This window comes from Alkalispirillum mobile, assembly GCF_003664325.1.
Classification (GTDB): domain Bacteria; phylum Pseudomonadota; class Gammaproteobacteria; order Nitrococcales; family Halorhodospiraceae; genus Alkalilimnicola; species Alkalilimnicola mobilis.
This window is the reverse complement of the sequence record NZ_RCDA01000001.1, coordinates 1428866-1482766: the sequence shown is the minus strand read 5'-3', so window position 1 is coordinate 1482766 and position 53901 is coordinate 1428866. Positions and strand designations below refer to the sequence as shown.

The 53901-nt window shown below is 68.1% G+C and carries 57 protein-coding genes and 1 tRNA gene (1 of these 58 running past the window's edge); 37 read left to right on the top strand and 21 right to left on the bottom strand.

Going from position 1 to position 53901, the window contains the following annotated elements; translation table 11 throughout:
* Positions 1 to 1040: the 3' portion of a dihydrolipoyl dehydrogenase gene (lpdA, locus tag DFR31_RS07080; protein ID WP_121441895.1), read on the top strand. The gene continues 754 nt to the left of window position 1, outside the view; the window shows 1040 of its 1794 coding nt (coding positions 755-1794); its start codon lies off the left edge, out of view; it ends in the stop codon at positions 1038 to 1040.
* An 88-nt stretch (positions 1041 to 1128) separates the two neighbouring features.
* On the opposite strand, the gene prmC is transcribed toward lpdA, so the two are convergent.
* Complete coding sequence (gene prmC / locus DFR31_RS07075; protein WP_281273350.1) at positions 1129 to 2025, bottom strand: peptide chain release factor N(5)-glutamine methyltransferase; 897 nt, start codon at positions 2023 to 2025, stop codon at positions 1129 to 1131.
* Positions 2022 to 2297, bottom strand: coding sequence for a Trm112 family protein (locus tag DFR31_RS07070; RefSeq protein WP_211328240.1), 276 nt, complete (start codon positions 2295 to 2297; stop codon positions 2022 to 2024). Before DFR31_RS07070 ends, prmC begins: the two co-directional genes overlap by 4 nt.
* A gap of 184 nt (positions 2298 to 2481) precedes the next feature.
* Here DFR31_RS07070 and clpX point away from each other — a divergent pair, with 184 nt between their 5' ends.
* The 4 genes from clpX to DFR31_RS07050 all read left to right on the top strand — a co-directional run bounded on the left by clpX (position 2482) and on the right by DFR31_RS07050 (position 6368).
* Entirely contained in the window at positions 2482 to 3729 is a 1248-nt protein-coding gene (gene clpX / locus DFR31_RS07065; protein WP_121441894.1) for an ATP-dependent Clp protease ATP-binding subunit ClpX, read from the top strand.
* A gap of 122 nt (positions 3730 to 3851) precedes the next feature.
* Positions 3852 to 4931 carry a 3-deoxy-7-phosphoheptulonate synthase gene (locus DFR31_RS07060; protein ID WP_121441893.1) on the top strand — a complete coding sequence of 360 codons (1080 nt, stop codon included), beginning with the start codon at positions 3852 to 3854 and terminating at the stop codon, positions 4929 to 4931.
* Positions 4932 to 5061: 130 nt separating this feature from the next.
* Positions 5062 to 5493: an RNA polymerase-binding protein DksA gene (gene dksA / locus DFR31_RS07055; protein ID WP_121442193.1), complete on the top strand. Its 432-nt coding sequence runs from the start codon at positions 5062 to 5064 to the stop codon at positions 5491 to 5493.
* A gap of 125 nt (positions 5494 to 5618) precedes the next feature.
* Positions 5619 to 6368: a metallophosphoesterase gene (locus DFR31_RS07050; RefSeq protein ID WP_121441892.1), complete on the top strand. Its 750-nt coding sequence runs from the start codon at positions 5619 to 5621 to the stop codon at positions 6366 to 6368.
* Here the strand turns inward: DFR31_RS07050 and prfA are convergent.
* Together prfA and hemA are read right to left on the bottom strand one after the other, a co-directional pair.
* Positions 6365 to 7450 carry a peptide chain release factor 1 gene (prfA, locus tag DFR31_RS07045; protein ID WP_121441891.1) on the bottom strand — a complete coding sequence of 362 codons (1086 nt, stop codon included), beginning with the start codon at positions 7448 to 7450 and terminating at the stop codon, positions 6365 to 6367. The genes DFR31_RS07050 and prfA overlap by 4 nt on opposite strands.
* Entirely contained in the window at positions 7377 to 8717 is a 1341-nt protein-coding gene (gene hemA / locus DFR31_RS07040; protein ID WP_121441890.1) for a glutamyl-tRNA reductase, read from the bottom strand. Before hemA ends, prfA begins: the two co-directional genes overlap by 74 nt.
* Before the next feature lie 140 nt (positions 8718 to 8857).
* Here hemA and DFR31_RS07035 point away from each other — a divergent pair, with 140 nt between their 5' ends.
* From DFR31_RS07035 to ychF, 8 genes are all read left to right on the top strand, one after another.
* Positions 8858 to 10624: a tetratricopeptide repeat protein gene (locus DFR31_RS07035; RefSeq protein ID WP_121441889.1), complete on the top strand. Its 1767-nt coding sequence runs from the start codon at positions 8858 to 8860 to the stop codon at positions 10622 to 10624.
* On the top strand, positions 10621 to 11223 hold the full coding sequence (lolB, locus tag DFR31_RS07030) for a lipoprotein insertase outer membrane protein LolB (RefSeq protein WP_121441888.1): 603 nt from the start codon (positions 10621 to 10623) through the stop codon (positions 11221 to 11223). Before DFR31_RS07035 ends, lolB begins: the two co-directional genes overlap by 4 nt.
* Entirely contained in the window at positions 11220 to 12110 is an 891-nt protein-coding gene (ispE, locus tag DFR31_RS07025) for a 4-(cytidine 5'-diphospho)-2-C-methyl-D-erythritol kinase (RefSeq protein ID WP_121441887.1), read from the top strand. Before lolB ends, ispE begins: the two co-directional genes overlap by 4 nt.
* Positions 12111 to 12139: 29 nt before the next feature.
* Positions 12140 to 12214, top strand: a tRNA-Gln gene (locus DFR31_RS07020).
* Positions 12215 to 12275: 61 nt separating this feature from the next.
* A complete protein-coding gene (locus tag DFR31_RS07015) occupies positions 12276 to 13232 on the top strand; it encodes a ribose-phosphate diphosphokinase (RefSeq protein WP_281273349.1) in 957 nt (318 codons plus the stop codon).
* Between the two features lie 98 nt (positions 13233 to 13330).
* A complete protein-coding gene (locus DFR31_RS07010) occupies positions 13331 to 13978 on the top strand; it encodes a 50S ribosomal protein L25/general stress protein Ctc (RefSeq protein ID WP_121441885.1) in 648 nt (215 codons plus the stop codon).
* A 27-nt stretch (positions 13979 to 14005) separates the two neighbouring features.
* Entirely contained in the window at positions 14006 to 14599 is a 594-nt protein-coding gene (pth, locus tag DFR31_RS07005; protein WP_121441884.1) for an aminoacyl-tRNA hydrolase, read from the top strand.
* 33 nt (positions 14600 to 14632) lie between these two features.
* Positions 14633 to 15724: a redox-regulated ATPase YchF gene (ychF, locus tag DFR31_RS07000; RefSeq protein WP_121441883.1), complete on the top strand. Its 1092-nt coding sequence runs from the start codon at positions 14633 to 14635 to the stop codon at positions 15722 to 15724.
* Here the strand turns inward: ychF and DFR31_RS06995 are convergent.
* On the bottom strand, positions 15714 to 16580 hold the full coding sequence (locus DFR31_RS06995; protein ID WP_121441882.1) for a sterol desaturase family protein: 867 nt from the start codon (positions 16578 to 16580) through the stop codon (positions 15714 to 15716). The two genes, ychF and DFR31_RS06995, sit on opposite strands and share 11 nt — an antisense overlap.
* A gap of 96 nt (positions 16581 to 16676) precedes the next feature.
* Between DFR31_RS06995 and DFR31_RS06990 the strand changes: the two genes are divergently transcribed.
* From DFR31_RS06990 to pgi, 3 genes are all read left to right on the top strand, one after another.
* Positions 16677 to 16910 carry a SlyX family protein gene (locus tag DFR31_RS06990; RefSeq protein ID WP_121441881.1) on the top strand — a complete coding sequence of 78 codons (234 nt, stop codon included), beginning with the start codon at positions 16677 to 16679 and terminating at the stop codon, positions 16908 to 16910.
* A gap of 118 nt (positions 16911 to 17028) precedes the next feature.
* Positions 17029 to 18372 (top strand): UDP-glucose dehydrogenase family protein, encoded by a 1344-nt coding sequence (locus DFR31_RS06985; RefSeq protein WP_121441880.1) that lies wholly within the window; start codon positions 17029 to 17031, stop codon positions 18370 to 18372.
* 7 nt (positions 18373 to 18379) lie between these two features.
* Positions 18380 to 20041, top strand: a complete 1662-nt coding sequence (gene pgi / locus DFR31_RS06980; protein WP_121441879.1) for a glucose-6-phosphate isomerase — start codon at positions 18380 to 18382, stop codon at positions 20039 to 20041.
* A 24-nt stretch (positions 20042 to 20065) separates the two neighbouring features.
* On the opposite strand, the gene DFR31_RS06975 is transcribed toward pgi, so the two are convergent.
* Entirely contained in the window at positions 20066 to 20932 is an 867-nt protein-coding gene (locus tag DFR31_RS06975; protein WP_121441878.1) for an ATP-binding protein, read from the bottom strand.
* Between the two features lie 153 nt (positions 20933 to 21085).
* Here DFR31_RS06975 and bioD point away from each other — a divergent pair, with 153 nt between their 5' ends.
* The 6 genes from bioD (at position 21086) to DFR31_RS06950 (ending at position 26106) form a co-directional block, all read left to right on the top strand.
* Positions 21086 to 21799, top strand: coding sequence for a dethiobiotin synthase (bioD, locus tag DFR31_RS06970; protein WP_121441877.1), 714 nt, complete (start codon positions 21086 to 21088; stop codon positions 21797 to 21799).
* 209 nt (positions 21800 to 22008) lie between these two features.
* Complete coding sequence (gene coxB, locus DFR31_RS06965) at positions 22009 to 22947, top strand: cytochrome c oxidase subunit II (protein WP_121441876.1); 939 nt, start codon at positions 22009 to 22011, stop codon at positions 22945 to 22947.
* On the top strand, positions 22948 to 24528 hold the full coding sequence (gene ctaD / locus DFR31_RS06960) for a cytochrome c oxidase subunit I (protein WP_121441875.1): 1581 nt from the start codon (positions 22948 to 22950) through the stop codon (positions 24526 to 24528). It begins immediately after the preceding gene.
* 32 nt (positions 24529 to 24560) lie between these two features.
* Positions 24561 to 24686, top strand: coding sequence for a hypothetical protein (locus tag DFR31_RS14045; protein ID WP_281273348.1), 126 nt, complete (start codon positions 24561 to 24563; stop codon positions 24684 to 24686).
* Positions 24673 to 25215 carry a cytochrome c oxidase assembly protein gene (locus tag DFR31_RS06955; RefSeq protein ID WP_121441874.1) on the top strand — a complete coding sequence of 181 codons (543 nt, stop codon included), beginning with the start codon at positions 24673 to 24675 and terminating at the stop codon, positions 25213 to 25215. Before DFR31_RS14045 ends, DFR31_RS06955 begins: the two co-directional genes overlap by 14 nt.
* Before the next feature lie 30 nt (positions 25216 to 25245).
* Entirely contained in the window at positions 25246 to 26106 is an 861-nt protein-coding gene (locus tag DFR31_RS06950) for a cytochrome c oxidase subunit 3 (RefSeq protein ID WP_121441873.1), read from the top strand.
* 24 nt (positions 26107 to 26130) lie between these two features.
* Here the strand turns inward: DFR31_RS06950 and DFR31_RS06945 are convergent, their stop codons facing one another.
* Complete coding sequence (locus DFR31_RS06945; RefSeq protein WP_121441872.1) at positions 26131 to 26358, bottom strand: twin transmembrane helix small protein; 228 nt, start codon at positions 26356 to 26358, stop codon at positions 26131 to 26133.
* A 51-nt stretch (positions 26359 to 26409) separates the two neighbouring features.
* On the opposite strand from DFR31_RS06945, the gene DFR31_RS06940 reads away from it, so the two are divergent.
* The 4 genes from DFR31_RS06940 to DFR31_RS06925 are packed head-to-tail and all read left to right on the top strand — an operon-like array spanning position 26410 to position 29826.
* Positions 26410 to 27177: an SURF1 family protein gene (locus DFR31_RS06940; protein ID WP_121441871.1), complete on the top strand. Its 768-nt coding sequence runs from the start codon at positions 26410 to 26412 to the stop codon at positions 27175 to 27177.
* A complete protein-coding gene (locus DFR31_RS06935) occupies positions 27164 to 27787 on the top strand; it encodes a hypothetical protein (protein WP_121441870.1) in 624 nt (207 codons plus the stop codon). Before DFR31_RS06940 ends, DFR31_RS06935 begins: the two co-directional genes overlap by 14 nt.
* The gene (locus tag DFR31_RS06930) at positions 27787 to 28869 is read left to right on the top strand and encodes a COX15/CtaA family protein (RefSeq protein WP_121441869.1); all 1083 of its coding nucleotides are present in this window, start codon (positions 27787 to 27789) and stop codon (positions 28867 to 28869) included. The genes DFR31_RS06935 and DFR31_RS06930 overlap by 1 nt, the downstream gene beginning before the upstream one ends.
* Before the next feature lie 27 nt (positions 28870 to 28896).
* Entirely contained in the window at positions 28897 to 29826 is a 930-nt protein-coding gene (locus DFR31_RS06925) for a heme o synthase (protein ID WP_121441868.1), read from the top strand.
* A gap of 1 nt (position 29827) precedes the next feature.
* Here DFR31_RS06925 and DFR31_RS06920 read toward each other — a convergent pair whose 3' ends face one another.
* From DFR31_RS06920 to cls, 7 genes are all read right to left on the bottom strand, one after another.
* Complete coding sequence (locus DFR31_RS06920; protein ID WP_121441867.1) at positions 29828 to 30226, bottom strand: gamma-glutamylcyclotransferase family protein; 399 nt, start codon at positions 30224 to 30226, stop codon at positions 29828 to 29830.
* A 19-nt stretch (positions 30227 to 30245) separates the two neighbouring features.
* Positions 30246 to 30848 (bottom strand): DUF2845 domain-containing protein, encoded by a 603-nt coding sequence (locus tag DFR31_RS06915; RefSeq protein WP_170153618.1) that lies wholly within the window; start codon positions 30846 to 30848, stop codon positions 30246 to 30248.
* Positions 30841 to 31143: a hypothetical protein gene (locus tag DFR31_RS06910; RefSeq protein ID WP_121441865.1), complete on the bottom strand. Its 303-nt coding sequence runs from the start codon at positions 31141 to 31143 to the stop codon at positions 30841 to 30843. Before DFR31_RS06910 ends, DFR31_RS06915 begins: the two co-directional genes overlap by 8 nt.
* A gap of 73 nt (positions 31144 to 31216) precedes the next feature.
* Positions 31217 to 32104 (bottom strand): MlaA family lipoprotein, encoded by an 888-nt coding sequence (locus DFR31_RS06905; RefSeq protein ID WP_121441864.1) that lies wholly within the window; start codon positions 32102 to 32104, stop codon positions 31217 to 31219.
* Between the two features lie 22 nt (positions 32105 to 32126).
* On the bottom strand, positions 32127 to 33191 hold the full coding sequence (locus tag DFR31_RS06900) for a WD40/YVTN/BNR-like repeat-containing protein (RefSeq protein ID WP_121441863.1): 1065 nt from the start codon (positions 33189 to 33191) through the stop codon (positions 32127 to 32129).
* Entirely contained in the window at positions 33181 to 34629 is a 1449-nt protein-coding gene (locus tag DFR31_RS06895) for an FAD-binding oxidoreductase (protein WP_121441862.1), read from the bottom strand. The genes DFR31_RS06900 and DFR31_RS06895 overlap by 11 nt, the downstream gene beginning before the upstream one ends.
* A gap of 10 nt (positions 34630 to 34639) precedes the next feature.
* Positions 34640 to 36064, bottom strand: a complete 1425-nt coding sequence (cls, locus tag DFR31_RS06890) for a cardiolipin synthase (protein ID WP_121441861.1) — start codon at positions 36062 to 36064, stop codon at positions 34640 to 34642.
* A 107-nt stretch (positions 36065 to 36171) separates the two neighbouring features.
* On the opposite strand from cls, the gene DFR31_RS06885 reads away from it, so the two are divergent.
* The 3 genes from DFR31_RS06885 to DFR31_RS06875 all read left to right on the top strand — a co-directional run bounded on the left by DFR31_RS06885 (position 36172) and on the right by DFR31_RS06875 (position 39371).
* Positions 36172 to 37830, top strand: a complete 1659-nt coding sequence (locus DFR31_RS06885) for a BCCT family transporter (protein ID WP_121441860.1) — start codon at positions 36172 to 36174, stop codon at positions 37828 to 37830.
* Between the two features lie 114 nt (positions 37831 to 37944).
* The gene (gene irrA / locus DFR31_RS06880) at positions 37945 to 38376 is read left to right on the top strand and encodes an iron response transcriptional regulator IrrA (protein WP_121441859.1); all 432 of its coding nucleotides are present in this window, start codon (positions 37945 to 37947) and stop codon (positions 38374 to 38376) included.
* Positions 38377 to 38543: 167 nt separating this feature from the next.
* Positions 38544 to 39371 (top strand): LabA-like NYN domain-containing protein, encoded by an 828-nt coding sequence (locus tag DFR31_RS06875; RefSeq protein WP_121441858.1) that lies wholly within the window; start codon positions 38544 to 38546, stop codon positions 39369 to 39371.
* 6 nt (positions 39372 to 39377) lie between these two features.
* Here DFR31_RS06875 and DFR31_RS06870 read toward each other — a convergent pair whose 3' ends face one another.
* The 3 genes from DFR31_RS06870 to DFR31_RS06860 are packed head-to-tail and all read right to left on the bottom strand — an operon-like array spanning position 39378 to position 42434.
* The gene (locus tag DFR31_RS06870; RefSeq protein ID WP_121441857.1) at positions 39378 to 40331 is read right to left on the bottom strand and encodes an ArsA family ATPase; all 954 of its coding nucleotides are present in this window, start codon (positions 40329 to 40331) and stop codon (positions 39378 to 39380) included.
* 10 nt (positions 40332 to 40341) lie between these two features.
* Positions 40342 to 40617: a cory-CC-star protein gene (locus DFR31_RS06865; protein ID WP_121441856.1), complete on the bottom strand. Its 276-nt coding sequence runs from the start codon at positions 40615 to 40617 to the stop codon at positions 40342 to 40344.
* Between the two features lie 56 nt (positions 40618 to 40673).
* Positions 40674 to 42434, bottom strand: a complete 1761-nt coding sequence (locus DFR31_RS06860) for a carbon starvation CstA family protein (RefSeq protein WP_121441855.1) — start codon at positions 42432 to 42434, stop codon at positions 40674 to 40676.
* A gap of 249 nt (positions 42435 to 42683) precedes the next feature.
* On the opposite strand from DFR31_RS06860, the gene DFR31_RS06855 reads away from it, so the two are divergent.
* Positions 42684 to 43124 carry a universal stress protein gene (locus DFR31_RS06855; RefSeq protein WP_121441854.1) on the top strand — a complete coding sequence of 147 codons (441 nt, stop codon included), beginning with the start codon at positions 42684 to 42686 and terminating at the stop codon, positions 43122 to 43124.
* Positions 43125 to 43204: 80 nt separating this feature from the next.
* On the opposite strand, the gene DFR31_RS06850 is transcribed toward DFR31_RS06855, so the two are convergent.
* Entirely contained in the window at positions 43205 to 44143 is a 939-nt protein-coding gene (locus DFR31_RS06850; RefSeq protein WP_121441853.1) for a Gfo/Idh/MocA family protein, read from the bottom strand.
* Positions 44144 to 44221: 78 nt separating this feature from the next.
* The gene (locus tag DFR31_RS06845; RefSeq protein ID WP_121441852.1) at positions 44222 to 45478 is read right to left on the bottom strand and encodes an SAM-dependent methyltransferase; all 1257 of its coding nucleotides are present in this window, start codon (positions 45476 to 45478) and stop codon (positions 44222 to 44224) included.
* A 95-nt stretch (positions 45479 to 45573) separates the two neighbouring features.
* On the opposite strand from DFR31_RS06845, the gene trxA reads away from it, so the two are divergent.
* A complete protein-coding gene (trxA, locus tag DFR31_RS06840) occupies positions 45574 to 46437 on the top strand; it encodes a thioredoxin (RefSeq protein WP_121442192.1) in 864 nt (287 codons plus the stop codon).
* Positions 46438 to 46552: 115 nt separating this feature from the next.
* A complete protein-coding gene (fnr, locus tag DFR31_RS06835) occupies positions 46553 to 47341 on the top strand; it encodes a fumarate/nitrate reduction transcriptional regulator Fnr (protein ID WP_121441851.1) in 789 nt (262 codons plus the stop codon).
* Between the two features lie 69 nt (positions 47342 to 47410).
* Here fnr and DFR31_RS06830 read toward each other — a convergent pair whose 3' ends face one another.
* Positions 47411 to 47863 carry an Hsp20/alpha crystallin family protein gene (locus tag DFR31_RS06830; protein ID WP_121441850.1) on the bottom strand — a complete coding sequence of 151 codons (453 nt, stop codon included), beginning with the start codon at positions 47861 to 47863 and terminating at the stop codon, positions 47411 to 47413.
* Positions 47864 to 48011: 148 nt separating this feature from the next.
* Between DFR31_RS06830 and DFR31_RS06825 the strand changes: the two genes are divergently transcribed.
* The 5 genes from DFR31_RS06825 (at position 48012) to DFR31_RS06805 (ending at position 52799) form a co-directional block, all read left to right on the top strand.
* A complete protein-coding gene (locus DFR31_RS06825; protein ID WP_121441849.1) occupies positions 48012 to 48848 on the top strand; it encodes a hypothetical protein in 837 nt (278 codons plus the stop codon).
* 3 nt (positions 48849 to 48851) lie between these two features.
* Positions 48852 to 49718, top strand: coding sequence for an ion transporter (locus DFR31_RS06820; RefSeq protein WP_121441848.1), 867 nt, complete (start codon positions 48852 to 48854; stop codon positions 49716 to 49718).
* A gap of 98 nt (positions 49719 to 49816) precedes the next feature.
* Complete coding sequence (locus DFR31_RS06815; protein WP_121441847.1) at positions 49817 to 50017, top strand: heavy-metal-associated domain-containing protein; 201 nt, start codon at positions 49817 to 49819, stop codon at positions 50015 to 50017.
* On the top strand, positions 50017 to 50307 hold the full coding sequence (locus DFR31_RS06810; protein ID WP_121441846.1) for a metal-sensitive transcriptional regulator: 291 nt from the start codon (positions 50017 to 50019) through the stop codon (positions 50305 to 50307). The genes DFR31_RS06815 and DFR31_RS06810 overlap by 1 nt, the downstream gene beginning before the upstream one ends.
* A 23-nt stretch (positions 50308 to 50330) precedes the next feature.
* Positions 50331 to 52799 carry a heavy metal translocating P-type ATPase gene (locus tag DFR31_RS06805; protein WP_121441845.1) on the top strand — a complete coding sequence of 823 codons (2469 nt, stop codon included), beginning with the start codon at positions 50331 to 50333 and terminating at the stop codon, positions 52797 to 52799.
* 18 nt (positions 52800 to 52817) lie between these two features.
* Here DFR31_RS06805 and DFR31_RS06800 read toward each other — a convergent pair whose 3' ends face one another.
* A complete protein-coding gene (locus tag DFR31_RS06800) occupies positions 52818 to 53552 on the bottom strand; it encodes a DUF1365 domain-containing protein (protein WP_245971096.1) in 735 nt (244 codons plus the stop codon).
* Between the last annotated feature and the right edge of the window lie 349 nt (positions 53553 to 53901).

The window sequence follows — 53901 nt, the reverse complement described above, 5'->3', positions numbered from 1 at the left end:
ACGGACCGGACGGCAAGCGCACCGTCAGCTTCCGGCACTGCATCATCGCCGCCGGCTCCCGGCCGGTGGTACCGCCGCCCATGGCCATCGACGACCCCCGGGTGATGGACTCCACCGGCGCGCTGGAGCTGGAAGAGGTGCCGGAGCGGCTGCTGGTGGTCGGGGGCGGCATCATCGGCCTGGAGATGGCCTGCGTGTACGACGCCCTGGGCAGCAAGGTGACGGTGGTGGAGCTGGCCGACCGGCTGATGACCGGTGCCGACGCCGACCTGGTGAAGGCCCTGCGCAAGCGGATCGACAAGCGTTACGAGGCCATCTACCTGAACACCATGGTCAAGGAGCTGAAGGCCAACAAGAAGAGCATCACGGTGACCTTCGAGGGCAAGGATGCGCCCGAAAGCGACCGCTTCGACCGGGTGCTGCTGTCGGTAGGGCGCCGCCCCAACACCGACCTGATCGGCCTGGAGGCCACCGGGCTCAAGCCCAACGACCACGGCTGCATCGATGTGGATGAGTACATGCGCACCGGCGTGCCGCACATCCACGCCATCGGCGATATCGTCGGCCAGCCCATGCTGGCGCACAAGGCGGTGCACGAGGGCAAGATTGCGGCCGAGGTGATCGCCGGCGAGAAGAGCGCCTGGGATGCGCGGGTGATCCCGTCGGTGGCCTACACCGACCCGGAGGTGGCCTGGGTGGGCGTCACCGAGGAGCAGGCCAAGGCGGAGGGCATCAAGTACGAAAAGGGCGCCTTCCCCTGGGCGGCCAATGGCCGGTCGCTGTCGCTGAACTACCAGGACGGCATCACCAAGCTGCTCTTTGACGAGGAGAGCGGCCAGATCATCGGGGCGGGCATTGTCGGCCCCAATGCCGGTGATCTGATCGGCGAGGTGGGCCTGGCCATCGAGATGGGCGCCGACGCGGCGGACATCGGCCTGACGGTGCACCCGCACCCGACGCTGTCGGAGACGGTGGCCATGGCGGCCGAGGCCGCGGAGGGGACCCTGACCGACCTGTATATCCCCAAGAAGAAGAAATAGCGCTGCAGCGCGGTGCCTTTATCGCGACTGCTTCAACCGTCGGGAGGCGCGGTCCTCCCGACGGTTTCGTTTTTCCGGGGGTGGGTTTCTAGCGCGGCTGGCGGCCCAGCGTCACTCGGTCATGCCCGGCCAGGTCCTGCAAGGTTGCCACGGAGGCGAAGCCGGCGCCGGTGAACAGCGCCCGGACCGCGGCCCCCTGCCGGTATCCGTGTTCCACCAGCAGCCAGCCGCGGGCCGTCAGGTGCCCGGGGGCCTCGTTGATGATCACCCGCAGGTCGTCCAGCCCGTCGGTCCCGGCGGTCAGCGCCGAGCGCGGCTCGAAGCGGACATCCCCCTCCGTCAGTTCCGGTTCCTGCTCCCCCACGTAAGGTGGGTTGCTCACGATCAGGTCAAAGCGCTGCCCGGCCACCGGCGCGTACCAGGCCCCGTGCACCAGTTGCACCCGGTCGGTCAGCGCCAGCCGTTGCGCGTTGTCCCGGGCCACGGCCAGCGCGGCCTGGCTGGCCTCCACCGCCGTCAACCGCCAGGCGGGGCATTCGTCGGCCAGGGCCAGCGCGATTGCCCCCGAGCCCGTGCCCAGGTCCAGCACGCGGGCCGGGTGGCGGCAGTCCAGGCGCGCCAGGGCCGCTTCCACCAGCAACTCCGTCTCCGGTCGGGGGATCAGGGTGTCTGCCGTGACCCGCAGCTCCAGGGTCCAGAAACCGCGCCACCCCAGCAGGTGGGCCACCGGCTCGCCGGCCCGGCGACGGGCAAGGGATTGCCGGAAGGCGGCAAGCTCCTGCGGGGTGGGGGCGTACTCCGGGTGGGCCAGGAAGAAGCTGCGATCGCGGCCCAGGGCGTGGGCCAGCAGGGCGTCGGCATCCGCCGCCGGTGATTCGCTGCCGGCCTCGGCAAGCTGCTCCCGCGCGATGCGGCGCAGGGTGGCCAGGGTGGGGGTGTCGCCGTTGCCGTCGCCGTTGGCGGTGCCGGCGGTAGGACGGATCACGCCTCGCTGGGCTGTTTCGCCGCGGAGGCCGGGATGGCGCGCTCTTCCAGCATGATCGGGATGCCGTCCTCCACCGGGTAGATGCGTTGCCCGTTTTCGGTGATCAGCGCCTCGCGCAGCGGCGCCTCCACCGGGGTGTCGTCCATTTGCCGGACCTGGCCCTGTTCGATCTGCGCATTCAGGCGCTTGAGCGCCTCCGCCTCCAGCGGGCGCACCGGTTGCTTGGTGACCGGGCAGCACAGGATATCCAGCAGTTTCTTGTCCACGCTCATGGTGTTACGGCTCGACTGTTGAATGGGCCGCCAGTATAGCACTGCCCCTTGGCCGGGCGGATGCCGGTAAGGGCAAGCCTTGCCGCCCGGGGCTGCCGCTCAAGAGCCTGGTCCGGCTGCCGTTGAACTGGGCAGGCAAAGGAACGGTCCGCGGCGGCGGACCCCAGGTATTCCGGGGGGACCCATGGCAGAACACGAGCCGAAGAACAACGCATGGGACAAGCATGAGCACGGGGCGGCCCACTGCTCTTTCTGCGGGCGGAGCGAGGAACAGACCGGCCCGCTGATCGCCGGCGCCGAGGCGTGGATCTGTGAGGATTGCGTGGCTGAGTCCAAGGCACTGCTCGACGAGGAGGTACAGGGGTCTCTCACCGACCTGCTGGCCAGCTTGCCCAAGCCGAGGCAGTTGCATGCGCACCTGGATGACTACGTCATTGGTCAGCAGGACGCCAAGCGTCGCCTCGCCGTAGCGGTCTACAACCACTACAAGCGCCTGGTCTGGCGCGGTGCCCGTCGGGCAGGTGATATCGCCAAGAGCAATATCCTGATGGTGGGGCCCACCGGCAGCGGCAAGACCCTGCTGCTGGAGACCCTGGCCCGGCGGCTGGACGTGCCCTTCGTCACCGTGGACGCCTCCACGCTGACGGCGGCGGGCTATGCGGGCGCCGACGTGAGCGACATCATCGGCCGTCTGCTGGAGGCCGCCGGGGGCGACCCGGCCGCGGCCCGCCGCGGTATCGTCTTCATCGACGAAGTGGACAAGGTGGCTTGCCGGGCGCCGGGGGGTGGCCGAAGCGGGCTGGATTTCTCCGGCGAAGGGGTGCAGCAGGCCCTGCTCAAGCTGCTCGAGGGGCGGGTGGTGGACCTGCCGCGCAAGGGGCGGGCCGGGGGGGTGACCTCCGTGGACACCCGCGACGTGCTCTTCATCTGCGGCGGCGCTTTCGAGGGACTGTCCGCGCAGATGGCGCGTGAGCGGGCCTCCGGCGGCGTGGGGTTCGGCGTCCGGCTGGCGGAGACGGTGGCCGTGCCCGAGGTGCCCGACGCGGACGATCTGGTCCGCTACGGCCTGCTGCCGGAACTGGTGGGGCGCCTGCCGGTGGTGACCCGCCTGGAGGCGCTGGCGGAGGCGGAGTTGCTGGAGGTGGTTACCCGGCCGCGCAACGCCCTGGTGCGCCAGTACCAGGCCCTGTTCGCACAGGACGGCTGCGAGCTGCACTTTACGCCCGACGCCCTGGAGGCGCTGGTCCGGCGGGCCGTCGGCCGCGGCACCGGGGCCCGCGGCCTGCGCGGCGAGTTGGAGCGGGTGCTGCTGGAGCCCATGTTCGAGGTGCCCGCCCAGGGCGACGTGGAGGCCGTGGTGGTCACCGCCGATGCGGTGGCCGGTGAGCCCGTCCGCTACTGCCGGCGGCCGCAGTTGCGTCAGGTGGGGTGATTTTCGGTTGGCTCTGCACTTGCATAGCGGGAAGTTTGGCGGTAGAAGGCTGAAGCGGCTACTATGTCGCTCCTATACCCATTTTGTCGGCCCCGGTGCGGGCCGGGAGCATCGAACCGCCTATGTCTGAGCGAATCGTGGACGACCTGAACGTCGAGAGAATCGAGCACTTGCCCACCCCCACCGAGATCAAGGCCAAATTGCCCCTCGCCGGGAAGGCCCGAGAGGTGGTGCTTGAGGGGCGCGAGACCGTGCGCAACATCCTGGATGGCAAGGACCACCGCCTGCTGGTGGTGGTGGGGCCCTGCTCCATCCATGATCCCGAGGCGGCCCTGGACTACGCCAAGCGCCTGAAGGCGCTGAGCGACCAGGTGAGCGACACGCTGTTCATCGTCATGCGGGTCTATTTCGAGAAGCCGCGTACGGTCACCGGCTGGAAGGGCCTGATCAACGATCCGGACATGGATGACTCCTTCCGCATCGACGAGGGGCTCTACCAGGCGCGCAAGCTGCTGCTCGACCTGGCGGAGATGGGCCTGCCCACGGCCACCGAGGCGCTGGACCCGATCATCCCGCAGTACCTGCAGGACCTGATCACCTGGACGGCCATCGGTGCCCGCACCACCGAGTCGCAGACCCATCGGGAAATGGCCAGCGGCCTGTCCACCCCCGTCGGTTTCAAGAACGGCACCGACGGCAGCCTGGACGTCGCCATCAACGCCATGAAGTCCGCCGCCCACCCGCACAGCTTCCTGGGCATCAACCCGGACGGCGGGTGCAGCATCATCCGCACCCGTGGCAACAGCTACGGCCACGTGGTGCTGCGCGGTGGCCACGGCCAGCCCAATTACGACAGCGTGCACATGACCCTGTGCGAGCAGGAGCTGGAGAAGGCCGGCCTGCCCGCCCGCATCGTGGTGGACTGCAGCCACGCCAATTCCAACAAGGACCCGGCGCTGCAACCCGTGGTGCTCAAGGACCTGGTGCACCAGATCCTCGAGGGCAACGAGTCGTTGGTGGGGGTCATGTTGGAGAGCAACCTGGGTTGGGGTAACCAGAAGCTGGGTGCCAGCCCTGCCGAGCTGGAGTACGGCGTCTCCATCACCGACGCCTGCGTCGACTGGCAGACCACCGAACAGGCACTGGGCGAGGCCGCCAATAAGCTGCGCGAGGTGTTGCCGCAGCGGTCAAAAGCGGCCTGATACGGCTCGACTTGGTGAACTGAATCAACAATAATGGTGTTTCGGTGCCACATCCCGTGCGGGCTGCGGCACCCTGGCGGGCGCCGGCGCAGTGCTGCGGCACGGCGCTGAGACCATGGAGGACATAATCATGGCAGACAAACGCAGGCTTCCCGTGCACGGCATCGAGCCGTACCAGCTGGAGGAAGGCGAGGAGTACATGAACGAGGAGCAGCTGGCGCACTTCCGCGAGTTGCTGCTGGCCTGGAAGCGCGAGCTCCAGGAAGAGGTGGAGCGTACCGTGCACCACATGCGCGATGACGCCAACAACTACGCCGACCCCAACGACCGGGCAACGCAGGAAGAGGAGTTCGCCCTCGAACTGCGCACCCGCGACCGTGAGCGCAAGCTGATCCGCAAGATCGACCAGACGCTGGAGCGGATCCGCAAGGACGATTACGGCTATTGCGATCAGTGCGGCATCGAGATCGGCCTGCGCCGGCTGGAAGCGCGGCCCACGGCCACCTTGTGCATCGACTGCAAGACGTTGGACGAGATCCGCGAGCGCCAGCGCGTCGCCTGATAGCGCGCGGTTTCGGCACGGCGTTGCCGTTGCCAACCCAGGGGGCCCGCGCCGGCCCGGTCTAGCAGGCCGGGCCGGCGCGGGCCCTTTGCGTTTTTACCCGAAGCAACCCCTGGGTGTGCCCCATGGCCCCGAAACGCCTGGTTCAGATCACCGACTGCCACCTGAGCGCGGCACCGGGCGAGCCGGTACGCGGGATGGATCCCTGGCAGACGCTGGACGCGGTGCTGGCCCATATCCGGAAAGGCCCCCGCCCCGACCTGCTGCTGGTCTCCGGCGACCTCACCCAGGACTTGGGCGAGCCGGTGCTGCGCGCCCTGCGCGACCGGCTGACCCCGCTGGCGGACCGGGTGCTGGCGCTGCCCGGTAACCACGACGACCCGGAAGCGCTGGCGCGCGTCTTCCCCGGCAGCCCGGTGGGCACCGCTGCCACCAGCCACGTGCTGGGCGAGTGGCAACTGCTGCTGATGGATACCTCCCGGCCTGGGGAGGCGGGGGGTGAGATGGGCGGGCAGCGGCTGGAGGCCCTGGAGTTCCTGCTGCGCGAGGGGCCCGTGCTGTGCGCAGGCCACCACCAGCCCGCGCCCGCCGGTTCCGCCTGGCTGGATGCCATTGGCCTCAGGGATGGTGCCGCGCTGCTGGCGCGCCTGGCCCGGCGTCCGCAGGTGCAGGGCATGCTCTTCGGCCACGTTCACCAGACATTCGACCGGCGCTACGAGGGCCTGCGCCTGCTGGGCACGCCGGCGACCTGCTTCCAGTTCCGGCCCGGGCGGGCCCGCTTCGCGCTGGATCCCGGCCGCCGGCCCGGTTACCGCACGGTCCGGCTCTGGCCCGACGGGCGGCTCACCTCGCGCGTGCTACGGGTACCGGCCTAGTCTTCGGACAGGGCGGCCAGCTGGTCCGCCTGGTGCTCGGTGCGCAGCGGCTCCACCAGCTGGTCCAGGTCGCCCTGCAGGATCTCGTCCAGCCGGTAGAGGGTGAGGTTGATGCGGTGATCGGTGACCCGCCCCTGGGGGAAGTTGTACGTGCGGATCCGCTCCGAGCGGTCACCGCTGCCCACCAGCTGGCGGCGCTGCTCGGTGGTCTGGGCGCTCTGCTCCGCCTGCTGCGCATCCTGCAGCCGCGCCTGCAGCAGGGCCATGGCCTGGGCCCGGTTCTTGTGTTGCGAGCGCTCGCTCTGGCACTCCACCACCACCCCGGTGGGCAGGTGGGTGATGCGGATGGCCGAGTCGGTCTTGTTGACGTGCTGGCCGCCGGCCCCCGAGGCGCGGAAGGTGTCCACCCGGAGTTCGGCGGGGTTGATGTTGATCTCCTCCACCGCGTCCGGCTCCGGCAGCACGGCCACCGTGCAGGCGGAGGTGTGGATGCGGCCCTGGGATTCGGTCTCCGGCACCCGCTGCACGCGGTGCGCGCCGGACTCGAACTTGAGCCGCGACCAAGCGCCCTCGCCGACGACCCGGGTGATGACCTCCTTGTAGCCGCCCTGGTCCCCCTCGCTGGCGCTCACCGCCTCCAGGCGCCAGCCCTGGCGCTCGGCGTAACGGGCGTACATCCGCAGCAGATCGCCGGCAAACAGCGCTGCCTCGTCACCGCCGGTGCCAGCGCGCACCTCCAGGTAGAGGTTGCGGCCGTCGTTGGGGTCCGGCGGGAGCAGCAGCACCTGCAGCTCCGCCTCCAGCGCTTCCAGGCGTGCCTGGCTCTGGCTGATCTCGTCCTCGGCCATCTCGCGGATGTCGGCGTCGTCGTCGCCGGCCATTTCGCGCGCCGAGGCCAGTGCCTGCTCGGCGTCTTCGTAGGCGCCCAGCTGGGCGACGATGGGCTCGAGATGGGCGTACTCCCGGGACAGCGTGGCAAAGCGCTTCTGGTCGGCGGCCGTGTCCGGCTCAGCCAGTAGAGCGCTGATCTCCTCGTGCCGTTCCCGGAGTCGTTCCAGTTTCGTCCTGATGGAGGCTTTCACGGGTGTCCTCGTTGGCGTTGTCGATCTGCAGCAGGGTGCGCGCCAGTTCGATGCGCTCGCGGTCACCGGCCTCGGCCGCCTCGCGCAGGCCCACGGTGGGGGCGTGCAGCAGGCGGTTGGTGAGCGTGTGCGTCAGCCAGGCCAGGACCCGCTCCGGGGGCTCGCCCCGGCGCAGCCGGCGTTGGGCGCGTTGCAGCAGTTCGCGGGCGTGCTCGTGCCCGCGCTCGCGGAAATCACAGATGCTGGCCACCGCCTGTTGCGCCCGGCGCCAGCTGAGGAACTGGTCCACCTGCCGCTGGACGATCTCCTCGGCCTGCTGGGCCGCCTCTTCGCGGGAGCGGCGATTCTCGGCGATGACCTCGCGCAGGTCGTCCACGGTGTACAGGTAGACATCGTCCAGGTTGCCGGCCTCCGGCTCGATGTCGCGGGGCACGGCCAGGTCCAGCATGAACATGGGCCGGTGGCGCCGCTTGCGCACGGCGCGCTCCACCGTGCCCTTGCCCAGAATGGGCAGCGGACTGGCGGTGGAGGCCACCAGTACGTCCGCCTCGGGCAGGCGGGCCGGGATCTCGCTCAGCGGGATCGCCTCGCCGCCGGCGATATCCACCAGGTGGCGGGCCCGCTCCAGGTTTCGATTGGCGACGATCAGGTTCTTCAGGCCCTGCTCGCGCAGGTGCTGGGCCACCAGCTCGATGGTCTCGCCGGCGCCGATCAGCAGCGCGGTGCGGTTCTGGAAGTCGTCGAAGATCTGCCGTGCCAGGGTGACGGCGGCGAAAGCCACCGAGACCGGATTGGCGCCGATGCCGGTATCCGTGCGCACCTGCTTGGCCACGGCAAAGGCGTGCTGGAACAGCCGGTCCAGCACCCGGCTCATGGTGCCGGCCTCGCAGGCGCCCTGGTAGGCGATCTTGGCCTGGCCCAGGATCTGCGGTTCGCCCAGCACCAGCGAGTCCAGACCCGCGGACACGCGCATCAGGTGGCGTACCGCGCCGGCCCCCTCGTGCAGGTAGAGGTAACCGCGCAGCCAGTCCGGGTCCAGCCGGTGATAGCGGGCCAGCCACTCGCCGAGCATGTCGGGGCTGCGCTCGTCCATCCGCACGTACAGCTCGGTGCGGTTGCAGGTGGACAGGATGGCGGCCTCGCGGGCCGTGGTATGGGCGCGCAGGTGCCGCAGCGCCGAACTGACCGCGTCCGGCGCGAAGACGATCTGCTCCCGCACATCCACGGGGGCGCTCTTGTGGTTAAGGCCCAGGGCGAACAGTGACATGGACGGCTACGGGTCAGCGGCGCTGCACGCGCCGGTGGCTTTCCGGGGCGGACGGCAAGCGGCCCACCGGCTGGTGTTGTACAGGTGCATCGGGCATCATCGCTATGGTAACTCTTTAATCCCCCGAGGGCAGCATTGGCATGCAGATAGACCGCCTGAGACAGCTCATCCGGCCGCGCGTCGGGCCCCGCCAGGTCCTGCCGGTGGCGCTTGCCCTGGCCCTGGTGCTGGCATTGGCCGGCTGTGCCAGCGTGCAACCGGAGCCGACCGAGCCCCGGGCCGAATCCCCCGTCCAGCTGGTGGACGACCTGCCGGACTGGCAGGAGGTCGGCAAGGCGCTGCTGCTCTACCACATGCTGGTGGCGGAGATCGCCCGCCAGCAGGGCGATACCGAGCAGGCGCTGGCCGCCTACCTGGAGGCCATGCATCTTACCCGCGATACCCGCCCGGCAGAACAGGCAGCGCAACTGGCGATCATCCGCGGGCAGGTGGACGAGGCGCTGCGCGCCCTGCAGCGCTGGGATGAGCTGGACGATGACAACGCCGAGGTGGACCGGCTGTTGGGGCTGCTCTACCTGCGCAGCGGTGACGGTGAGCAGGCCTATCACCACCTGTCGCAGTACCTGGGTGCCCTCGACGGCGAGGTGCGCGAGGCGTTCCGCGGGCTGGGTGAGCTCCTCGGGCGGGAGGCGCAGCCGGCGCTCGCCCTGCAGGTGCTGGGGGAGCTGGCCGAGGAGTACAGCGGGCATGCCAGTGCCCAGGTGGCCCTCTCCCAGGCGGCCTTGCAGCTCGGCGAGCGGGAAACCGCGTTGGAGGCGGCGCGCAAGGCCGGCGAGCTCGACCCGGACTGGCGCGTGCCGCGCATGCTTGAGGTGCAGGCCCTGGTGAACCTGGGGCGTGCCGAGAGCGCCATCGACGTCGTGGAACGACTGCTGGCCGAGGACGCCGAGGACCGCAGCCTGCGCATGCTGCACGCCCGGTTGCTGGTCAATCTGGGGCACCGGGAGCGCGCCCTGGAGGAGTTCCGCGTGCTTATGGCGCAGCGCCCGGACGACCTGGAGGTGGCCTACGGCGCCGCGCTGCTGGCCACCGACCTGGACCGTTACGACGAGGCCCGCGAGTACTGGCAGTTCATCGCCAAGCGCAGCTATCAGCGCGCCGAGGCCTTTTACCGCCTGGGCCGCATTGCCGAAGAGGAGGGCGATCTGACCGAGGCGGAGGGCTGGTACGAACGGGTGCCCGGCGAATACTGGACCGATGCCCAGCTGGCGCTGGCGCGCCTGGAGATGGAGCGCGACGACACCGAGGCGGCCCATGCGCGGCTGGCGGCGGTACGGGAGCAGCGCCCCGCGGAGCAGACCCGCGCCTGGGTCCAGGAGGCGCACCTGCTCAGTCAGCGCGGTGAGCCCGGGGCCGCCGCGGAGCTGTTGGACGAGGCCCTGGAGGCCGAGCCCGGTGATCACGGGCTGCTCTACGCCCGGGCGCTGGCCCGTGTGCAGCTGGACGACCTGGCGGGGGCCGAGGCGGACCTGCGGGCCATTCTGGAGGACGAGCCGGACGACGCCCACGCCCTCAATGCCCTGGGCTACACGCTGGCCGATGCCGGTGAGCGGCTGGAGGAGGCCCGGGAGCTGATCGGCCGCGCCCTGGAGCTGGAGCCCGACCACCCGGCCATCCTGGACAGCAAGGGGTGGGTGCTCTACCGGCAGGGCAAGCCGGAAGAGGCACTGGACTACCTGGAGCGCGCCTGGGCCCGTCAGCCGGACCCGGAGATCGGGGCCCACCTGGGTGAGGTGCTCTGGACGCTGGAGCGCGAGGCGGAGGCCCGCGCGATCTGGGAGGCGGCACAGGAGATCGATGACGAGCACCCGGTGCTGCAGGAGACCCTGGAGCGGTTGCTGCCATGATGCGGGCCCGTGTCTGGATCACCCTGGCCGCGCTGGTGCTGCTGTCGGCCTGCGCCACCATCCCCGAGCCGGTGGACGACCCGCAGGCGCGGTACCGCCAGGCCGCGGAGCAGTTGCTGGCCTACACCGAGTGGGACGCCCGCGGCCGGGCGGCGCTGCGCACCGCCGATGACTCGGGCAGCCTGTCGCTGGACTGGCAGCAGCGCGGCGAGGCCTACCAGGTGGACCTGCGCGCGCCGATGGGCGCCGGCAGTGCCCGCCTGGAAGGCGACGCCGCGGGGGTGGTGCTCACCACCTCGGCCGGCGACCGGGAGGCGGCACCCGACCCCGAGACCCTGGTGGCCTGGTACACCGGCTACCAGGTGCCGGTCAGTGCCCTGCAATACTGGCTGCGTGGCCTCGCCGCGCCGGACCAGGACGTGGAGGCGCTGGCGCTGGACCCGGCCGGCCGGCCCGAGCGTCTGGTTCAGGCCGGCTGGGAAGTGGTCTACCGGGACTGGACCGAGGTCAATGGCCTGCCCATGCCAAGGCGGCTGGACATCGCCCGCGGCGATGACCATGTCCGGGTGGTGATCCGCGACTGGAGCCTGGAGCCGTGAGCGGCGCCGGCACGGACTGGTCCCGCGGCTGGCCCGCACCGGCCAAGCTCAACCTGTTTCTGCACATCCTCGGCCGGCGGCCCGATGGCTACCACGAGCTGGAAACCGCCTTCCAGCTGTTGGACCGGGGCGACGAGCTGGCCTTCCGGGTGCGCGCCGATGGTGCTATCCGCCGGCTCGGCGGCCTGGCCCACGTGCCCGAGGCGGAGGACCTGGTGGTGCGGGCGGCGCGCCTGCTGCAGCAAGCCGCCGGCACCCGGCTGGGGGCCGATATCCACCTGGACAAGCGCCTGCCCGATGGGGGCGGCCTGGGTGGCGGCAGCTCCAATGCCGCCACCGTCCTGCGGGCGCTGAACCGGCTCTGGGGGGCGGGCCTGAGCGAGGATGCCCTTGCGGAACTCGGGCTGAAACTGGGGGCCGATGTGCCGGTCTTCGTGCGCGGGCACACCGCCTGGGCGCAGGGCGTGGGCGAGCAGCTCACCCCTATCGAGACGCCGCCGCACTGGTTCCTGGTGGTGCATCCGGGCTGTGCCGTCTCCACCGCAGCGGTGTTCTCCGCGGAGGGTTTGACAAGGGACAGCGCTCCGAGCACAATATCGGCCCTTCGCGCCGGGAGGGTCCGCAATGACTGCGAGGCCTGGGTGCGTGCCCGCTACCGGGCAGTGGACGTGGCGCTCGTCTGGCTGTCGCGGTTTGCGCCGGCGCGGCTGACCGGCACGGGGGCCTGCGTCTTCGCGGCTTTTGCCGAGGAGGCCCAGGCGCAGCAAGCGCTGGACGAAATGCCGGCGGCGTGGCAGGGTATAGTGGCACAGGGTGTCGCGCACTCACCCCTGCTGCAGCGGCTGCAGGCCGAACAGGACAGTGCAGGTCGGAGCACTCCGGTCTAGCCGATTACTGATCGGCGCAAGTCAACAACTGGGGCGTCGCCAAGCGGTAAGGCACGGGTTTTTGGTATCCGCATTCCCAGGTTCGAATCCTGGCGCCCCAGCCATTTTTCCCTTCCCGCGAGCAGCCGGCTTAACCGGACCGCAACCGCAACGGGGTAGTGCGCTGTGAATGACAACGGACGCATGATGGTGTTTGCGGGTAACTCCAACCCGCAGCTTGCCGAGTCCATTGCTGAACATCTCAAGATCCGCCTGGGCCACGCCGTGGTCGGTCGCTTCAGCGACGGCGAGGTGATGGTCGAGATCAACGAGCACGTGCGCGGCAAGGACGTCTTCGTCGTCCAGTCCACCTGCGCACCCAGCAACGACAACCTCATGGAGTTGCTGGTCATCGTCGACGCGTTGCGTCGCTCCTCCGCTGCCCGCATCACCGCGGTTATCCCTTACTTCGGCTACGCTCGCCAGGACCGGCGCCCGCGCTCCCAGCGCGTGCCCATCACTGCCCGCCTGGTGGCCAACATGCTGGAGGCGGCCGGGGTCAACCGCGTGCTCACCGTGGACCTGCACGCCGACCAGATCCAGGGCTTTTTCAACATTGCCGTGGACAACGTCTACGCCTCGCCGATGCTGCTGGGCGATATCTGGCGCCAACTCTACCCGCGCAAGATCGTCGTCTCGCCCGACGTGGGCGGCGTGGTGCGCGCCCGGGCCATCGCCAAGCGCCTGGACGACGCCGACCTGGCGATCATCGACAAGCGCCGGCCGCGGGCCAACGAATCCAAGGTCATGAACATCATCGGCGATGTGCAGGACAAGACCTGCATCATCGTCGACGACATTGTCGACACCGCCGGCACCCTGTGCGAGGCCGCCAAGGTGCTGAAGGACAAGGGTGCGTTCAAGGTGGTGGCCTACATCACCCACCCGGTGCTGTCCGGCAATGCCATCAGCCGCATCAGCGAGTCCCATCTGGACGAGTTGGTGGTGAGCAACACGATCCCGCTGGGCAGCGAGGCGCAGTCCTGCGACAAGATCCGCCAGCTGTCCATGGCCGACATCCTGGCCGAGACCATGCGCCGGGTCAGCCAGGACGAGTCGGTCAGCGAGCTGTTCGTGGAGTAACACCGGTTTCAAACGCGGGGCCGCCTCCGGGGCGGCTCTTTACCACAAGCCGCCGAACCTGGTCGCGGGGGAGGCGGTATTTTGTATGGAGAGGACCCATGTCTGCCATTGAAATGAAACTCGACGCCGAGCTGCGTACGGAGACAGGGAGAGGTGCGAGCCGCCGCCTGCGCCGTGCGAAGCGTGTGCCCGCCATCATTTACGGCGGCCACAAGGATCCGAAGGCCATCACGCTGAACCTGCTGCAGCTGGACCGGCTGATGCAGGAGGAGGCCTTCTACTCCCAGATCCTGACCATCACCGTGGACGGCACCCAGGAGCAGGCCATCGTCAAGGACCTGCAGCGCCACCCCTTCAAGCCGCTGGTCGAGCACGTCGACCTGCAGCGCGTGGTGGCCAATGAGAAGGTGCACACCGGCGTGCCGGTGCACTTCATCAACGAGGACAAGGCGCCTGGCATCAAGTCCGGCGGCATCATCCACCACGATGCCAACGAGATCCAGATCGCCTGCCTGCCCAAGGACCTGCCCGAGTACCTGGAGGTGGATGTCGCCGAGCTGGAGCTGGGCAAGTCCATCCACCTGTCCGAGGTGCCGCTGCCGGCCGGGGTCGAGATCCCGGAGCTGGCCCAGGGCGAGGACCACGACCACCCGGTGGTCTCCATCCACGCCAGCCGGAAGTCCAAGACCGGCGAGGGCGACGAGGAGGCCGAGGGCGAGGACGGTGAAGAGGCCGCCGAGGACTGATCCTCCGGCCCTCGAAAGGGGGTGCCCATGACTGACAGCCCTCAGCCTATTCAGCTGATCGTCGGCCTGGGCAACCCCGGCGATCGTTACGCGGGAACCCGGCACAACGCCGGGTTCTGGCTGTTGGACGAGCTGCTGCGCCGCCACGGCGGCGCGCTGCGGCCGGAGCGGCGCTATCACGCCGACCTGGCCACCCTCCATCTGGGTCCGCACCAGTGCAAGCTGCTGCGCCCGCAGACCTACATGAATCGCAGTGGCCAGGCCGTGGGCGCCTACGCCCAGTTCTTCCGCCTGCCACCGGAAGCCATCCTGGTGGTCCACGACGAGATCGACCTGCCTCCGGGCAAGGTCAAGCTCAAGCGCGGCGGTGGCCATGGGGGCCACAACGGCCTGCGCGACATCATCCGGGCCCTGGCCAACCAGCGCGGCTTCTGCCGCGCCCGCGTTGGGGTCGGTCACCCGGGGCACCGGGACGAGGTGGTGCCCTACGTGCTGTCGCGCCCCGCGCCGGATGAGCGCCGGGCCATCGACGATGCGGTGGATGACCTGGCCGACTGCGTGGAGTGGCTGTTGGCCGGCGACTGGGATCGGGCCTGCCAGCGGCTGCACTCCCGCGACTGAGCGGGCCGGACCACCTCCCCGACGGAGAGTACTATGGGTTTCAAATGCGGAATCGTGGGGCTGCCCAACGTGGGCAAGTCCACGCTGTTCAATGCGCTCACCCAGGCGGAGATCCCCGCCGAGAACTACCCCTTCTGCACCATCGACCCCAACGTGGGCGTGGTGCCGGTGCCTGATCCACGGCTGGACAAGCTGGCCGAAATCGTCAAGCCGGAGAAGGTCATCCCCACCACCATGGAGTTCGTCGATATCGCCGGGCTGGTGGCCGGGGCCAGCAAGGGGGAGGGCCTGGGCAACCAGTTCCTGGCCCACATCCGCGAAACCGACGCGGTGGCCCAGGTGCTGCGCTGTTTCGAGGACGATGACGTCCACCACGTGGACGGCCGGGTGGACCCGCTATCTGATGCCGAGACCATCAACACCGAGCTGGCGCTGGCCGACCTGGAGACGGTGGAGAAGGCGCTGAGCCGGGTGGAGCGCCAGACCAAGAGCGGCGACAAGCAGGCCATTGCCAAGCGCGACGTCCTTGCCCGGGTGCGCGATGGTCTGGGGGAAGGGCAGTCGGTGCGCAGCCTGGGGCTGAGCGAGGATGACCGGGCGCTGATCGCCGATCTGCACCTGATCACCATCAAGCCGCTGATGTACATCGCCAACGTGGCCGAGGACGGCTTCGAGGACAACCCGTTACTCGACAAGGTCCGCGAGTTGGCCGAGGCCGAGGGTGCCGAGGTGGTGGCGGTCTGCGCGGCCATCGAGGCGGAGCTGGCCGCGCTGGACGAGGACGACAAGCAGGAGTTCCTGGCCGAGTACGGCCTGGAGGAGCCGGGTCTGAACCGGGTGATCCGCTGCGGCTACCAACTCCTGGGCCTGCAGACCTTCTTCACCGCCGGCAAGAAGGAGGTGCGCGCCTGGACGGTGCGCCAGGGCGCCAGCGCGCCGGAGGGTGCGGGCCGGATCCACACTGATTTTCAGCGCGGTTTCATTCGCGCCGAGGTCACCGGTTACGACGACTTCGTCGCCTGCAACGGCGAGCAGGGGGCCAAGGAGGCGGGCAAACTGCGCCTCGAGGGCAAGGATTACATCCTCGCCGAGGGCGACGTGGTCCACTTCCGTTTCAACGTCTGACTGTCGGGGCGTCATCCTCCGGCTGTTCCGGCCGGGCGTTGATGGGATAGCTGTGCGTCGGGCCGCGGAAGGGCTGGATCAGCATGCGGTCCAGGCGCAGATCGCCGGGCTGGCGGAAGAGGTTGATCCCCAGCGTCATGCCCAGGTGGCCGTCCCGCGGCTGGGCGCGGTAAGTGCCCAGCAGCCGGTCCCACCAGGGCAGGTTGAAGCCGAAGTTGGAGTTGGTCTCGTTGGGGTGCCAGGAGTGGTGCACCCGGTGCATGTCCGGGGTCACCACCACCCAGCGCAGCGCGCGGTCCAGGCGGCTCGGCAGCCGGACGTTGCCGTGATTGAACATGGAGGTGGCATTCAGCAGCACCTCGAACAGCAGCACGGCCACCGCCGGTGCCCCGATGGCCACGATCACGCCTGCCTTGATGACCATGGAGAGCAGGATCTCCAGCGGGTGAAAGCGCAGCCCGGTGGTGACATCGAACTCCAGGTCGGTGTGGTGCATGCGGTGCAGGCGCCAGAGGGCGGGGATGGCGTGGAACATCACGTGCTGGGCCCAGATGGCGAAATCCAGCAGGATGATGCTCAGCACCACCACCAGCCAGAAGGGCCAGTCCAGCAGGTGGAATAGCCCCCAGCCCTGGGCCTCGGCGAACAGCGCGATGCCCACCGCCGCGGCGGGGAAGACCAGCCGGACGGCAATGCTGTCGACGACGATGATCCCCAGGTTGTGCGGCCAGCGGCGGCCGCGGCCGATGGCCTGGGCGCGGCGGGGCGCGAGGATCTCCCAGGCCGCCATCAGCGCAAAGATGCCGGCGAAGGCGGTCATGCGAATCAACGGCTCCTGCGCCATCAGCCAGTCCATCGGGTACTCTCCGCGTTGCGTTATCCGGGGTGCATGCCGGTCCCAGAATAAGCGGCGCCCCTGTTCTTGCCAACGACCTGATCCGCAGGAGTGGGAATGAATCACCAAGCCGACGTTACGGACGAGCGCCTGCTGCAGCTCGAGGAGAAGCAGGCGTACCAGGAGCACACCATCGGTGAGCTGGATGCCGTGATCTACCGGCAACAGCAGCAGCTCGACCGGCTCGAGCGCCGCTGCCGGGAATTAACCGGGCTGGTGGAGCGCCTGGCCCGCCAGCAGGGGGCGGGCGAGGGCTTTGACCCCGAACAGGAGCGGCCACCCCATTACTAGCGCGGGCATGCCAAACCGCCCACACTCCCCTAGAATGTAGCGCTGACAACTTCATTGCCGGCGCCCGCCGGGAAGGGCGGGGCCGTGCCAGGGAACACAGGAAAGGCTTGGGGATAACATGAAGATCACTATTTTCGGGACGGGTTACGTCGGTCTGGTCACCGGTGCCTGCTTCGCCGAGGCCGGCAACGATGTGCTGTGCGTCGACATCGACGAGGACCGCATCGCGCAGCTCAACGATGGCGATGTGCCCATCTACGAGCCCGGCCTGGAGGACATGCTGGCCTGCAACATGGACGAAGGCCGGCTCCGCTTCACCACCGACGCGGCCGAGGGCGTGGCCCACGGGCAGTTCCAGTTCATTGCCGTGGGCACCCCACCCGACGAGGATGGCTCCGCGGACCTCCAGCACGTGCTGGCCGTGGCCCGCACCATCGGCGAGCACATGGATGACTACCGGGTGGTGGTCAACAAGTCCACCGTGCCCGTGGGCACCGCGGACCGGGTGCACGCCGCGGTGCTTGAAGCCCTGGAGGCCCAGGGCCTGGACGTGGACTTCGACGTGGTCTCTAACCCGGAGTTTCTCAAGGAAGGGGACGCCATTGATGACTTCATGAAGCCGGACCGGATCATTGTTGGCGCGGAACGGCCCGGTGCGGTGGAGCTGATGCGTGACCTCTACGCCCCGTTCAACCGCAACCATGAGCGGCTGATCTTCATGGACGTGCGCTCGGCGGAGCTGACCAAGTACGCCTCCAACGCCATGCTGGCTACCAAGATCAGCTTCATGAACGAACTGTCCAACCTGGCCGAGCGGCTGGGCGCGGACATCGAGGAGGTGCGCCGCGGCATGGGCTCCGACCCGCGGATCGGCTACCACTTCATCTACCCCGGCTGTGGCTACGGCGGTTCCTGCTTCCCCAAGGACGTGCAGGCGCTGGCCCGCACCGCCCGCGAGGCCCACTATGAACCGGAGCTGCTGGACGCCGTCGAGGCCGTGAACCACCGCCAGAAGCGCCACCTGGTGCGCCGCATTCGCCACCACTTCGACGACAACCTGGAGGGGCTGACCTTCGCCCTCTGGGGCCTGGCCTTCAAGCCCAACACCGACGACATGCGCGAGGCACCGTCGCGGGTCATTATGGAAGCGCTGTGGGATGCCGGGGCCCGGGTCCAGGCCTATGACCCGGAGGCCCAGGACGAGGCGGCCCGCCTCTACCCCGACGAGTCGGCGCTGGAGCTCTGCGGCAGCCCCTACGACGCCCTGGAGGGTGCGGATGCGCTGATCATCTGCACGGAGTGGCAGGTCTTCCGCAGCCCCGACTTCGAGCGGGTCCAGCGGCTGCTGCGCGAGCCGCTGATCTTCGACGGCCGCAACCTCTACGACCCGGAGAAGATGCTGGCGGCCGGGTTCGTCTATTACGGCATCGGCCGGGGCGAGAGCGTGGACACCCTGATCTGAGGCGGGCATGCTCGATACCTCCAAGTCATCGCTGACCGAACTGCCGGCCTGGCAGACGTTGGGAGCCTGTGCCCGCGACCTGCGGGGCTGGCGCCCGCCGCTGCAGGGCGATGCCGGGGAGCGGCGCTTCCGCCGTTTCAGCCTCCACCTGGACGGCCTGTTCCTGGATTACTCCCGTCAGCCGCTGGATGAGCCGGCGCGCGAGTTGCTCCTGGAACTGGCCCGGGAGCGGGGGCTGCCGGAGCAGATGCGCGCGCTGTTCGCCGGTGAGCCGGTGAATGCCACCGAGGAGCGTCCGGCGCTGCACACCCTGTTGCGGGCGCCGGACGGCCCGCCGGTGATGGTCAACGGCCAGGATGCCCGGGCGGCGGTGCACACGGAGCTGGAGCGCATGGATCGCTTCGTCGACCGGGTGCACCAGGGTCTGCTGCACGGCTGGGACGAGCGGCCGTTCACCGACGTGGTCAACCTGGGCATCGGGGGCTCGGAGCTGGGCGCGGCCATGGCGGTCCAGGCCCTGTCCCGGTACCGGCCGTCCGCGGCGCCGCGCGTCCACTTCGTCTCGGGCTCCGACGGCGTCCAGCTGGAGGACCTCATTCGGCGCCTGGACCCGGCCACCACGCTGTTCATCGTTGCCTCCAAGTCCTTCGGCACCCAGGAGACCCTGCTCAACGCCCGCGCCGCGTTGCACTGGCTGGAGACCTGCGCGCCGGAGGGCGCCCACCTGGCGCGCCATTTCGTCGGGGTATCGGCCAACGACCGTGCCATGGCCCGGTTCGGTATTCCGGAAGAGCAGCGCTTCGCCGTCTGGGACTGGGTCGGCGGGCGCTATTCGGTGGCCTCGGCCATGGGGCTGCCGGTGGCGCTGGCCCTGGGCATGGCGCCGTTCCGGGCCCTGCTCGACGGGATGCACGCGATGGACCGGCATTTCGAGGAGGCGCCCCTGCCGGTCAACCTGCCCGTGATCGCCGGCCTGTTGCAGGTCTGGTCGATCAACTTCCTGGGGGCGCACGCCCACTGCGTGCTGCCCTACCATCAGCGCCTGGCCCGGCTGCCCGCCTGGCTGCAGCAGCTGGAGATGGAGAGCCTGGGCAAGCGGGTAGACACCCAGGGCAGGCCGCTGGACTACCATACCGGCGCCGTGGTGTTCGGTGAGACCGGTTTTCACGCCCAGCACTCCTTTGCCCAACTGCTGTTCCAGGGGCATTGCCCGGTGGCGGTGGACTTTCTGGTAAGCCGGGAGGACGCCTCCGGCGTGGCGCTGGCGCACGGCATGGCGCAGGCCCAGGCGCTGGGCCAGGGTCGGGCGCTGATGACCGGCCGGGATCGTGCCACCCTGGCCGAAGAGATGATCCGGGCCGGGGTGCCGGAGGCGCGCCGCCAGGCGCTGCTGGCCCACCGTGAGATTCCGGGTGGGCGGCCGAGCAACACCCTGGTCTTCCCCCGGCTGGACCCCTACAACCTGGGCCGGCTGATCGCCTACTACGAGCACCGGACCTTCGTGCAGGCGGCCATCTGGGGGATCAACCCCTTCGACCAGTGGGGTGTGGAACTGGGCAAGGCGCTCACCCGCCACCTGCTCCCCGCCCTGAACGGCGAGGCCGACCCGGACCCGGCGCTGGATGCCAGCACCCTTGGCTTGCTGCGCATTCTGCGGGATCAGACCTGATCGCCGCCGGGCGCGTGCAGAGGCTCAGCGCGCCAGGGCCTGCCGGCCGGCGTAGTCGCGGGCGAATTGCCACGCCACCCGGCCGCTGCGTGAGCCCCGGCCCAGGGCGTAGCGCAGCGCCTCCGCCCGCACCGCTTCCGGGTCGTCCACCGTCGCGCCCAACCGCTCCAGCCAGCTGAACACGATGGTCAGGTAGGCCTCCTGGTCGAACGGGTAGAAGGACAGCCACAGCCCGAAGCGCTCCGACAGCGAGATCTTCTCCTCCACCGCCTCGCCGTGGTGGATCTCGCCATCCACCATCCGGCTCTGTTCGTTCTCCGACAGGTATTCCGGCAGCAGGTGGCGGCGGTTGGAGGTGGCGTAGATCAGCACGTTCTCCGGCGCGACACTGATGGACCCGTCCAGTGCCGCCTTCAGCGCCTTGTAGCCGGGGTCGTCCGCCTCGAAGGAGAGGTCATCGCAGAACAGGATGAAGCGCTCCGGGCGCTCGGCCAGCTGCTCCAGCAGCAGCGGCAGGTCGGGCAGGTGGTAGCGGTCCAGTTCCACCAGGCGCAGCCCCTCGTCGCCGTAGCGGGTGAGCAGTGACTTGACCAGCGACGACTTGCCGGTGCCGCGCGAGCCCCAGAGCAGGGCGTTGTTGGCGGGCAGGCCGCGCACGAACTGCCGGGTGTTGCGATCCAGCGCCTCCTGCTGTCGCGCCACCCCCTTCAGGGCCTCGGGCGGAATGCGGTGCGGGTGGCGCACCGGCACCAGGCCCGCCCGGTAGCCCTCGCGGCTCCAGCGCAGGGCGCGCACATCCGGCCAGGGGATCTCCGTGTCGGCCGGGAGCAGCGGCTCCAGGCGGTCGAGCACTTGTTCGGCGCGCTCCAGGAACTGATTCAGTCTGTCCATGGCGGCTCCTCTGGCAATGTGTGTCGGGGAGTTTGCCACACCTCCCCCAGTCGCGCGGCCTCCCCGAACCGCAGGGGCTCGGGGTGCGGCCCGGCAGGCGGTGACAGTCGGCGGGTGCCGTGTTGCAATGGGATAAAGCAGGAGGAACCACCGATGAGCCGTTACCACCCGGATGAACCGCGCCCCTGCGGTGCCTTCGTGACCGGCACCGACACCGGCATTGGCAAGACCGTGGTCGCCTGCGGGCTGGTGCGTGCCGCGCTGGACCGGGGGCTGGACACCGTGGCCCTCAAGCCGGTCTCCGCCGGCTGCGAGGAGACACCGGAGGGTCTGCGTAACGAGGATGCCGAGCGCCTGCGCCAGCTGTTCGACCCGCCGTTGCCTTACGACAAGGTCAACCCGGTGGCGCTGAAGGCGGCCGCCGCTCCCCACCTGGCCGCGGCCGAGGAGGGCATCCACATCCCGGTGGCCACCCTGGCGGCCCAGGCCCGGGCCTTTGCCCAGACCTCCGACTTCGTGGTGGTGGAGGGTGCCGGTGGCTGGCGGGTGCCGCTGGACGACCACCACACCATGGCCGACCTGGCCCTTTCCATGGACGTGCCGGTGGTGCTGGTGGTGGGCATTCGCCTGGGCTGCCTCAACCACGCCCTTTTAACGGCCGAGGCGGTGCGCCGGGACGGCCTGCCGCTGGTCGGTTGGGTGGCCAGCCGGGTGGATCCGGATGACCCGCGGGCCGATGCCCAGGTGGAGAGCCTGCGCACGCGGTTGCAGGCCCCGTTGCTGGGGGATCTCCCCTGGATGGACGAACCGACCCCTGAGGCGGTGGCCGACCGGTTGGACATGGGCCCGTTGCTGGCCTGCGACTGATGATGTCGCACCAATTTGTGACGTAGAAGGGAAAATCTCGCTACACCCCCCTACCTTTACTCCCCTCGTTCCTGGTCTATGCTTCAGGAAAATGCCCGACAAGAAGATCGGGTAATTGAAAGCGGTCTGCAGCACCGTGACGCCACCGGCTCTAAACCACATCAACCATAAAGCCGGCAGGGCAACAAACACCCGGAGGGGGTCGGAGGATGAAAGCAGCTCTCTTGCTGTGCGGCGTCGGGCTGACTGGGTTCAGTTCGACGGCACTGGGCGGTTTCTCTGCGCTGAACATGCCCCGCGGTCCCACATCCCTCAGTCAGGATGTGTACGACCTGCATATGTTGGTCTTCTGGATCTGCGTGGCGATTGGGGTGCTGGTCTTCGGGGCCATCTTCTATTCCATATTCGCCCACCGGAAGTCCCGGGGGGTCAAGCCGGCCCAGTTCTCCCACAGCACGCGTCTGGAAGTGGTCTGGACGGTGATCCCCTTCGTCATCCTGATCGGCATGGCGGTGCCGGCCACCAAGGTACTGCTGGACATGGAGGATGTGTCCGACTTCGACCTCACGGTCAAGGTCACCGGCTACCAGTGGATGTGGCACTACGAGTACATGGACGGTGAGCCCGAGGGCACCGAGTTCTACAGCGCCATGGACCGTGATACCCGCCTGGCCCGCATTCGCGCCGATGGCCTGACCCCCCGTGACGTGGACAACTACCTGCTGGAGGTGGACAACCCGCTAGTGCTGCCGGCGGGCCAGCGGGTGCGTTTCCTGCTTACCTCCAACGACGTGATCCATTCCTGGTGGGTGCCCGAGTTCGGCTGGAAGAAGGACACTATCCCCGGGTTCGTCAACGAGGCCTGGGTGCAGGTGGACGAGCCGGGTGTCTACCGGGGGCAGTGCGCCGAGCTCTGCGGGCGTGACCACGCCTTCATGCCCATCGTTGTGGTGGTCAAGGAGGAGGAGGACTACCTGGCCTGGGTGGAGGAGCAGGTGAACGGCGCGCCCGGCGAGGCGCAGCTTGCCCTGCCCGGGGTGCCGGAGGTGCCGCGCCCGGGTGAGACCACGGTGGAGGGCCTGCTGGCCAACCTGAACGATGACACGCCCAGGGCGACCGTGCCCGAGGCTCGCGGGGGGGAGCGCTAAATGAGTATCACGGTCTCCGAACTGGACTACGACGATCACAAGCCCCAGCGTTTTCTGGACCGCTGGGTGCTGACCACCAGCCACAAGGACATCGGCACCCTCTACCTGGTCTTCTCGCTGGCGATGTTCTTCATCGGCGGTGCCATGGCCATGGTGATCCGGGCCGAGCTGTTCCAGCCCGGGCTCAGCCTGGTGGATCCCCACTTCTTCAACCAGATGACCACCATGCACGCCCTGATCATGATCTTCGGGGCGGTCATGCCGGCCTTCGTGGGGCTGGCCAACTGGTTGATCCCGATGCAGATCGGGGCGCCGGACATGGCGCTGCCGCGGATGAACAACTGGAGCTTCTGGCTGCTTCCCTTCGCCTTCCTGATGTTGCTGGCGACGTTGGTGATGCCCGGGGGCGGGCCCGCCTCCGGGTGGACGCTCTATCCGCCGCTGTCGTTGCAGACCGGGATGGCGCTGCCCTTTCTGATCTTCGCCATCCACGTGGCCGGGCTGTCCTCGATCATGGGGGCGATCAACATCATCGCCACCATCCTCAACCTGCGGGCACCGGGCATGACCCTGATGAAAATGCCCCTGTTCGTCTGGACGTGGCTAATCACCTCGTTCCTGCTGATCGCGGTGATGCCGGTGCTGGCCGGCGCGGTGACCATGCTGCTCACCGACGCCTACTTCGGCACCAGCTTCTTCTCGGCCGCCGGCGGCGGTGACCCGGTGATGTACCAGCACATCTTCTGGTTCTTCGGGCACCCCGAGGTCTACATCATGATCCTGCCGGCCTTCGGCATCGTCTCGGCGATCATCCCGGCCTTCGCCCGCAAGCCGCTGTTCGGTTATGCCTCCATGGTCTACGCGACGGCGGCCATCGCCTTCCTGTCGTTCATCGTCTGGGCGCACCACATGTTCACGGTGGGCATGCCCACCGCCGGCATCCTGTTCTTCATGTACGCCACCATGCTGATCGCCGTGCCCACCGGGGTGAAGGTGTTCAACTGGGTGGCCACCATGTGGCGCGGGGCCATGACCTTCGAGACGCCCATGCTCTTCAGCATCGCCTTCGTGGTGCTGTTCACCATCGGCGGGCTGTCCGGGATCATGCTGGCCATCGCCCCGGCGGACTTCCAGTACCACGACACCTACTTCGTGGTGGCCCACTTCCACTACGTACTGGTTACCGGCTCGGTGTTCGCCATCTTCGCCGCCGTCTACTACTGGATCCCGAAGTGGACGGGGGTGATGTACAACGAATTCCTGGGCAAGGTCCACTTCTGGCTGTCGGTGGTCTCGGTGAACGTACTGTTCTTCCCCCAGCACTTCCTGGGGCTGGCCGGCATGCCGCGCCGCACCGCCGACTACGCCCTGCAGTTCGCCGAGTGGAACATGATCTCCTCCATCGGCGGCTTCGCCTTCGGGGCCACCCAGCTGCTGTTCCTCTACATCGTCATCAGGTGCATGCGGGGCCAGGGTGAGCCGGCGCCGGCGCGGTCCTGGGAGGGGGCCGAGGGGCTGGAGTGGGAGCTGCCCTCACCGGCACCGCACCACACCTTCGCCAAACCCCCGGTGATCAAATGAGCCGGGGTGTTTGGACCCATGCAGGAGGGTATGTGAACCAACCGCGACGTCGGATGGACAAGGCCACCCGCCGCCGGGTCTTCATCACGGTGGGCATTCTGGCGGCGATCGTCTTCGGGCTCTATCTCTACACGGTCATTAGCCATGTACGTGCGTGAACAGATCCGTCACTGGCCGCTGGTCACCAAACTGCTGGTGGTCTGCGCGCTGATGTTCGCCTTCGGTTACGCGATGGTGCCCATCTACCGGGTGGTTTGCGAGATCACCGGCCTGAACGGCTACCTGGATGCCGGGCCCCGCGAGGCCGCCGCCGCGGTGGACCGGGTGGATACCAGTCGGAAGGTGACCGTCCAGTTCGTCGGGCAGATCAACGGCAACGGGCCCTGGGAGTTCCGGCCGACGGAACGCAGCATGGAGGTGCACCCGGGCGAGATCTACACCACCACCTATTACGCGGCCAACAAGACCGGTGAGGCGCGGGCCGGGCAGGCCAGCTACAACATGACACCGGGCACGGCCGCGCGCTACTTCGCCAAACCCGACTGTTTCTGCTTCACCCGCCAGGACTTCGCGGCCGAGGAGGGGCGCAAGATGCCGGTCACCTTCTTCATCGATCCGGACCTGCCGGAGGAGGTCAAGACGGTCACCCTCTCCTACACCCTGTTCGACCTTGGGGCGGACAGTTGACGGGGCACCCATAAAGAGGAGTACAAGCCCATGAGCACGGCGCACGGGGGGTATTACGTTCCGCACACCAGCTACTGGCCGATGGTCGGTTGTGTTGGGGTCATGGCGCTGGTGGGCGGGTTCGCGTCCTTTCTGGTGGGGGCTGGCTGGGGGTTGCCGGTATCACTGGTCGGGCTGGTGATCATCGTGTTGATGATGATCGGCTGGTTCGGCGATGTCATCCGGGAAAAGCGCCAGGGGCTGTACAACGACCAGATGGAGCGCTCTTTCCGCTGGGGCATGATCTGGTTCATCTTCTCCGAGGTGATGTTCTTCGGCGCCTTCTTCGGCGCACTGTTCTACGCCCGGGTGTTCTCCATTCCGTGGCTGGGTGGCGAAGACCCGGCCACCAGCCGTTTCATCTGGGACTCCGTGGCCCTGGCCTGGCCCACCGCTGGCCCCGGTTTCCTGGACCTCGACTTCCAGGTGATGGGGGCCTGGGGGCTGCCGGCCATCAACACGGCCATCCTGCTCACCAGTGGCGTCACCCTGACCATCGCCCACCACGCCATCAAGGAGGACCACCACCAACGGGTGGTCTGGGGTCTGGTGGGGACCATCGTGCTGGGGACGATCTTCCTCGGGATCCAGATGTACGAGTACGTCCACGCCTACCAGGACCTGAACCTGCGGCTGGACACGGGGATATACGGCTCCACGTTCTTCATGCTCACCGGCTTCCACGGCGTGCACGTGTTCATAGGCGCGGTGATGCTGGCGGTGATGCTGGTGCGGGTGCTGAAGCGCCACTTCACCGCCGATGACCACTTCGGTTTCGAGGCCGCCGCCTGGTACTGGCACTTCGTGGACGTGGTCTGGCTGATCCTGTTTGTCTTCGTGTACGTGCTCTGAGGGGGCGGCGATGGGGGTGCGGTCTCAACCGGTCTGCAGGGGTGAGGGGTTGGGCACCACCAGCCCGCTGGCGATGGCGAGCAGCACCACGAGGAAGACCGCGACCGACAGCCCGATGCGCCAGGTGAGCGCCCGGACTACACGGCGCTGGTCGCTGCCGTCCCGGCTCAAGGCGAATGCAGCGGTGCCCAGGTTCCAGATGATGGCGACCAGGGCGACGACGACGGCGGACTTGAAGAGGATGGTGGCCATGGGGTGCAACGGCTCCCTGTGGGCAGAAGTTGACCGCCAGTATAGGAAATCATGACCGGCTCTGCGCCCATGTTCGCCGGTGGTATGCGGGTCGGGCCCTACCGGTTCCGCCCGGGGCTCTGGCCCACGCTGGCCTTTCTGGTCCTGCTCCCGGTGTTGGTGAGCCTGGGCTTCTGGCAACTGGACCGCGCTGGTGAGCGCCAGGCCGCTCTGGATGCCCTGGCCGAGGGGGAACAGGCGCCGGTGGTGGCCCTGCAGCGGGAACAGCCGCCCTACGAGGCGGTACGCCACCACCGGGGCCGCGCCCCGGGTGCTCCGCTCACTGACCAGGTGTTCCTGGTGGACAACCAGGTGCATCAGGGGCAGGGGGGCTACCGGGTGCTGCAGCCCTGGCTGCTGGACGGCAGCGACACCGTGCTGCTGGTGGACCGGGGCTGGGTGGAAGCGCCCGGCGGGCGCACCGACCTGCCGGACCCGGAATGGCCCGGCTGGGGTGTGCTGGTCGAGGGGGTGATCGACAGCGGCCCCTCGGTGGGCCTGCGGCTGGGCGAGCCGGCGGAGGAGCATGAGCGCTGGCCGCGGCGTTTGCAGTACCTGGACTACGACTACGTGGCGGAGCAATTGGACCGCCCGGTGGTGCCCTACCTGCTGCGCCTCAACCCGGAGCACCCGGCGGCATTGACGCAGGACTGGCAACCCAGCGCCTTGCCGCCGGAGCGACATCAGGGCTACGCCCTGCAGTGGTTCGGGCTTTCGGCGGCCCTGGTGGTGATTTGGCTGGTGGTAAACCTGAAGCGGGAACGCGATGACGGAAGATAAGTCCCTTGCCCCGGCACCCGGCCGGGGGCGCTGGCAGTTGCTGGGCATCGCCCTGCTGTTCTTCGGGCCCATCGCCGTGGCCTGGTTGCTGGTGCTGAGCGACTGGCGGCCCGGCAGCCTGGGCAACCACGGCCAGTTCGTCGATCCGCCGGAACCGGTGGCCGCGGCGAGCCTGGCGCAGGAGGACGGCAGCCCTCTGCCGGAGCGGGAACTGCGCGGTCGCTGGAGCATGATGCTGGTGGCGGACGGTCCCTGTGACGAGGCCTGTCAGTCGGTGCTGGATACCCTGGTGCGGGTGCGCGTGGCCCTGAACCACGAGGCGGACCGGGTGCAGACCCTGTTGGTGTTGCCGGAGGGCGCCGAACGACCCGCGCTGAACGGCCTGGGCGAGACGGACAGCCTGCGCCTGCTGCGCCACGGGGCAGAGGGGTTTGCACCGGCAGGCGAGAGCGGCAGCGAGGGGGTGCGGGTGCACCTGGTGGACCCGGCCGGCGAGCGGATGATGGCCTATCCGCTGCCCCTGGATGGCAGCGGCGTGCTGTCTGACGTGCGCCGCCTGTTGCGCGCCACGGACCGCGAGGCTGAACGCCGCCGCGGGGAGGGGACGTGATGGGCCGCACACGCTTCCAGCGGCTGGCGCTGCTGCTCACCGTCTGGACCTTCATGGTGGTGGTGGTCGGCGCCACCGTGCGGCTGATGGATGCCGGCCTGGGCTGTCCGGACTGGCCCGGCTGCTACGGGTTGCTGACCGTACCGCAGAGCGAGCAGGCCATCGCCCAGGCGAATCTCGCCTTTCCCGAACGCCCGGTGGAAGTGGCCAAGGGCTGGTGGGAGATGGGCCACCGGTACGTGGCGGGGCTGCTGGGGTTGATGATCCTGGCGCTGGCCATTCTCGCCTGGCGCCGTCGCCACGACCCGGAGCAACCGGTGGCACTGCCGGTCGCGCTGCTGTTCGTGGTGCTGTTCCAGTCGGTGCTCGGCGCCTGGACGGTGACTTGGCAGCTGAAGCCCATCGTGGTGGTCGCGCACCTCCTGGGTGGCATGACCGTGCTGGCCATGCTCTGGTGGACCTGGCTGCGGAGTCGACGGGTCGGGATGTCACTACGGGTGCCGGAGGTCAGTGGCACCATGCGCGCGGCCGGCGTCCTGGTGCTGGTGGCGGTGGCGGCGCAGATCGCCCTCGGCGGCTGGGTGAGCGCCAACTATGCGGCGCTGGCCTGCACCGACTTCCCCACCTGCAACGGGGCCTGGTGGCCGCGGGCGGACTTCGGCGAGGCCTTTGTGCTTTGGCGCGGGCTGGGGGTCAACTACGAGTTCGGCATTCTGGACAACCCGGCTCGGGTGGCCATTCAACTGGCCCACCGTATCGGGGCCGTGGTGGTGGTGGGGCTGGTGGCCGCCTTCGCCATCGGTCTGCTCCGGGCCAGTGACCATCCGGGGCTGCGCCGGGGCGCCGGCTGGATGCTGGCACTGGTCGGGGTGCAGTTCATCATCGGGGCCGCCAACGTGCTGTTGTCGCTGCCCCTCTGGCTGGCCGCCGCCCATACGGCCGGGGCGGCGCTGTTGCTGCTGGCCACAGTTAATGTCATTCACCTGCTTTTTGCCCCCGCGGCGCGCCGAGCGTCTGCGGGGGCGTGGGCCCGTTCACCGGTCACGCCGGGCAGCGGGACCCTGCAACAGCCATCGGGTTAGGTTAGACCATTGGGTTGGGGGATTGCCATGAAGAGTCGCGCGGAGAGTTTGCAGCAGGCGATAGCCCCGGTGGCGGGGGTGCAGGCCCATTGGCGGGACTACCTGGCCCTGACCAAGCCGAGGGTGGTTGTGCTGATGGTGTTCACCGCCATCGTCGGCATGTTCCTGGCCAGCCCGGGCCAGGTGCCCTGGGTTGCGCTCACCGTCGGTAGTCTGGGTATCGCGTTGGCCGCAGGCTCCGCCGCCGCGCTTAACCACCTGGCGGACCAGCGGATCGATGCCATCATGGCGCGGACCCGTAACCGGCCACTGCCCACCGGGCACTTGCGCCCGCTGCAGGTGCTGGCCTTCGCTGCCCTGCTGGGCGTGGTCGGGCTGGGGATGCTGGCGGCGTGGGTCAATCCCCTGACCGCCGTGCTGACCTTTGCCTCGCTGATCGGTTATGCATTGGTCTACACCCTCTACCTCAAGCGGGCGACGCCGCAGAACATAGTGATCGGGGGTGCGGCGGGCGCGGCCCCGCCGCTGCTGGGCTGGACGGCGGTGACCGGCAGCGTGGACGCCCATGCGCTGCTGCTGTTCCTGATCGTCTTCGTCTGGACCCCGCCCCATTTCTGGGCCCTGGCGATCGCCCGGTTGAAGGATTACGAGCGCGCCGATGTGCCCATGCTGCCGGTGGTGTACGGCGAGCGTTTCACGCGCTGGCAGGTGCTGCTTTACACGGTGCTGTTGCTGGCGGTGAGTCTGCTGCCCTGGGCCACCTTCATGGGCGGCTGGCTCTACCTGGCGGCGGCGATCGGGCTGGGCGGCTGGTACCTGATGCTCAATATCCGCATGGTGACCGCGCCAGGCCCGCGCATCCCGATGCGCTCGTTCCGCTTCTCCATCATCTACCTGTTCGGTCTTTTCGCGGCCCTGCTGGTGGATCGCCAACTCCCGGTGCTGCTGGGCGCCTGATTCAGGGCGCCCAACGGCCATCCGGCAGGCGCACCGCCCCGGGCGGTACCCGGTTCAGCCAGTAGATCCAGGCCGGCCGGGGTGGCCCGTCCCGGGGGTGCGCCCGAACGATTTCGCGCCGGTACAGGCCGCGCCCGGGGTGGCTGGGGTCGACCCCCTCGTAGGCATCCAGGACGGGCAACAACGGCGCCGGACGGAGCAGGGTGAGCAGTTGGCCGTGGATGCGGCTTTGGCCGCGGGTGGCGGGGATGGCGCCCGGGAAGTCGCCCAGATCGAGCAGTTCGCCGCGCACCCGGGCGATGGGCCCCGGGCGGGCGTGTTGCGAAAGCGCGTTTTGCACCGTCGGGTCCAGTGCACCGTGGATCAGCGTGCCGTAGACGAACAGTTCGCGCGGTCTCATAAGCGGTAACGGTCGTGGTTCAGTTCCCGTGGCGTTCGCCACGCTCCACCGCTTCCACCTCGCCACGGTGGAGCGTGACCACGCGGTAGAAGTGCTGCGGCCCGAAATCGTAAATCCACTCCTCCACCACCCGGTCCGGTCCGCCGTGCCAGGGGTTGCGGGGGTGGCCGCTGCTGCCCCGGCGGCGGACGGTCACCGAGGCGGGTTCGCCGCAGCGCGCCAGCAGTTCCAACTCGGTCATGTCCTGCTGGAGGTCGCGCGGCCGACAGGAGCCACTGCTGTCGGGGTGGAACCCGTACCCACCGGTGGAGATGTCGCGCAGGCGGCCCTGGCGGAACCGCAGGACCCGCATCAGCTGGTTGGGGCCGCGATTGTAGTACCAGACCTCTTCTTCAGCGATCCAGCCGCGACTCGGGATGTAGCTCGTCCAGACGTGGCTGATGTGGTCGGGTTCACCGCAGGCGGAGCGGACGTCGTATTCCCGGTCGCCGGTGGAGACCAGGCGCGACCCGCAGCGCATGCTGGCGTCCGCGGGCAGGGCCAGGGCCAGCAGGAGCAGCAGCCCGAGGGTAAGCAGCGCGGGCTGGCGGAGGGGCAGTCGGGGGGCGGGGTGGTCAGGCATATTCATCGATGCCCAGCGATGGCGGGTCCCGCGGCGCGCTGGGCGCGTCGTCGTCGGTGCGGTCGGAATCCCTTCTGGGGGACGCCTGGCGGGCGGTCGGCGGGCCGCTGGCCGTGCGCCGTTGGCCACCGGCCTCCGCGAACCGTTCGCCGCCGTGCTCCTGCTCGCGGTCTTCCTGTTCTTTGCGATGCACCCGGGGGTAGGGGCTGACGGCCAGCACCCCCTCGATGGTCGGCGGGGTGCGGGGCTTGGGCGCGTTGCGCACCGGATCCACCAGCGGTGGTACCTGAAGCATGGGACCCTCCCGGCGCGGCGCGCCTGTCACCTCATGCCATTCCCCTGAAGTTTAACTCAGGTGGCAAACCGGTTCAGTCCGGGTCCTCTTCCCATTCATCATCCCAGCCGTCGTCGCCATCATCCCACTCATCGTCCCATTCGTCGCCCCAGCCGTCGTCATCCGGGCCGGCCAGGCGCCGAGCCCGCTGCTGCAGGTAGGACTCGCGCATGAAGACGTAAGGGTCGGCGCCACTTTCTTCCATGATGCGGGTGGCGGGCAGGAGCCGGGCCCGGATGTCGACCACGTTGAGCGCAGCCAGCGACCAGCGTACGTCGCGCTCCTGGTCGGTCCAGTGCAGCGGGCCGGTGTATTCACGGGTCACGAACTGGACCCCAAGGCCGCTGGCGTCGCGGACGTTGCTGGGACCCAGGAAGGGCAGCACCAGGTAGGGCCCGGTGTCTACGCCCCAGGTGCCCAGGGTGAGACCGAAGTCCGTGCGTTGCCGCTCCAGGCCCATGGCGCCGGCCACGTCGAAGAGGCCGAGCAGGCCAAAGGTGGAGTTGAAGAGAAAGCGCAGTGTGCCCTCGGTGGCGGCACCGGCGTCGCCCTGCAGGCTGTGGTTGACCACGTTGACCGGCTCCCGCAGGTTGGCGAAGAAGTTGGTGACCCGGTTGCGCCCCGGCTCCGGAACCGTTTGCACGTAACCGGTGGCCACCGGCCGCGCCACGGTGCGGTCGAAGAACTCGTTGAAGGTGAACACCGCCCGGTTGTAACGCTCCAGCGGGTCGGCGGTGCCGGGGTCATCGTCCCAGTCATCCCAGTCCTCATCCCAGGCCTCATCGGCAAGGGTGGCATCGCCGCCTTCACCGGTGGGGTTGCTTGTGCCGGCTTCCGGCTCGGGCCCATTGCCATTACTGGCGCAGGCGCTGATCAGGAGCAGGGTGGCAAGCAGGGGCAGCAGACGGCAGGGCAGTCTCATAAGCGGCGGCGTCCATGTGGTGTCATCGGTGACCGGAAGGGGTGTTTCGGCTGGTGATCGCCGGCAGCTGCATGATACCCCAGGTGAGGACGGCTGCCAGCAATGCCATGACCAGAACGGGCACCCGGTGGCTGGTGTCCCGCTCCAGCCGGTAGATGGCCCCGGCGGCGGCCAGGTGGTGGTCGTCGGTGATATGGAACCGGCTTACCGGCGCCTGCGGGCCGTCGCGGACGGGGACATTCTCCCAGGGGGTGGGGCGGCCATCCGGGTCGCTCTCGCGCGCCACCCAAATACCCTCGTCGCTGGCCGCCCAGACGCGGTCCTGGTCGTCCACGGCCAGGTCCAGCACCCGGAAGCCGTGCTGCCCGGTGCCCAGGGCGTGCCAGCGCTGGCCCGGGGCCGCCTGCCACCAGGCGCCCCGGTCGCTACCCAGGATCACGCCGCCCTCGCGTGCCAGCAGGCTGAAACCGCGGGCGTTGCGGTGCAGGCCCTCGCGGTTGGGTTGCCAGTCGGCATCGGTGTGTTCACGGTACCAGGCCCCTTCGCCCACGGTGCCCACGTGGTCGCCGCCCTGGTGGTCGCGGGCGTAGTGATAGATGTGCACGCCGGGGGGCAGGCCGCGGCGGTGATCGGCCTGCCATTGGCCGTCGGTGCCGCGCCGGAACAGGCCCCGGTCGGGGCTGAGCAGGGTCAGGCTGTCAGGCAGGGGCTCGAACTGCAGCACCCAGAGGTCATCCGGGAGTCCGTCTTCTACCGGTTGCCAGTCCCGCCCGTCCGTGGAGTGGTAGACGCCGGCGATGGTGCCGGCGATCAGGCCATCGCCGTCCGGCCGCAGCCAGGTGATGGCGGGTAGCCCGGTGTTGTGCAGCTGCCAGTCGCCAGCGGGGCCGCGTTCCAGCACCGCGCCCGACTGCGCTCCGGCAAAAAAGCGGCCATCCGGGTGGGTGGCCAGCGCCATGAAGTGCTCGCTGGGATAGGGGCTGATGGCCACCCAATGCTGCCGTTCGCCGACCCAGGCGGTACCGGCCACGTAAAGGGCCAGCGCCACCAGGGCAGGGAGGGCGTAGTGGCGGGGGCTAAAGTTCATCGCCGGGAATCAGCTTGCCGGGGTTGAGGCGGTTCTCCGGGTCCAGGGCCTGCTTGATCCGGCGCATCAGGTCCAGTTCCACCGGGTCCTTGTGCCGGCGCAGGGCCTCGGCCTTGAGCAGCCCGACGCCGTGCTCGGCGGCGATGGAGCCGCCCATCCCGGTGACCAGGTCGTGGATCAGGTCGTTGTACCGCGTCCATTGCGCCAGGAAGGCGTCGCGGGCCATGCCCTCGGGCTGGCTGAGGTTGAAGTGCAGGTTGCCATCGCCCACGTGGCCAAAGGTGCACAGGCGGACCCGCGGATCCTCGGCCCGGACCCGCTCCGCGGCCTGCGCCAGGAAGTCGGGGAGGCGGGAGATGGGCAGGGAGATGTCGTGTTTGATGCTGGCACCGGCTTGGCTCTGGCCACCGGGGATGCCTTCGCGGATGGACCAGAGTTGTTGCCGCTGGTCGGGGTCCACGGCCACCACGCTTTTGTTGACCTCGCCGGCTGCCTGCGCCTCGGCGAGGCTGTGCGCCAGTACCTCGCGCAGTCCGGCGTGGGGGTTGGGGCTGGCGAGTTCCACCAGCAGGTACCAGGGGGCGGTGTCCGGTATGCCCCCGGCCGCGGCCCCCGCCTGTTGGCGCCCGAGCTCCAGTGCCAGGGTGTTCATCAGCTCACACGCCGTGACGGTGTCGCCGCTGTCGGCCTGCAGCCGGCGCAGCAGGGCGATGGCCCGGGCCGGGTCGGGCACCGCCACCAGTGCGGTCTGCACGTCCCGGGGCAGGGGGTAGAGGCGGAACACGGCCGCGGTGATGATGCCCAGGGTGCCCTCGCTGCCGATGAACAGATCGCGCAGGTCCAGCCCGCTGTTGTCCTTGCGCAGGCCGGTGAGCCCGCTCCAGACCTGGCCGTCCGCCAGCACCACCTCAAGGCCCAGGGCCAGTTCGCGGGTGTTGCCGTAGCGCAGGACGTTGGTGCCGCCGGCATTGCTGCCCAGGTTGCCCCCGATCCGGCACTGCGCTTCCGAGGGCAGGCTGAGGGGGAACAGCCGGTCGGCATCGCGGGCCGCCCGCTGGACGTCCACCAGCCTGCAGCCCGCCTCCACGGTCAGGGTGTTGTTCTCCGGGTCGATGGCGCGGACGCGGTCCATCCGCTCCAGGCTCAGGACCACCTGGTCCGCGTCGTCCTGCGGGGAGCCGCCGCCGACCAGTCCGGTGTTGCCGGATTGCGGGACGATGGCCAATCCCAGGTCGGCGCAGCAGGCCACCGCCCGGCTCACCGCCCGGGTGTCCGCCGGGCAAAGCACCGCCAGCGCGCGGCCTGGGAAACGGCCGCGCCACTCCGCCAGATAGGGGGCCATGGCATCGCCGGACAGGATGACGGCCTCGGGACCCAAATGCTTGACAAGGTGGCGGCGTTTTGCGTCGGGACTCAGTGCGTCGGAGCTCGGGGCCATGGTCCTCGTTCTACAGGTAGGGGCTGAGCAGCCAGAAGAGGGCGTCCCGTGCCCGCACGGGCAGGCTGCGCTGGTGCAACTCGTCGGCGACGGCCGGTTCGCTCACCGCCTGGATTTTACGGCAGTGGGCCACCATCTGCTCGGCGAACTCGCGGTCGTGCGCCTCCAGTGTGAGTTCGAAGTTCAACCGCAGGCTGCGCGGGTCCAGATTGGCCGAGCCCAGATGGCTGTAGTGGTCGTCAATGACCAGCAGTTTCGAGTGGTTGAACGGTGCCGGCTGGTACCAGACCTTCACCCCCCAGTGAAGCAGCTCCCAGAGCATGTGGCGACTCGCCCAGTCCACGTAGGGCAGGTTGCTGCGCCGCGGCAGCAGGATGTTCACCGTCACCCCTCGCAGCGCCGCCGCTTGCAGGGCGGTGGTCAGCGGGCGCGGCGGCAGGAAGTAGGGGGTCATGATCCAGACCGACTGCCGGGCGGCGGAGATGGCCGCCACCATGATCATCAGCAGCCGGTCCAGGTCCTCGTTGGGGCCGTCCACGATGGCGCGGCAGGCGGCGGGCCCGTGGTGCTCCAATGCGGCTTCGGGGACCGGGTTCTCGTCGCCGGTGGCAAAGGCCCAGTCCTCCAGAAACACCTGCTCCAGATCGGCCACCACCGGTCCGGTGACCCGGAAATGCAGGTCCTGGACCGGCCGGCGCCCGGCCCCGGTGCTGGTCAGGTGGTGGTCACTGATGTTCATGCCACCGGTGAACCCGATGTGCCCGTCGGCCACCAGCAGCTTGCGGTGGTTGCGCAGGTTGATATAAATCTCCGGCGGCAGCAGGTGGGGGGCCAGAAAGCGGGCGTGGCGGACGCCGGCACGGCGCAGCAACCGACTGACGTGGGGGAAGGTATACCACTCGCCGACCCCGTCCACGAGGACGCGGACATCCACCCCGCGCCGGTGCGCCTGGCTTAAAGCGTGGACGAAGCGCTGGCCGATCCGGTCGCTCTTGAAGATGTAGGTGCTCAGAAAGAGCCGCTCCCGGGCCTCCTCTATGGCTTGCAGCATCCGGGGGTAGGCGGTCTCCCCGTCGTGCAGGGGTTCCAGACGGTTGCCCTGGTAGAGGGTGCGGCCGGTGATGGCATCGGCGCTGCGGACCAGCTCGGAGCAACTCGGAGCACCGTCCGTCGGGCAGGGGGAGGGGGGCTTGTCACTGACATCGGGGGCGGCCGCGCCGGGCGAGAGCAGCTTGCGCGCCCGGGTGCGGACCCGGTTGATGCCGAAGAAAAAGTAGATCAGCGGGCCGGCCACCGGGAAGGCCAGGCAGACCGCGATCCAGGCCATGGCGACCGAGGGCTCGCGCTTGTTCAGCAGGGCGTGCCCGGCGGCCAGGGGGCCGACCACGGCCTGGGCGATACTCAACAGTGCCAGCAGTAGGGTGAGCGGTTCCATGGCATCAGGGGTCCGGTTTCTGGTGGCCGGCGTCGCACTCGCGTTACCCTACCACGCGCTGCGTCGGCGTGCCCCGGTGCCCACAAACCAGAAGGAATCCAACAGTCATGGCGGTACAGGCGAAATCAGGTCTGCTCAAGGGTATGAACCCCGTGGTCACGATCATCACCATCGTGGTGATGCTGGTCTCGGTGACCCTGGGGGCCGGGTGGACGGAGCAGACGGCAGCGGCCATCGGTACCGCCCGGGAGACGCTGAACCCCTTCCTGGAGTGGTACTACGTCATTCTGGTGGCGATCTTTTTCGTCTTCTGCCTCTGGCTCGGTGTGGGCCGGTACAAGAATGTGCGGCTCGGGGGCGACACCGAGCGGCCGGAGTTCACCACCTTTTCCTGGGTGGCGATGCTGTTCGCCGCGGGCACCGGCGTGGGCATCATCTTCTGGAGTATCGCCGAGCCGGTGATGCACTTCGATGCCAACCCCTTCGCTGCGGACGGCAGCCCGGAGTCGGCGGCGGTGGCCATGCGCCTGACCTTCTTCCACTGGGGGCTGCCGGGGTGGTCGATCTTCGGGCTGGTGGGCCTGGTGTTGGCCTACTTCAGCTTTCGCCACAACCTGCCGCTGACCATCCGCTCCGCGCTCTACCCCTTCCTGGGGCACCGGATTCACGGCCCCATCGGCGACCTGGTGGACAGTCTGGCGGTGTTCGGCACGGTGTTCGGTATCGCGACCACCCTGGGCCTGGGGGTGCAGCAGATGAACACCGGCCTGGGGCAGGTGTTCGATCTGGACACCACGCTGACCCTCCAGTTGGGGGTGACCGCGGTGATCATGTTCATTGCGACGGTCTCCGTGGTCTCGGGGGTCAAGCGGGGGGTGCGCATGCTCTCCGAGGCCAACTTCTGGCTCAGCGTGGTGATCGTGCTCTTCTTCCTGCTCTTCGGGCCGACCCACTATCTGTTCGCCCTGACCATCGAGTCCACCGGCGAGTACCTGCAGAACCTGCTGGCCATGACGTTCTACACCCACGCCAACAAGGACACCGGCTGGCAGGCGGAGTGGACGGTCTTCTTCTGGGGGTGGTGGATCGCCTGGTCGCCCTTCGTCGGCATGTTCATCGCGCGGATTTCCCGTGGGCGCACCCTGCGCGAGTTCATGCTGGGCGTGCTCCTGATGCCCACGGTGATCACTTTCGTCTGGATCGGGCTGTTCGGCGGCACGGCGTTGCACCAGGAGCTGTTCGGCGCCGGGGGCGTCGTGGAGGCCGTCTCCAAGGATGTCTCTATCGCCATATTCCACACCATTGAGGGCATGGGGCTGGGCCTGCTGGGGCAGGGGGCAGCCGTACTGGTAACGTTGCTGATCGCGACCTACCTGATCACCTCGGCCAACGCCGGTACCCTGGTCATCAATACCATCCTGGCGAACGGTGACACCGACCCGCCCACCATCCACCGGGTGATCTGGGGCGTTGTGCTGGCACTGCTGACCGGGGTGCTGCTGGTTGCCGGTGGGCTGGAGACCCTGCAGGCCGCGGTCATTCTGGCGGGGCTGCCCTTCTCCATCGTCATGGTGGTCATGTTGCTGGGGCTGGTGAGGGCGCTGGAGCATGAGCGCTACGCACCGCGTCCGGGTACCCGCACGGTGGCCCCCACCGAGCCCTGGGTGGGCATGGACGAGGCTGGTGAGACCCTGCATGAACCGCGTGGCACGGCAGGGCCGGCCGGGGAGTACCAGCCCGCGGCGCGCACCGGCACTGACGGTTGACCGGGCGTGGCGGAATTGGCCGGGAGTCAAAATGGAACGCTTGCTGCAAGGGGTTGTTGGCTTTAGACTTCATTAAAGTCAAGAACCCGCGCCTTCCGGCTGCGAGAGGTTTCCATGAGCGAACTTAACGAACACCAGCACCACGACATCGTCGGGCGGTTGCGCGACGCCGGCCTGCGGCCGACGCGCCAGCGCGTGGCCCTGGCGGACCTGCTGTTCTCGCAGGGCGATCGCCACGTCACCGCCGAGTCGCTGTACGACGAGGCCCTTGGGCAGGGTGTCCGGGTGTCACTGGCTACCATCTACAACACCCTGAACCAGTTCACCACCTCCGGCCTGTTGCGTGAGGTGGTGGTGGATTCGGGCAAGTCCTACTTCGACACCAACACCGGGGCGCACCAGCACGTGTTCAACGAGGACACCGGTGACATCGAAGACGTCCAGCTCAGCCTGGATGCCGACGAGCTGGCCAGCCGCATCAGCGTTCCGGCCGGGCACGAGATCACCGGTGTAGACGTGGTGGTCCGGCTGCGCCGTAGCAGCTGACCGGCTTGCGGTGTGCCCTTGCGGCACACCGCGGCCGCCCTTCCCCGCCGGCCCGCCTCTCGGACCGGCTGCCTGCCAGTCACCCGCACCTGCCCCGCCCTGCTTGCGCAGACGTTTTTCTGTGCCTGCCACTCGTATACGATGAGCTTTTCCGCAGGGGGCCGGTTATGTCCAGTAGCAGCAGCGGCGGCGTGGGCATCTACGTGGATGCCGCCAATATCCAGATGAACGGTGGTTTCGGGATGCAGTACGACGTGCTGCGCGAGTTCGCCTGCCGCACCGGGGCCGAGCCCATACGGCTGAACGCCTACGTCACCTACGACGAGCACCGGGCGGAGCGCGACCGCGGCTACCATCAGCGGGTCAATAATTTCTTCCAGTCCATCCGCGAGTTCGGTTACAAGGTCATCGTCAAGAAGTACCGCTGGTACCGCGACGAGGAGGGGAACGCCTACGCCAAGGCCAATGCCGACCTGGACATGGCGGTGGATGCGCTGCTGCAGTCACAGAACCTCACCCGGGTGGTGATGGTCACCGGCGACGGGGACTTCGTGCAGGTGGTTCGGGCACTGCAGAACCAGGGCTGCCGGGTGGAGGTGCTGGCCTTCGACAATATCTCCTCGGAACTGCGTCGCGAGGCGGATGTGTTCGTCTCCGGCTACCTGGTACCGGGGTTGCTGCCGCCGCGGAACCCGGAGGGCCGGGGGGTCTGGGGGGAGATGGGCTCCCGGGTGCGGGGCATCTGCTACTACCACAGTCCGGAGGGTTACGGTTTTCTGCGTTTCATGCGGCGGATTGCCGATCACCTCTGGGTGACCGATACCCGGCACCCCAACTCGCCCTACGCATCGGCCTACTTCCGGGATGGCGATCTGCCCGGGGGGGTGAGGCCGGCCGATCTGCCCAGCCACAATATTATCCTGGAGTTCGACGTGAACCCCTCCGCCGTAAAGGAGGGCGCTTTGCAGGCCAGCCAGATTCAGCGGGTGCGCTGAGCCCTGTCACCGTTTCGACAATTCCGCCTCTATCGCCGCTGCCACCTGGTCCAGGGCCTCGCGGCTGTCCACGTCGCCGGGCAGCAGGGGCAGGCGGACCTGGTGCAGGTCGTGGAAGTATTCGTCGATCCGGTCCAGCCAGCGCTCCTCCCGGGCCAGCCGTTCGCGGAAGAAGGCGTCGGTCACGTCCGCGGGTAGCAGCTTGTTCACCACCAGGTGGCGGACGTGGATGTCCCAGGCGGCCAGCTCGCGGATGGCGTTGCGGGTCTCGGTGATGGGCAGGTACTCGGGTACCAGCACGAAGACAAAGGCGGTGGCGCTGTCGTCGAGCAGGATATCGCGCATGGCCGCCGCCCGTTGCCGCCGTCGGCTGAGGACGTCGTAGAGCGGGTCGTCCGGCACCTCGCCATCACCCAGCCAGTGGGAGTAGTCCTTGTTGCGCTTGCGCCGGCGCTTGAGCAGGCCATCCACCCAGGTTCCCATCAGTTCCGGCAGGGTCAGCAGGCGCACCGTATGGCCGGTGGGCGCGGTATCAAAGACCAGCAGGTCGTAGTCCTGGGACTCCTCCAGGATCAGGCTCACCATGCGGTCAAACAGCGCCGCCTCGGTGGCCCCGGGGGAGTGGGCCGCCAGGTCGATCTGGCGCATGGCCTCCTCCATCATGGTGGAGCTGACCGTGCGGCGGATGTTCTCCTTGACCCCGTCCAGGTAGCGGTGGGTCTCACGGTGCGCGTCCACCTCCAGCGCATCCAGGTTGGCGGCCACCCGGGTAATGCCCTCCCCACCGATCGGTGCGTGGAAGATATCGCCCAGGTTGTGCGCCGGGTCTGTGGAGACCAGCAGGACCCGCTTGCCCTGCCGGGCCGCACAGAGGGCGAAGGCGGAGGCCGAGGTGGACTTGCCCACGCCGCCCTTGCCGGCGAAGAACACCACCTTCCTTTCCAGCAGCGCATGATCCATTGTCAGCTCCTTAACAACAGCGGATGTGGTCCAGCGGGGAGCGCTCCAGGCCCATGCGCTGATGCCATTCGTGGAATTCCTCGATGATCAACGGGTAGAGCTCCAGGGTGTGGTAGGAGACCGGGTTTGGCACCCCGAGCATCTCGGAGAAGCACATGAAAAGGAACAGGTCGTCCTCGTCCCGCAGTTCCCGGATCACCTCGGCCTCATGGCCCAGGCGCAGCATCCGGTCGTAGCGGTAGAGCCAGCGTGCGATGGGGTTGCGGGGTTCGTCGGGGTCACTCATTGCGACCTCCTGGGAAGGCAGGGGGCGGGGGCCTCCACGGCCCCCGCCCGACGGGCTTACTCGGCCTCGCGGGCCTCACGCTCGGCGAGGCGCTTGAGCTCCTCCGGGTTGCGGAACAAGCGCACCGCCTCCAGCAGGATCCACAGGGCAAAGCCCAGGATGATGGCGCCGAGGATGAACAGCAGCCACTGGGTGTCCGCCTCGCCCAGGCCCGACCAGTTGAATACCACCTGCTGGATCATGGCCCAGACGGTCATGGTCAGCAGGAAGACCATCGGTATCAGCGTAGGCAGCGGGCTGCGGCCCTGCCGGTACAGCCACAGGGAGACCAGCATCAGGGTGATGCCCGCCAGCAGCTGGTTGGAGGTGCCGAACAGCGGCCAGAGCAGGAAGCCACCGGAGCCGACGCCCTGGCCCCCGTCCGGCAGCAGCACCAGCAGGCCGGTCAGGAAGACGGCGATGGAGGTGGCCACGTAGCGCTGCGACAGCTTTGGCGCACCGTACTCGACCCCCAGCTCGCCGATGATGTAGCGCAGCAGGCGCACGGCGGAGTCGAGGGTGGTGGCGGCGAAGCTGACGATGATGATCGCCACGATCGTCTGGCCTACCTGCTCGGGGATGCCCAGCCCGGAGATCAACTGCCCGGCGCCGCCGACGAAGTTGCCGACCCCGCCCGCACCGGCGGCGGCGAAGCTGGAGTAGGCGTCGTGGAAGTCGCCGGCGCTGGCGAAGAAGGTGGCCACCGCCAGGATGGTCACCAGGGCGAGGGTGCCCTCACCCACCGCACCCAGGTAGCCGATGGTCCGGGCATCGGTCTCCTTGTCGAGCTGCTTGGACGAGGTGCCCGAGGCCACCAGCCCGTGGAACCCGGAGATGGCCCCGCAGGCGATGGTGATGAACAGCAGCGGGAACCAGGAGGTGTCCGCCTGGGCGTTGAAGGCGGGCGCGGTCACCGAGGGCATGGTGACCAGCAGGCCGCCGTAAAGCAGCAGCAGGCCGACTACGAGCTGCTGGGCGTTGATGTAGTCACGCGGTTGCAGCAGCTTCCAGACCGGCAGGGTGCTGGCGACGAACACGTAGGCCAGCAGGATCATGATCCAGATCAGGAAGGCCGAGCCGGTGGCATCCAGCCCGAACAGCACGCCACTGGCCTCCTCGCCACCCATCCAGCGCACCAGGTCGATCTGCAGCGCTGGAATGTAGGAGGCCGCCACTGCCGCGCCGTACATGACGGCCAGCGCCACCAGCGACGGGATCAGCATGTTCCCCTTCTTGCGCAGCACGGTATAACCGATCCAGATGGCCAGCGGGATCTGGATGAAGACCGACAGCACGGCCGAGGGGTTGCTGATGAACAGGTTGGCGATGACCCAGGCAAAGACCGCGTTCACCATCAGGACCAGTATGAGGATGATGAACAGGAACAGCAGCTTGGCCCGCCGCCCCACCAGGCGGTTGGCCAGGGTGCCGATGGACTGCCCCTTGTGGCGGGCAGACAGCACCAGGGCGCCGAAGTCGTGGACACCCGCCGCGAAGACCGTGCCCAGGACCACCCAGAGCATGGCCGGGAGCCAGCCCCAGTACATGGCGATGGCCGGGCCAACGATGGGCGCGGCACCGGCCACGGAGGTGAAGTGGTGGCCCCAGAGCACCCACTTGTTAGTGGGCACGAAGTCCACGCCGTCGTTATAGCGGTTGGCGGGGGTGATGAAGTTGGGGTCCAGCCGGTAGATGCGTTCGGCGAGGAACTTGGAGTAGTAGCGCCAGCCGACGATGTAGATCAGGCCGGCGATGAAGGCGAGCCATACTGCATTCATAGTTATTGTCTCCCAGCAGGGGGCGTGCCCGGTTCTGGACTATGGTTGTAGTGGTGTTGTCGCAAGGGCGGCTTCTTTCTGGTTTATGCCGCGAATGCTGCAATATGGAAACTGCGGTTTGCGGTTTTACCTTATATGGTCTAACCAGTTCATGTAAATTGTAGGTGAGCCGCTCAACGATTGTACATGCATGTTGCATGATGGAAGCGGCGATAACGCGAAATCAAGTCTACGAGGAGGGCGATAACTATGGGCTCGATTGTTGTCGGGGTGGATGGCTCCGAGGGTTCCCGCCGTGCCCTGTTGGTCGCGCTGGAGGAGGCCAAGCTGCGCAAGTTGGCGCTGCGGGCCATCTACGTGCTGGACCGGCGTTACCTGGACCCGGAGTGGGGGGCGCTGATCTCGCCGCCCATCAAGGAGCTGGAGAAGGAGGCCAAGGCCATCGTGGAGAAGCTGGTGGCCTCGGTGGCCGACGAGGCCAAGGGCGTGGACGTGCAGCAAGAGGTGGTGCTGGCGGAGAAACACGGCACCGCGCGGACGCTGCTTGATCACGGTTCCGATGCCACCATGCTGGTGGTGGGCAGCCGCGGCCACGGTGGGTTCTCCGGCCTGCTGCTGGGTTCGGTGAGTCACCAGGTGCTGCAGTTCGCCAACTGCCCGGTGCTGGTGGTGCCCCAGGGTGGGCACTGAACGGGCCGCGCACTGACGTGAGGTTACATCAAGCGTCGGCCTGCCCCATTGGGGGAGGCCGACGCGGCCCGAAATGACGCTCAGGCGCTGAGCTGTTCGCTGATCTGGATGGCCGTCGCCAGGGCGCGGCGCCCCGCCTGCCCATCCACCAAAGGCCTGCGCCCCTCCCTGATGCAGGCGACGAAGTCCCGGATCTCCGCCATCAGGGCATCGCCGTCCTCGAATACCGACTCTTCGCTGACGATCTCCGGGATGCCGGGGAACATCTCGCGCTCCCCCGGCTGGTGGCGGGTCAGGACCCGGTTCTGGAAGTCCACCGACACGTAGCCGTTCGGCAGGAACAGGCGCATCTTCCGTTCCATCTTCATGCTCACCCGGCTGGCAGTCACATTGGCCACGCAACCGCCGGGGAACTGCAAGCGGGCGTTGGCGATGTCGGTATCCCCGGTCAGCACCGGCACCCCCTTGGCATCGATTCGTTCCGGTGTCTCGTCCACCAGCGACAGGATGATGTCGATGTCGTGGATCATCAGGTCCAGTACCACGCTGACATCGGTGGCCCGGGGCTTGAAGGGGGCCAGGCGGTGGCATTCGATGAAGCGCGGGGGCTGGTTCTGCAGGTCCAGGTCCATGAGCGCGGCGTTGAAGCGCTCCAGGTGGCCCACCTGGAGCCGCGCCCCGTGGCGGGCCGCCAGTTCGATCAGTTCATCTGCCTCTGCGAGGGTGGTGGTGATGGGCTTTTCCACCAGCACATGCACGCCGGCCGAGAGAAAATCCCGGGCGATGCGGTAGTGCAACGAAGTGGGGGCCGCGATGCTGACCGCATCCACCTCTCCGATGATGGCGAGGTGGTCGTCGTACAGCGGCACGTTGTGCTTGTCGGCGACCGCTCGCCCGGCCTCCTGGTCCACGTCCACCACCCCCACCAGTTCGCAGTCCGGCAGGGCGGCGTACTTGTCCGCATGCCAGCGACCGAGGTGGCCGGTCCCCACTACCGCGCAGCGAAGCTTGCCCGTCATTAACACTCCTTGCTTATCCGTGTGTTCTATGCCGAAACAGTATAACGGGGCCGCTGCCCTGTAATAGGGTCCAGGCCGTCACCCTGTGCGCCGGACCTCCTGTAACCCTGTGCGCTGCTCGCCATCCAGGGCCGCCAAGTGCGCCTCGTTCTGCTGGATGTAGTTGCGGGTGAGGGGCACGGCGTGGCGGTCGCGGGCTAGCTGGATCTGGAACACCATGTGGTCCAGGTGGAGGAACGCCGCCTCGCTGGCGAGCAGGTAGTACTCCCACATGCGGCAGAAACGCTCGTCGTAAAGTTCGCGGATCCGGTCGCGGTTGGCCAGGAACCGCTCGTGCCAGGCGCGCAGGGTGTGGGCGTAGTGCAGGCGGAGGATCTCCACGTCGGTTACCCAGAGCTGCGCCTTCTCCACGGCGCGCAAGACCTCCGAGAGTGCCGGGCAGTAGCCGCCCGGGAAGATGTACCGGGCGATCCACGGGTTGGTGCGGGCCGGCGGGCTCATCCGGCCGATCGCGTGCAGCACGGCCACGCCGTCCGGTTTGAGCAGGCGGCGCAGGTGACCGAAAAAAGGGCGGTAGTGGGTGACACCCACGTGCTCGAACATGCCGACGGAGATGATGCGGTCATAGGGGCCGGTTTCTTCCCGGTAATCCTGGAGCCGGAACCGGACCCGGTCGTCCAGGCCGGCTTGCGCAGCGCGCCGGGTAGCCACCTCCAGTTGCTCCGTGGAGAGCGTGACCCCGGTAACATCCACCGGGGCGTAACGGGCCAGGGACAGGCCCATGCCGCCCCAGCCGCTGCCGATGTCCAGGACCCTCTGGTCCGGTGCCAGGCAGAGCTTGGCGGCCAGGTGGCGCTTTTTCTTCGCCTGGGCCTCCTCCAGGCTCTCCGCCCCGGTCTCGAAGTAGGCGCAGGAGTACTGGCGGTCGCTGTCGAGGAAGAGGTCGAACAACTCGCCGGACAGGTCGTAGTGGTGCGCGACGTTGCGCCGCGCCCGGTACAGCGGGTTGAACTGCGCCAGGTAGCGGAAGGGGCGCAGGAGGCGGCGTTGTAACCGGTGCCAGCCGGTCTGTTCCAGCTCCCGCAACGCCCCGCAGGCGATGGTAAGCAGCTCGCGCAGACTGCCCTGTTCCAGTTTCAGGCGCTGGTCCATCCAGGCCTCGCCCAGCTCCAGATCGGGGCGCAGCCCCAGGCGCCGGACCGTGGCCCAGTCCTTGAGCCTCACCACGACGTGCGGGGTGTTGCCCGGGCCGAATCCCAGTCGCTTGTTATCGGGGAGGATGACCTCCAGCCGTCCCTCCGTCACAATGCGCGATAATAAGCGTTCCAAGAGCATGACGACGCCCCTTTTGACCGTCCGTCAACCAGGGTGTTTGCTCTCAGGATAGATTCATTTCGTCGACCATGCCGACGCACAGTATGGGAGTGCCTGTGACTACCTCACCACATATTATCGATATCACCATGGACAACTTCCAGTCAGAGGTGCTGGAAGGCTCCATGCAGCAACCGGTCCTGGTGGATTTCTGGGCCGAGTGGTGCCAGCCCTGCAAGACCCTCATGCCCCTGCTGGAGAAGCTGGCCGAGGAATACCGCGGCGCCTTCCGCCTGGCACGAGTCAATTGCGACGAGCAGCAGGCGATTGCTGCCCAGGTGGGTGTGCGCAGCCTGCCCACCGTCATCCTGGTCTCCCAGGGGCAGGTGCTGGACCAGTTCACCGGTGCGCTCCCGGAGGGTGAGCTGCGCCGTTTCCTGGATCAGCATGTGCAGGCCCCGCAAGCCGATCCGCTGGAGCAGGCGCGGGAGCTTGTGGCCGCCGGAGACCTGCAGGGCGCGATCCCGCTCCTGGAGCAGGCCCGCTCGGACCGGCCGGACGATCAGGAGGTGGCCCTTGATCTGGCCCATGCGCTGATGCAGACCGGCGAGCCGGAGAAGGCCGAGGCCATAGTCGCCGAGCTGCCGGATGATGCCCGTCACGACCCGCGGTGCAAGGGGATCAAGGCGCACCGGGCTTTTTCCGAGCAGCTGGCGGACCTGCCTGGCCGCGATGCCCTGGCCGCACGGCTGGAGCAGGACCCGGCCGATACCGAAGCGCGCCACGGGCTCGCCCTTTACCAGGTGCTGGCCGGGGAGAATGAGCCGGCCCTGGAGCACTTGCTCTGGATTGTGCGCCACGACCGCCAGTGGGGCGATGATCGCGGGCGGGATACCCTGCTGCGGGTGTTTGATCTGCTGGGTGCCGAGGACCCGTTGGTCCGGCAGTACCGCAGCCGGTTGTTCCAGAGCCTCTATTGAGGGCGCCGCCCCTCACACCGGCGACGGTTCGCTTTGTACGGGCAGCGGCATTGGCGGTATTCTGTTGCCTGGTTTTCATGCCGGCCGCAAGGCCGCCCTCCGGCGGGGTATCCGTATGGCGCACTGGCAGGGAGAAAGGGTAGTGCAATTGGCAGGCTCCAAGGGCGCCTGTAGCGATTGCTCCCTGTTCAGCCTCTGTCTTCCCAAGGGGTTGGATGACGAGCACGTTCGGCGTCTGGACGAGATCCTGCAGCGTCAGCGCCCGTTGCGTCGGGGCGATGTGCTCTTCCGGGAGGGGGATGGCTTCCGTGCGGTGTATGCCGTGCGGGCCGGTGCACTGAAGACTTATACCATCTCCCGCGATGGCGAGGAGCAGGTCACCGGTTTTCACATGCCGGGGGAGATGATCGGGCTGGATGCGGTCAGCCTGGGTGAGCATCCCTGCGAGGCGCGGGCGCTGGAGACCTCCAGCATCTGCGAGATCCCCTTCCCGGAGCTGGAGGAACTGGCCCGGGCCATTCCCGACCTCCAGCGCCAGCTCCTTCGTCTGATGAGCAAGGAGATCTTCCAGGACCACGAGATGCTCCACGCCCTGGCCCGGCGGAACGCCGAGGAGCGCCTGGCCATCCTGTTGCTGAATTTCTCCGAGCGGTTCGCCCGCCGGGGGCTGTCGGCGACGCGCTTCCGTCTGCCCATGTCGCGCAGTGACCTCAGTAACTACCTTGGGCTGGCGCCGGAAACCATGAGCCGGCTGTTCCGGCGTTTCCAGGAGCAGGGGTGGCTGCACAGCCGGGGCAAGGAAATCACCCTCAAGGAGCCGGCAAGCCTGGAGCGGCTGGCCGGGCACTGCCAGGAGCGCCCCTGCGGCCGGCCCACCCTGTCCGGGCCTTCATCGGCGGATTGACCCCGGGCAGTCCCGGCGTTTCGGGAAGGAGTGGGGCCGGCGGGGGCGTGCCCGCGGCCCCGGCCCGCGTTATTCCGCTTTCACCTCGATACGCTGAGCAGGCGGTGCGACCTTCTTGGGGACCGTCACCTCCAGTACGCCGTTGCGGGAGCGCGCCTCGATGTTTTCAGCATCCACCGACTCCGGGAGCGAGAACCGGCGGTAGAAGGTGCCGCGGGCCCGTTCCACGCGCTTCCAGCCCTGCTCGCTCTCGGTGCTCTCCGACTCGCGCGAGCCCTTAATGGCGAGCACGCCCTGATCCATGCTGATCTCGATGTCCTCCGGTGCCACCCCCGGCAGATCCGCATGGATGTGGTAGGCCTTCTCGTCCTCCGAGATGTCTACGGCCGGCAGCCACTGCCCGGCGGTCTCTGCGCTCTCGGCCTCATCGGCCGCCAGCGGGCCGCGCTGGCCGAACATGCGGTCCAGATCGCCTTGGATCTGACGCAGGGTGTTCCACGGGTCGTACCGTACGATCGCCATGACAATCACCTCCCATGAATGATTGCTGACCGGTTGTTTGATGTCCTCACTCTGTTAGATAGGGCGCGCGCCGGATTTTTCAAGAGGCGGAATCGGCCTCGTGGTATGGTTTCGCCCTCTGAATCGTGATGATTGGGGTAGGCCCACTATGAAGCTGCGTTACTGGCATGGGTTGGTGGCACTGGCGGTGGTCGGTGCCGTGGCCGTGCTCGGCCTGCAGGCCTGGGCGGACCGTGAGGGGCGCTTGGCCCTGGAAGAGGCGCTGGAGGGGCTGCCGGCAGAGTGGAGCGCGGATTACGATCGGGTAGCCGTTAACTTGTGGAATCAGCGTCTGCATGTCTTTGACCTGACGGTGGCGCACGAGGGTGAGCAACCCCTGCGCGTGGATGAGCTGATCGTGGTGGACGTGGACCGGGAGCACAGCCCGCCCCACCACCTCAGGGTGCGTGCGGTCGGGCTGCACGCCGACCCGGCCGATGGCTGGCCGGTGCCGGCCGCGGACTGGTCCGATGACTCGGCGGAGTGGGTGTTCGCGTACCGCTATGACCCGGAGGCACAGGCCCTGCAAGTGGACGAGTTCCGCCTGAATATCCCGGGGCGAGGCTGGGCGGTAGGGCGCCTCCACCTGACCCGCTTCGACCTGGGCGAGACCCTGCGGACCCATGCGCTGGAGCTCCCGGAGTTCGAGGTGGCCGGCCTCAACCTGCGTTATCGCGACCAGGGGTTCTTCCGCGCGCTGGCGGATGAGAGCCAGGCGGAGGCACTGATTCCCATGGTGCAGGGTTGGGCGGGCCGTTTCGGTGAGCCCTTTTTCATGGAGACGGCCGAGGCCGTGACGGTTTTCCTGCGCGACCCGGTAGGGCTTGAGCTGCGGGCGCGCCCGACCGAGCCCGTGCCGCTCCTCGATCTCGTGGCAATGGCCATGGTCACGCCGGAGGCGATTCCGGCCCGGCTGGACGCACAGGTGCGGGTGGTGAGGGACTAGGCCATGAGTGAGCACCAGAAGGACATGATCGGTCACCTGGTGCAGCACCCGGAGGACGAGAGCCTGCGGGGGCGCCTGGCCTGGTTCATCGACCTGCCGGCGATTCAGTATTTCATCGTCGGGCTCATCCTGCTGAACGCGGTCACGTTGGGGCTGATGACCTCGCCCGCCTTGACCGAGGCGTTGCAACCCTGGCTGGGCTGGGTCAATACCATCATCGTCGCCGCCTTCGTGGTGGAAATCCTGCTACGGATGATCGCTGACGGCACCCGTTTTGTCCGAAGCGGTTGGAACCTTTTCGACTTCGCCGTGGTGGCCGTCTCGCTGGTGCCGGACTCCGGTGCCTTCTCGGTGCTGCGGGCCCTGCGCATCCTCAAGGTGCTACGCCTCTTCTCGATGGTCCCGCGGCTGCGCCGGATCGTTGAAGCGTTGCTCAAGGCCATTCCCGGCATCGCCTGGATCGCCCTGCTGTTGCTGGTGATCTTCTACGTGTTCGCGGTGATGGGGGTGAAGCTGTTCGCCCAGACCTTCCCCGAGTGGTTCGGTACCCTGGGGAGTAGCATGTACACCCTGTTCCAGATCATGACCCTGGAAAGCTGGTCCATGGGCATCGCCCGACCCGTGATTGAGGCCTACCCGTGGGCCTGGGTCTACTTTGTGGCGTTCATCCTCATCTCCTCGTTCACGGTGCTCAACCTGTTCATCGGTATCATCATCGAGAGTATGCAGTCCGCGCACTGGGAGGCAGAGGACGCCAAGCGGGTGGAACAGGAGCAGCGTGCCCACGACGAGCGCCTGGAGATGCTGCAACTGATGCGGGAGTTGAGCGCCAAGGTGGATCGGCTGGAACGGCGGTCCGGCAGGCACTGACTGCTCCACCGTGCCGTGGTTGACCCCGGGGGCGCCGTCGGGTCAGACTTTTATCCCCAGCCCCCCCCACCTGGGGTGAGAGAAGCAGGAGGTTATTGATGAAGCTGAAAATCGAGGGCATGAGCTGTGGGCATTGCGAGAAGGCCGTGCGCGACGCGCTGCAGGCGGTACCCGGGGTGACCGAGGTGGTGCGGGTGTCGGCCGATGACGGGCAGGCGCAGGTCAGCGGCGAGCCCGACCCGGCCGCCCTGGTTGCGGCGTTGGATGAGCAGGGCTTCGATGCCCGCGTGGAGGCCTGATGGCCGGTTGCTGCCACCGCCTGCGCCTGGATGACAGCGCCCGGGACGATGCCCGCCAGCGTCTGCGCTCGGTCCGGGGGCACGTGGACGGCATCCTGCGCATGCTCGACCAGGAAGACACCTATTGCGTGGATGTGCTCAAGCAGGTCAAGGCGGTGCAGGGGGCGCTGGACCGCGTCGGTGGTCTGGTACTCCGTGCCCACCTGCGCGACCACGTGACCACCGCCAATGAGCGGGGCGACGTGGAGGAGATGGTCGAGGAACTGATGGAAGTCCTGAAGTACCGTTGACCGCTGCCCCACCGGGAGGCCCCATGAGTGACAAAAGCCAATCCACCGAGCAGAGCTTCGATCTGGGGGTGCAGGGCATGACCTGCGCCTCCTGCGTCGCGCGAGTGGAGCGTGTACTTGGCCGTGTGCCCGGCGTGCGCTCGGTGAGCGTGAACCTGGCGACGGAGAAGGCGCGCGTTGAGGCCGAGCGCGACATGGCGCTCCAGCCCCTGTTGGACGCGGTAAACAAGGCCGGTTTCCAGCCGCAGACGCAGCAGCTCGATCTGGCGGTGGACGGCATGACCTGCGCCTCCTGCGTCAGCCGGGTGGAGAAAGTGCTGGGGCGTCGCCCCGGGGTGTTCTCCGCGACGGTCAACCTGGCCACCGGACGGGCCCGGGTGGAGGTGCTGCCCGGCGTTGCCGACCCGCAAGGCCTGGTGGATGCGGTGTCGAAGGCCGGTTTCGAGGGACGGCTGCTGAGCGACGGCGGTTCGGGTGAGACGGAGGGGCCCGCCGACCGCGAGCTGAAGCAGCTCCGCAGGGCCAAGCAGGTGGCCGTGGCGCTGACCGTTCCCCTCGTGTTGATCGCCATGGGGCCCATGATGGTGGCCCCCATGGCCGAGGTCATGCATCGGGTGTTGGCACCGGAGGCGTGGCTCTGGGTTGAGGCTGTCCTGGTCACGCCCGTGCTGTTCTGGGCCGGTTCGAGGTTCTACAAGCATGGCTGGCCTGCCCTCCGCCGGCTCAATCCCGATATGAACAGTCTGGTCATGCTGGGGGCAACATCGGCATGGCTCTATTCCATGCTGGTCCTGCTGGCCCCCGGCCTGTTCCCGGAGGCGGCCCGCGGGGTCTACTTCGAGGCGGTCGGGGTGATCGTCACCCTCATCCTCGTCGGGCGGTATTTCGAGCTGCGTGTACGGGGGCGGGCCTCCGATGCAATCCGCCAGTTGCTGGCGCTGCAGGTGCGCGAGGCGCGGGTCCAGCGGGGCGATGACTTGGTCAGCGTGCCGGTGGATGCGCTGCAGCCCGGCGACGTGATCGTGGTGCGTCCGGGCGAGCGGGTACCGGTGGACGGCGAGGTGACTGACGGCGGCAGCTACGTGGACGAGTCCATGGTCACCGGGGAGCCCGTCCCGGTGGAGAAGACCGTGGGCGAGCAGGTGGTGGGCGGCACGGTCAATGGCTCAGGCAGCTTCAGCTTCCGCGCCACCGGCATTGGCGAGGACAGCGTGCTGGGCCGTATCGTGCACCTGGTTGAGGAGGCCCAGGCCTCCAAACCCCCTATTCAGGCCCTGGTGGACCGGATCGCCGGGGTTGTCGTCTGGGCAGCCATCGCCATCGCATTGACCGCCGCCCTCTCGTGGGCGCTGCTCGGGCCCGGGCCGCACTATGCGTTGGTCACCGCGGCGAGTGTGCTGCTCATCGCCTGCCCCTGTGCCATGGGGCTGGCCACGCCGATGGCGATCATGGTGGGTGCGGGGCGGGGCGCCCGGCAGGGCATCCTGTTCCGTCGCGGTGCCGCTTTCCAGGCCATCTCCCGGGTCGACACGGTGGTGGTGGACAAGACCGGCACCCTGACCGAGGGTCGGCCAGAACTCACCGAGTTCGAGTTGCGTCCGCAATGGGACAAGGCCGAGCTGGCCCCTCTGGTCGCTGCCCTGGAGTCCCGCAGCGAGCACCCGGTGGCGGAGGCCATCGTCCGAGGGCTGGACAGCACTGGAGAGCTGCCGGTGAGCGATTTCGCCGCCCACGCCGGGCTTGGCGTGGAGGGGCAGGTCGGCGGTCACCGTCTCCAGGTGGGTGCGGACCGCTACATGACCCGCCTCGGGCTGGATCTCTCCCCGTTCGCGGAACGGGCCCGAAGCCTGGCAGGCCGAGGGCGCACGCCGTTATACGTGGCGGTGGACGGCCGCCTGGCGGCGCTGCTGGCGGTGGCCGATCCGATCAAGTCCGGTAGTCCCGAGGCGGTCCATGCGCTGCAGGCGCTCGGCATGCAGGTGATCATGATCACCGGCGATAACCAGCGCACGGCTCAGGCCGTGGCCCGGGAGGTGGGCATCGAGCAGGTGATCGCCGAGGTGATGCCGGAGGACAAGGCGCGTGAGGTGGCCGCCTTGCAGGGCGACGCCCACAGCGTGGTGTTCGTCGGCGATGGCATCAACGATGCCCCGGCCTTGGCCCAGGCGGACGTGGGTATGGCCATCGGTACCGGCACCGATATCGCCATCGAGGCCGGCGAGGTGGTGCTGATGTCCGGGGACCTGCGCGGGGTGGCCGCCGGCATCCGGCTGGCGCGCCGGACCTTCCGCACCATCCGCCAAAACCTGTTCTGGGCCTTCTTCTATAACATCACCCTGATGCCGGTGGCGGCCGGGCTGCTCTACCCGGCGTTCGGCCTGCTGCTGTCGCCCATGATGGCGGCCGCGGCCATGAGCCTGTCCAGCATCCTGGTGGTCAGCAACAGCCTGCGCCTGCGCCGGGCACGGCTCGGCGGGCCGCTGGAGGTCTGAGGGGCGGCGGCCCCCGGCTCAGTCGTCGGTGATGGTCTGCGCCGGCGGTTGCGGGCGCGCATGGTAGCGCCCGCCCCGCAGCCAGATCTTCAGCGCCTGCCAGTGGATGGCCGCCAGGGTGCCGGCGCTGCCGGGTAGCGGCCCGGCCATCGCCTTGACCAGATGGCGCCGCGTCAGTGGCTGCCGCGTGCCCGCCTGCACCGCCGTGAGCAAGGGGGCGTCCTGCAGGCTGTAATGGATGCCGATACCCAGGCGTTGCTCGTCCAGCCGGATGCGGAAGTCATACTGCCCGGCCACCGGGAAGAAGGGGGAGACGTGGAAGCACTTGGTCGTCCGGCTTCTTATAGTCTTCCCGAGTGGTGTTCCGTTCTCGTGTAGCAGGTAGCCGTGCCAGTCGCCGAAGGTATTGCGTACCTCGGCCAGTACGGCCAGCAGGCGACCGTCCCGGTGCCAGCCGAACCAGAGCGATAAGGGGTTGAAGCCGACGCCGAAGACCCGGGGCTGGGTGAGCAGCCAGGCCGGCCCGCCGGCCAGGTCCAGGTCGGCATCGGCGAGCACTTGGTCAAACCAGGGCCGGAGGGGGCTGCCATCCCGTGGGCCGTGATCCGCATCGTGCAGGGCCACCACCCCTTTTCGGTTGTGCTGGACCAGGCCCGAGCGGCGCCGCAATTCCGGAAGCCGGTCCAGGTCCGCGAGAATGGCCCAGTAGCGGTAGGCAAAGCGGTAGGCCGGTGGTCCCGCACGCCGGTGCATGACCTGTCCGGGGTAAAGCCATCCGGGCGCGGAGCCCAGCGTTGCAGGCAGTGTTATCATAAGAGGCATGATGCGCCGCCGGCGGCGTACTGCCAAGCCCGTCCGTCGGCTTCATCACCGCGCGAACCGCCCTTTTGTGGGCCCCTTGAAAAACTGTTTGACAGATTTTTCATTGGGTCTATAATGCCGCCTCTCGTCACGGCGAGGCCGCTTTCGGGCGGCGGCGAAGCGGAGGCTTCGGCGGCGGTGACGAGGGGTTTGACAAGGGGGTGCGAAGCTGTAGAATGCGCGCTCCTGACACGGCGACAGGGGGTTGCCGAGGCCTTTGAGGCCGGGCCCTACGGGGTGA

Excerpts from the sequence above, each read along its gene's own strand:
- DFR31_RS07070 (WP_211328240.1), bottom strand. The coding sequence starts at position 2,297 with ATGAGCGTGGACAAGAAACTGCTGGATATCCTGTGCTGCCCGGTCACC.
- clpX (WP_121441894.1), top strand. The coding sequence starts at position 2,482 with ATGGCAGAACACGAGCCGAAGAACAACGCATGGGACAAGCATGAGCAC.
- DFR31_RS07060 (WP_121441893.1), top strand. The coding sequence starts at position 3,852 with ATGTCTGAGCGAATCGTGGACGACCTGAACGTCGAGAGAATCGAGCAC.
- dksA (WP_121442193.1), top strand. The coding sequence starts at position 5,062 with ATGGCAGACAAACGCAGGCTTCCCGTGCACGGCATCGAGCCGTACCAG.
- DFR31_RS07050 (WP_121441892.1), top strand. The coding sequence starts at position 5,619 with ATGGCCCCGAAACGCCTGGTTCAGATCACCGACTGCCACCTGAGCGCG.
- hemA (WP_121441890.1), bottom strand. The coding sequence starts at position 8,717 with ATGTCACTGTTCGCCCTGGGCCTTAACCACAAGAGCGCCCCCGTGGAT.
- DFR31_RS07035 (WP_121441889.1), top strand. The coding sequence starts at position 8,858 with ATGCAGATAGACCGCCTGAGACAGCTCATCCGGCCGCGCGTCGGGCCC.
- lolB (WP_121441888.1), top strand. The coding sequence starts at position 10,621 with ATGATGCGGGCCCGTGTCTGGATCACCCTGGCCGCGCTGGTGCTGCTG.
- DFR31_RS07010 (WP_121441885.1), top strand. The coding sequence starts at position 13,331 with ATGTCTGCCATTGAAATGAAACTCGACGCCGAGCTGCGTACGGAGACA.
- pth (WP_121441884.1), top strand. The coding sequence starts at position 14,006 with ATGACTGACAGCCCTCAGCCTATTCAGCTGATCGTCGGCCTGGGCAAC.
- ychF (WP_121441883.1), top strand. The coding sequence starts at position 14,633 with ATGGGTTTCAAATGCGGAATCGTGGGGCTGCCCAACGTGGGCAAGTCC.
- DFR31_RS06995 (WP_121441882.1), bottom strand. The coding sequence starts at position 16,580 with ATGGACTGGCTGATGGCGCAGGAGCCGTTGATTCGCATGACCGCCTTC.
- DFR31_RS06990 (WP_121441881.1), top strand. The coding sequence starts at position 16,677 with ATGAATCACCAAGCCGACGTTACGGACGAGCGCCTGCTGCAGCTCGAG.
- DFR31_RS06985 (WP_121441880.1), top strand. The coding sequence starts at position 17,029 with ATGAAGATCACTATTTTCGGGACGGGTTACGTCGGTCTGGTCACCGGT.
- pgi (WP_121441879.1), top strand. The coding sequence starts at position 18,380 with ATGCTCGATACCTCCAAGTCATCGCTGACCGAACTGCCGGCCTGGCAG.
- DFR31_RS06975 (WP_121441878.1), bottom strand. The coding sequence starts at position 20,932 with ATGGACAGACTGAATCAGTTCCTGGAGCGCGCCGAACAAGTGCTCGAC.
- bioD (WP_121441877.1), top strand. The coding sequence starts at position 21,086 with ATGAGCCGTTACCACCCGGATGAACCGCGCCCCTGCGGTGCCTTCGTG.
- coxB (WP_121441876.1), top strand. The coding sequence starts at position 22,009 with ATGAAAGCAGCTCTCTTGCTGTGCGGCGTCGGGCTGACTGGGTTCAGT.
- ctaD (WP_121441875.1), top strand. The coding sequence starts at position 22,948 with ATGAGTATCACGGTCTCCGAACTGGACTACGACGATCACAAGCCCCAG.
- DFR31_RS06955 (WP_121441874.1), top strand. The coding sequence starts at position 24,673 with ATGTACGTGCGTGAACAGATCCGTCACTGGCCGCTGGTCACCAAACTG.
- DFR31_RS06950 (WP_121441873.1), top strand. The coding sequence starts at position 25,246 with ATGAGCACGGCGCACGGGGGGTATTACGTTCCGCACACCAGCTACTGG.
- DFR31_RS06945 (WP_121441872.1), bottom strand. The coding sequence starts at position 26,358 with ATGGCCACCATCCTCTTCAAGTCCGCCGTCGTCGTCGCCCTGGTCGCC.
- DFR31_RS06940 (WP_121441871.1), top strand. The coding sequence starts at position 26,410 with ATGACCGGCTCTGCGCCCATGTTCGCCGGTGGTATGCGGGTCGGGCCC.
- DFR31_RS06935 (WP_121441870.1), top strand. The coding sequence starts at position 27,164 with ATGACGGAAGATAAGTCCCTTGCCCCGGCACCCGGCCGGGGGCGCTGG.
- DFR31_RS06930 (WP_121441869.1), top strand. The coding sequence starts at position 27,787 with ATGGGCCGCACACGCTTCCAGCGGCTGGCGCTGCTGCTCACCGTCTGG.
- DFR31_RS06925 (WP_121441868.1), top strand. The coding sequence starts at position 28,897 with ATGAAGAGTCGCGCGGAGAGTTTGCAGCAGGCGATAGCCCCGGTGGCG.
- DFR31_RS06920 (WP_121441867.1), bottom strand. The coding sequence starts at position 30,226 with ATGAGACCGCGCGAACTGTTCGTCTACGGCACGCTGATCCACGGTGCA.
- DFR31_RS06915 (WP_170153618.1), bottom strand. The coding sequence starts at position 30,848 with ATGCCTGACCACCCCGCCCCCCGACTGCCCCTCCGCCAGCCCGCGCTG.
- DFR31_RS06910 (WP_121441865.1), bottom strand. The coding sequence starts at position 31,143 with ATGCTTCAGGTACCACCGCTGGTGGATCCGGTGCGCAACGCGCCCAAG.
- DFR31_RS06905 (WP_121441864.1), bottom strand. The coding sequence starts at position 32,104 with ATGAGACTGCCCTGCCGTCTGCTGCCCCTGCTTGCCACCCTGCTCCTG.
- DFR31_RS06900 (WP_121441863.1), bottom strand. The coding sequence starts at position 33,191 with ATGAACTTTAGCCCCCGCCACTACGCCCTCCCTGCCCTGGTGGCGCTG.
- DFR31_RS06895 (WP_121441862.1), bottom strand. The coding sequence starts at position 34,629 with ATGGCCCCGAGCTCCGACGCACTGAGTCCCGACGCAAAACGCCGCCAC.
- cls (WP_121441861.1), bottom strand. The coding sequence starts at position 36,064 with ATGGAACCGCTCACCCTACTGCTGGCACTGTTGAGTATCGCCCAGGCC.
- DFR31_RS06885 (WP_121441860.1), top strand. The coding sequence starts at position 36,172 with ATGGCGGTACAGGCGAAATCAGGTCTGCTCAAGGGTATGAACCCCGTG.
- irrA (WP_121441859.1), top strand. The coding sequence starts at position 37,945 with ATGAGCGAACTTAACGAACACCAGCACCACGACATCGTCGGGCGGTTG.
- DFR31_RS06875 (WP_121441858.1), top strand. The coding sequence starts at position 38,544 with ATGTCCAGTAGCAGCAGCGGCGGCGTGGGCATCTACGTGGATGCCGCC.
- DFR31_RS06870 (WP_121441857.1), bottom strand. The coding sequence starts at position 40,331 with ATGGATCATGCGCTGCTGGAAAGGAAGGTGGTGTTCTTCGCCGGCAAG.
- DFR31_RS06865 (WP_121441856.1), bottom strand. The coding sequence starts at position 40,617 with ATGAGTGACCCCGACGAACCCCGCAACCCCATCGCACGCTGGCTCTAC.
- DFR31_RS06860 (WP_121441855.1), bottom strand. The coding sequence starts at position 42,434 with ATGAATGCAGTATGGCTCGCCTTCATCGCCGGCCTGATCTACATCGTC.
- DFR31_RS06855 (WP_121441854.1), top strand. The coding sequence starts at position 42,684 with ATGGGCTCGATTGTTGTCGGGGTGGATGGCTCCGAGGGTTCCCGCCGT.
- DFR31_RS06850 (WP_121441853.1), bottom strand. The coding sequence starts at position 44,143 with ATGACGGGCAAGCTTCGCTGCGCGGTAGTGGGGACCGGCCACCTCGGT.
- DFR31_RS06845 (WP_121441852.1), bottom strand. The coding sequence starts at position 45,478 with ATGCTCTTGGAACGCTTATTATCGCGCATTGTGACGGAGGGACGGCTG.
- fnr (WP_121441851.1), top strand. The coding sequence starts at position 46,553 with ATGGCGCACTGGCAGGGAGAAAGGGTAGTGCAATTGGCAGGCTCCAAG.
- DFR31_RS06830 (WP_121441850.1), bottom strand. The coding sequence starts at position 47,863 with ATGGCGATCGTACGGTACGACCCGTGGAACACCCTGCGTCAGATCCAA.
- DFR31_RS06825 (WP_121441849.1), top strand. The coding sequence starts at position 48,012 with ATGAAGCTGCGTTACTGGCATGGGTTGGTGGCACTGGCGGTGGTCGGT.
- DFR31_RS06820 (WP_121441848.1), top strand. The coding sequence starts at position 48,852 with ATGAGTGAGCACCAGAAGGACATGATCGGTCACCTGGTGCAGCACCCG.
- DFR31_RS06815 (WP_121441847.1), top strand. The coding sequence starts at position 49,817 with ATGAAGCTGAAAATCGAGGGCATGAGCTGTGGGCATTGCGAGAAGGCC.
- DFR31_RS06810 (WP_121441846.1), top strand. The coding sequence starts at position 50,017 with ATGGCCGGTTGCTGCCACCGCCTGCGCCTGGATGACAGCGCCCGGGAC.
- DFR31_RS06805 (WP_121441845.1), top strand. The coding sequence starts at position 50,331 with ATGAGTGACAAAAGCCAATCCACCGAGCAGAGCTTCGATCTGGGGGTG.
- DFR31_RS06800 (WP_245971096.1), bottom strand. The coding sequence starts at position 53,552 with ATGCACCGGCGTGCGGGACCACCGGCCTACCGCTTTGCCTACCGCTAC.